The organism is Streptomyces sp. NPDC003379 (assembly GCF_053589195.1).
Map to the genome: position 1 here is coordinate 86,238 of NZ_JBSFRK010000004.1, position 57,671 is coordinate 143,908.

At 71.1% G+C, this 57,671-nt stretch carries 41 protein-coding genes and 2 pseudogenes (2 of these 43 cut by a window edge); 16 read left to right on the plus strand and 27 right to left on the minus strand.

The annotated features are described in order from the left end of the window. From ACWDVB_RS05435 to ACWDVB_RS05460, 6 genes are all read left to right on the plus strand, one after another. Positions 1 to 239, plus strand: the end of a protein-coding gene (locus ACWDVB_RS05435; protein WP_451514192.1) for a zinc-dependent alcohol dehydrogenase. 775 nt of this gene lie to the left of the window's left edge; the window shows 239 of its 1,014 coding nt (coding positions 776–1,014); its start codon lies beyond the left edge, outside the window; it ends in the stop codon at positions 237 to 239. Between the two features lie 80 nt (positions 240 to 319). Continuing rightward, positions 320 to 1,288 carry a hypothetical protein gene (locus tag ACWDVB_RS05440; protein ID WP_451514191.1) on the plus strand — a complete coding sequence of 323 codons (969 nt, stop codon included), beginning with the start codon at positions 320 to 322 and terminating at the stop codon, positions 1,286 to 1,288. A gap of 3 nt (positions 1,289 to 1,291) precedes the next feature. Beyond that, a complete protein-coding gene (gene chvE, locus ACWDVB_RS05445; protein ID WP_451514190.1) occupies positions 1,292 to 2,401 on the plus strand; it encodes a multiple monosaccharide ABC transporter substrate-binding protein in 1,110 nt (369 codons plus the stop codon). After that, positions 2,398 to 3,960 carry a multiple monosaccharide ABC transporter ATP-binding protein gene (gene mmsA / locus ACWDVB_RS05450; protein WP_451514189.1) on the plus strand — a complete coding sequence of 521 codons (1,563 nt, stop codon included), beginning with the start codon at positions 2,398 to 2,400 and terminating at the stop codon, positions 3,958 to 3,960. The genes chvE and mmsA overlap by 4 nt, the downstream gene beginning before the upstream one ends. Positions 3,961 to 3,968: 8 nt before the next feature. Beyond that, positions 3,969 to 5,201 (plus strand): multiple monosaccharide ABC transporter permease, encoded by a 1,233-nt coding sequence (mmsB, locus tag ACWDVB_RS05455; RefSeq protein WP_451514188.1) that lies wholly within the window; start codon positions 3,969 to 3,971, stop codon positions 5,199 to 5,201. 38 nt (positions 5,202 to 5,239) lie between these two features. Continuing rightward, positions 5,240 to 6,436, plus strand: coding sequence for an aldose epimerase family protein (locus ACWDVB_RS05460; protein ID WP_451514187.1), 1,197 nt, complete (start codon positions 5,240 to 5,242; stop codon positions 6,434 to 6,436). Positions 6,437 to 6,631: 195 nt separating this feature from the next. Here ACWDVB_RS05460 and ACWDVB_RS05465 read toward each other — a convergent pair whose 3' ends face one another. The 6 genes from ACWDVB_RS05465 to ACWDVB_RS05490 form a co-directional block, all read right to left on the minus strand. Beyond that, positions 6,632 to 7,714, minus strand: a complete 1,083-nt coding sequence (locus ACWDVB_RS05465) for a glycoside hydrolase family 43 protein (protein ID WP_451514186.1) — start codon at positions 7,712 to 7,714, stop codon at positions 6,632 to 6,634. 173 nt (positions 7,715 to 7,887) lie between these two features. After that, a complete protein-coding gene (locus ACWDVB_RS05470) occupies positions 7,888 to 9,120 on the minus strand; it encodes an MDR family MFS transporter (protein WP_451514185.1) in 1,233 nt (410 codons plus the stop codon). Between the two features lie 14 nt (positions 9,121 to 9,134). Further along, on the minus strand, positions 9,135 to 9,887 hold the full coding sequence (locus ACWDVB_RS05475; protein ID WP_451514184.1) for an ATP-binding cassette domain-containing protein: 753 nt from the start codon (positions 9,885 to 9,887) through the stop codon (positions 9,135 to 9,137). Next, positions 9,884 to 10,930, minus strand: a complete 1,047-nt coding sequence (locus ACWDVB_RS05480; protein WP_451514183.1) for an ABC transporter ATP-binding protein — start codon at positions 10,928 to 10,930, stop codon at positions 9,884 to 9,886. The genes ACWDVB_RS05475 and ACWDVB_RS05480 overlap by 4 nt, the downstream gene beginning before the upstream one ends. An 11-nt stretch (positions 10,931 to 10,941) precedes the next feature. Further along, the gene (locus tag ACWDVB_RS05485) at positions 10,942 to 12,705 is read right to left on the minus strand and encodes an ABC transporter permease subunit (RefSeq protein ID WP_451514182.1); all 1,764 of its coding nucleotides are present in this window, start codon (positions 12,703 to 12,705) and stop codon (positions 10,942 to 10,944) included. Between the two features lie 86 nt (positions 12,706 to 12,791). Then, positions 12,792 to 14,297 (minus strand): ABC transporter substrate-binding protein, encoded by a 1,506-nt coding sequence (locus ACWDVB_RS05490; RefSeq protein ID WP_451514181.1) that lies wholly within the window; start codon positions 14,295 to 14,297, stop codon positions 12,792 to 12,794. Positions 14,298 to 14,809: 512 nt separating this feature from the next. On the opposite strand from ACWDVB_RS05490, the gene ACWDVB_RS05495 reads away from it, so the two are divergent. Continuing rightward, positions 14,810 to 15,061: a substrate-binding domain-containing protein gene (locus ACWDVB_RS05495; RefSeq protein WP_451514277.1), complete on the plus strand. Its 252-nt coding sequence runs from the start codon at positions 14,810 to 14,812 to the stop codon at positions 15,059 to 15,061. Here the strand turns inward: ACWDVB_RS05495 and ACWDVB_RS05500 are convergent. The 3 genes and pseudogenes from ACWDVB_RS05500 to ACWDVB_RS05510 all read right to left on the minus strand — a co-directional run. Continuing rightward, positions 15,006 to 15,723: pseudogene (locus ACWDVB_RS05500) on the minus strand (arabinan endo-1,5-alpha-L-arabinosidase); the annotation flags it as partial. The gene ACWDVB_RS05495 and the pseudogene ACWDVB_RS05500 overlap by 56 nt on opposite strands. Beyond that, positions 15,720 to 17,288 (minus strand): arabinosylfuranosidase ArfA, encoded by a 1,569-nt coding sequence (gene arfA / locus ACWDVB_RS05505; protein ID WP_451514180.1) that lies wholly within the window; start codon positions 17,286 to 17,288, stop codon positions 15,720 to 15,722. The pseudogene ACWDVB_RS05500 and the gene arfA, both read right to left, overlap by 4 nt. Positions 17,289 to 17,413: 125 nt before the next feature. Next, positions 17,414 to 19,912 carry an alpha-L-arabinofuranosidase C-terminal domain-containing protein gene (locus tag ACWDVB_RS05510; RefSeq protein WP_451514179.1) on the minus strand — a complete coding sequence of 833 codons (2,499 nt, stop codon included), beginning with the start codon at positions 19,910 to 19,912 and terminating at the stop codon, positions 17,414 to 17,416. A 221-nt stretch (positions 19,913 to 20,133) separates the two neighbouring features. Here ACWDVB_RS05510 and ACWDVB_RS05515 point away from each other — a divergent pair, with 221 nt between their 5' ends. The 3 genes from ACWDVB_RS05515 to ACWDVB_RS05525 are packed head-to-tail and all read left to right on the plus strand — an operon-like array spanning position 20,134 to position 23,281. After that, positions 20,134 to 21,492, plus strand: a complete 1,359-nt coding sequence (locus ACWDVB_RS05515; RefSeq protein WP_451514178.1) for an extracellular solute-binding protein — start codon at positions 20,134 to 20,136, stop codon at positions 21,490 to 21,492. Then, on the plus strand, positions 21,489 to 22,439 hold the full coding sequence (locus ACWDVB_RS05520; RefSeq protein WP_451514177.1) for a carbohydrate ABC transporter permease: 951 nt from the start codon (positions 21,489 to 21,491) through the stop codon (positions 22,437 to 22,439). Before ACWDVB_RS05515 ends, ACWDVB_RS05520 begins: the two co-directional genes overlap by 4 nt. Continuing rightward, the gene (locus ACWDVB_RS05525) at positions 22,436 to 23,281 is read left to right on the plus strand and encodes a carbohydrate ABC transporter permease (protein WP_451514176.1); all 846 of its coding nucleotides are present in this window, start codon (positions 22,436 to 22,438) and stop codon (positions 23,279 to 23,281) included. The genes ACWDVB_RS05520 and ACWDVB_RS05525 overlap by 4 nt, the downstream gene beginning before the upstream one ends. An 82-nt stretch (positions 23,282 to 23,363) precedes the next feature. Here ACWDVB_RS05525 and ACWDVB_RS05530 read toward each other — a convergent pair whose 3' ends face one another. The 5 genes from ACWDVB_RS05530 to ACWDVB_RS05550 form a co-directional block, all read right to left on the minus strand. Beyond that, complete coding sequence (locus tag ACWDVB_RS05530) at positions 23,364 to 24,194, minus strand: pectate lyase (RefSeq protein ID WP_451514175.1); 831 nt, start codon at positions 24,192 to 24,194, stop codon at positions 23,364 to 23,366. Between the two features lie 69 nt (positions 24,195 to 24,263). Then, positions 24,264 to 25,136 (minus strand): hypothetical protein, encoded by an 873-nt coding sequence (locus ACWDVB_RS05535; RefSeq protein ID WP_451514174.1) that lies wholly within the window; start codon positions 25,134 to 25,136, stop codon positions 24,264 to 24,266. Beyond that, entirely contained in the window at positions 25,133 to 25,684 is a 552-nt protein-coding gene (locus ACWDVB_RS05540; protein WP_451514173.1) for a SigE family RNA polymerase sigma factor, read from the minus strand. Before ACWDVB_RS05540 ends, ACWDVB_RS05535 begins: the two co-directional genes overlap by 4 nt. A gap of 79 nt (positions 25,685 to 25,763) precedes the next feature. Further along, positions 25,764 to 28,049, minus strand: a complete 2,286-nt coding sequence (yicI, locus tag ACWDVB_RS05545) for an alpha-xylosidase (protein WP_451514172.1) — start codon at positions 28,047 to 28,049, stop codon at positions 25,764 to 25,766. Next, positions 28,046 to 30,973 (minus strand): glycoside hydrolase family 3 C-terminal domain-containing protein, encoded by a 2,928-nt coding sequence (locus ACWDVB_RS05550; RefSeq protein ID WP_451514171.1) that lies wholly within the window; start codon positions 30,971 to 30,973, stop codon positions 28,046 to 28,048. The genes yicI and ACWDVB_RS05550 overlap by 4 nt, the downstream gene beginning before the upstream one ends. Before the next feature lie 287 nt (positions 30,974 to 31,260). Here ACWDVB_RS05550 and ACWDVB_RS05555 point away from each other — a divergent pair, with 287 nt between their 5' ends. The 4 genes from ACWDVB_RS05555 to ACWDVB_RS05570 are packed head-to-tail and all read left to right on the plus strand — an operon-like array spanning position 31,261 to position 36,896. Next, entirely contained in the window at positions 31,261 to 32,937 is a 1,677-nt protein-coding gene (locus tag ACWDVB_RS05555) for an extracellular solute-binding protein (protein WP_451514170.1), read from the plus strand. Between the two features lies 1 nt (position 32,938). Then, positions 32,939 to 33,955: an ABC transporter permease gene (locus ACWDVB_RS05560; protein ID WP_451514169.1), complete on the plus strand. Its 1,017-nt coding sequence runs from the start codon at positions 32,939 to 32,941 to the stop codon at positions 33,953 to 33,955. After that, complete coding sequence (locus tag ACWDVB_RS05565) at positions 33,952 to 34,878, plus strand: carbohydrate ABC transporter permease (RefSeq protein WP_451514168.1); 927 nt, start codon at positions 33,952 to 33,954, stop codon at positions 34,876 to 34,878. Before ACWDVB_RS05560 ends, ACWDVB_RS05565 begins: the two co-directional genes overlap by 4 nt. An 8-nt stretch (positions 34,879 to 34,886) precedes the next feature. Further along, positions 34,887 to 36,896: a beta-galactosidase gene (locus ACWDVB_RS05570; RefSeq protein WP_451514276.1), complete on the plus strand. Its 2,010-nt coding sequence runs from the start codon at positions 34,887 to 34,889 to the stop codon at positions 36,894 to 36,896. On the opposite strand, the gene ACWDVB_RS05575 is transcribed toward ACWDVB_RS05570, so the two are convergent. From ACWDVB_RS05575 to ACWDVB_RS05590, 4 genes are all read right to left on the minus strand, one after another. Next, a complete protein-coding gene (locus ACWDVB_RS05575) occupies positions 36,878 to 38,068 on the minus strand; it encodes a S8 family peptidase (RefSeq protein ID WP_451514167.1) in 1,191 nt (396 codons plus the stop codon). The two genes, ACWDVB_RS05570 and ACWDVB_RS05575, sit on opposite strands and share 19 nt — an antisense overlap. 183 nt (positions 38,069 to 38,251) lie before the next feature. After that, positions 38,252 to 39,259 carry a LacI family DNA-binding transcriptional regulator gene (locus ACWDVB_RS05580; RefSeq protein WP_451514166.1) on the minus strand — a complete coding sequence of 336 codons (1,008 nt, stop codon included), beginning with the start codon at positions 39,257 to 39,259 and terminating at the stop codon, positions 38,252 to 38,254. A 132-nt stretch (positions 39,260 to 39,391) separates the two neighbouring features. Then, positions 39,392 to 40,762, minus strand: a complete 1,371-nt coding sequence (locus ACWDVB_RS05585) for a glycoside hydrolase family 6 protein (protein ID WP_451514165.1) — start codon at positions 40,760 to 40,762, stop codon at positions 39,392 to 39,394. Positions 40,763 to 40,779: 17 nt separating this feature from the next. Continuing rightward, positions 40,780 to 41,916 (minus strand): glycoside hydrolase family 5 protein, encoded by a 1,137-nt coding sequence (locus ACWDVB_RS05590; protein ID WP_451514164.1) that lies wholly within the window; start codon positions 41,914 to 41,916, stop codon positions 40,780 to 40,782. Positions 41,917 to 42,316: 400 nt separating this feature from the next. Between ACWDVB_RS05590 and ACWDVB_RS05595 the strand changes: the two are divergent. Continuing rightward, positions 42,317 to 44,185 (plus strand): annotated as a pseudogene (locus ACWDVB_RS05595) (glycoside hydrolase family 48 protein); the annotation flags it as partial. Between the two features lie 53 nt (positions 44,186 to 44,238). Continuing rightward, on the plus strand, positions 44,239 to 46,554 hold the full coding sequence (locus tag ACWDVB_RS05600) for a WD40/YVTN/BNR-like repeat-containing protein (RefSeq protein WP_451514163.1): 2,316 nt from the start codon (positions 44,239 to 44,241) through the stop codon (positions 46,552 to 46,554). 18 nt (positions 46,555 to 46,572) lie between these two features. On the opposite strand, the gene ACWDVB_RS05605 is transcribed toward ACWDVB_RS05600, so the two are convergent. From ACWDVB_RS05605 to ACWDVB_RS05645, 9 genes are all read right to left on the minus strand, one after another. Beyond that, entirely contained in the window at positions 46,573 to 48,444 is a 1,872-nt protein-coding gene (locus tag ACWDVB_RS05605) for a rhamnogalacturonan lyase (protein WP_451514162.1), read from the minus strand. A gap of 86 nt (positions 48,445 to 48,530) precedes the next feature. Next, complete coding sequence (locus tag ACWDVB_RS05610) at positions 48,531 to 49,670, minus strand: pectinesterase family protein (protein WP_451514161.1); 1,140 nt, start codon at positions 49,668 to 49,670, stop codon at positions 48,531 to 48,533. A gap of 68 nt (positions 49,671 to 49,738) precedes the next feature. Next, the gene (locus ACWDVB_RS05615; RefSeq protein WP_451514160.1) at positions 49,739 to 51,052 is read right to left on the minus strand and encodes a pectate lyase family protein; all 1,314 of its coding nucleotides are present in this window, start codon (positions 51,050 to 51,052) and stop codon (positions 49,739 to 49,741) included. Beyond that, positions 51,049 to 51,774 carry a rhamnogalacturonan acetylesterase gene (locus ACWDVB_RS05620; RefSeq protein ID WP_451514159.1) on the minus strand — a complete coding sequence of 242 codons (726 nt, stop codon included), beginning with the start codon at positions 51,772 to 51,774 and terminating at the stop codon, positions 51,049 to 51,051. The genes ACWDVB_RS05615 and ACWDVB_RS05620 overlap by 4 nt, the downstream gene beginning before the upstream one ends. Further along, complete coding sequence (locus ACWDVB_RS05625; protein WP_451514158.1) at positions 51,771 to 53,120, minus strand: ABC transporter substrate-binding protein; 1,350 nt, start codon at positions 53,118 to 53,120, stop codon at positions 51,771 to 51,773. Before ACWDVB_RS05625 ends, ACWDVB_RS05620 begins: the two co-directional genes overlap by 4 nt. Then, positions 53,117 to 54,688 (minus strand): family 43 glycosylhydrolase, encoded by a 1,572-nt coding sequence (locus ACWDVB_RS05630; RefSeq protein WP_451514157.1) that lies wholly within the window; start codon positions 54,686 to 54,688, stop codon positions 53,117 to 53,119. Before ACWDVB_RS05630 ends, ACWDVB_RS05625 begins: the two co-directional genes overlap by 4 nt. A 428-nt stretch (positions 54,689 to 55,116) precedes the next feature. Continuing rightward, entirely contained in the window at positions 55,117 to 55,977 is an 861-nt protein-coding gene (locus ACWDVB_RS05635; RefSeq protein ID WP_451514156.1) for a DUF6807 domain-containing protein, read from the minus strand. Beyond that, entirely contained in the window at positions 55,974 to 57,215 is a 1,242-nt protein-coding gene (locus ACWDVB_RS05640; RefSeq protein WP_451514155.1) for a Gfo/Idh/MocA family protein, read from the minus strand. The genes ACWDVB_RS05635 and ACWDVB_RS05640 overlap by 4 nt, the downstream gene beginning before the upstream one ends. Further along, positions 57,212 to 57,671, minus strand: partial view of a carbohydrate ABC transporter permease gene (locus tag ACWDVB_RS05645; protein ID WP_451514154.1) — the 3' portion only. 413 nt of this gene lie beyond the right edge of the window; only the last 460 of its 873 coding nucleotides appear in the window; its start codon lies off the right edge, out of view; its stop codon occupies positions 57,212 to 57,214. The genes ACWDVB_RS05640 and ACWDVB_RS05645 overlap by 4 nt, the downstream gene beginning before the upstream one ends.

The following is a 57,671-nucleotide window of genomic DNA, read 5'->3' on the forward strand; positions in this document are numbered from 1 at the left end:
TCACGGCGGGGGCCGTCGGCATCGATCCGGTGCATCTGTCCCTCAGCCAGCTGGAGGTGCGCTCCGTCTTCGGGGCGCCGTCCTCCGCGTGGTCGGACGCCGTGCGGGCGTTCGGGCTCGGGCTTCTCGATCCGGCGCCGCTGATCACTCATGAGTTCTCGCTGGAGTGCTTCGGGGAGGCGGTCGCCCTGGTCGGCGGGGGTGACCCGAAGACGGGGAAGGTGCTTCTGCGGCCTTGAGTGCCTGCCCCTTATGGGGCACTTTCCCTCACCTGCCTCAATTGCCGAACTCCGTTCGGCATATCGAACATTGGAGTACCGTGACCGCCCCGTCAGCCCCCCGGCGCCCCGGCGCCGACGCCCTCGCCCGCATCGGGCATCCCGTGCCCACCGTCGATCCGGCCGACGCCTCCCCGCACACGTTCCCCGACGGCGGCACCTGGCGCACCGAGATCCCCTCCGTCGAGGGGCCCGAGGCCCTCGCCGTGGTCCTGAAGGAGAGCGCCCGCCTGGACGTGCCCGTCCACCGCATCAGTCAGGGCAGCGGCGTGTGGATGCTCGGTGATGACGAGATCACCGAGATGGTGGACTCGTGCGCCGAGCGCGACATCGAGCTCTGTCTGTTCACCGGGCCGCGCGGCACCTGGGACATCGGCGGCTCCACCCGCACCGACTCCGGAGGCGCCGGTCTGCGCGCCCGCGGCCACGACGCGCTCGCGGGCTGCGTGGAGGACGCCGTACGCGCCACGGAACTCGGCGTGAAGTGCCTGCTCGTCGCCGACGAGGGCGTGCTGTGGACGCTGCACAGGCTCCGCGCCACCGGGGTGCTCCCCGCCGACACCACCTTCAAGCTGTCCGCCCTGACAGGGCCGGTCAACCCGGCCTCGTACGCGGTGTACGAGCGTCTCGGCGCCGACTCCCTCAATGTGCCGTCCGATCTGACCACCGCCCACCTCACGGAGATCCGCCGGGTCAGCCGGGCACCCATGGACATGTACGTCGAGGCACCCGACGACCTCGGCGGCTACATCCGCATGTACGAGGTCGCCGAGCTGATCCGGCGCGGCGCCCCGCTGTATGTGAAGTTCGGCCTTTCCAAGGCCACCGGCATCTACCCCTACGGCGCCCACGTGCGCGACCATGCCCTCGCCACGGCCCGGGAACGGGTCAGGCGTGGCCGCCTCGCCCTGGATCTGCTGGCCCGGCACGGCGCGGACGGCGGCATGTCGCCGCTCGGTTCGCGGCTGCCGGGCGAGCTGCGCCGCTTCGCCGTCCCGGAAGGGGACTGACCCATGCGCACCCGCACTCTCGGCATCGCCGTCACCGCCGCGCTGCTCGCCGTCTCGCTGTCCGCCTGCGGTCAGGAGGCCAAGGGTGGCAGCCGCTACAAACCGGATTCCGGCAAGGGCGGCACGATCGGCCTCGCCATGCCGACCAAGTCGTCCGAGCGGTGGATAGCCGACGGCAAGAACATGGCGACGCAGTTCAAGAAGGCCGGTTACCGGACCGACCTGCAGTACGGCGACGACAAGGTGGAGAACCAGGTCGCCCAGATCGAGAACATGATCACGAAGGGGCACCGGCTGCTCGTGGTGGCCGCGATCAACGGCTCCGCGCTCACGGATGTGCTGAAGCGGGCGCATGACGCGGGCATCCCCGTGATCTCGTACGACCGCCTCATCCTCGGCACGAAGAACATCAACTACTACGCGTCGTTCGACAACGAACGCGTGGGGCGTCTCCAGGGCCAGTACGTGATCGACAAGTTGAAGCTCGGCAAGCCCGACAAGAACGCCGGGGAGGCGCGGTCCATCGAGCTGTTCGCCGGTGACCCGGACGACAACAACACGAAGTACTTCTGGAACGGCGCCATGAAGGTGCTGAAGCCGTACTTCGACAGCGGTCAGCTGGTGGTGCGCAGCAAGCAGACGAGGCTGAACCAGGCGACGACGCTGAAGTGGGACGGCGGTACGGCGCAGAAGCGCATGGACGACCTGATCAGCAAGAGTTACGGCGACCAGCGTGTCGACGCGGTGCTCTCCCCGTACGACGGCATTTCCATCGGCATCATCTCCGCGCTGAAGAGCGCGGGTTACGGGACGAAGAGCGAGCCGCTGCCGGTCATCACCGGGCAGGACGCCGAGCTGGCGTCGGTGAAGTCGATCATCCGGGGTGAGCAGACGCAGACGGTCTTCAAGGACACGCGGAAGCTGGCCGCGCAGACGGTGAAGATGGGCGACGCGGTCCTGACGGGCAAGAAGGTCCAGGTCAACAACACGACGGACTACAACAACGGTGAGAAGACCGTGCCGTCCTTCCTCCTGAAGCCGGTGAGCGTCGACAAGTCCAATACCGAACTCCTCGTGGACGAGGGGTACTTCACGGCGGGGAAGCTCAAGTGAGCGCGCCCATTCTGGAGATGCGCGGGATCACCAAGACGTTCCCCGGCGTCAAGGCGCTCTCCGGTGTTGATCTGACCGTGCGGCGGGGGGAGATCCACGCGATCTGCGGTGAGAACGGCGCCGGCAAGTCGACGCTGATGAAGGTGCTCAGCGGCGTGTACCCGCACGGCGGTTACGACGGCGAGATCCTCTTCGAGGGCGAGCCGATGGCCTTCAAGGACATCCGGGCCAGCGAGCGCCACGGCATTGTGATCATCCATCAGGAGCTGGCGCTCGTCCCGTACTTGTCGATCGCCGAGAACATTTTCCTCGGCAACGAGCAGGCGAAGCGCGGCTTCATCGACTGGAACGACACCCTGCGCAGGGCGAGCGCCCTGCTCAAGAGGGTGGGGCTGCGGGAGAAGCCGCAGACACCGGTGTCGGACATCGGTGTCGGCAAGCAGCAGCTGGTGGAGATCGCGAAGGCGCTGTCGAAGGAGGTGAAGCTGCTGATCCTCGACGAGCCGACGGCCGCGCTCAACGACGACGACAGCGCGAAGCTGCTCGACCTGATCGTGGAGCTGCGTGAGCAGGGCATCGCGAGCATCATCATCTCGCACAAGCTCAACGAGATCCGGCAGATCACCGACGCCGTGACGATCCTGCGCGACGGGCGGACCATCGAGTCGCTCGCGGTGCGCGAGACGCCCGCGCACGACGCGGAGCTGTCGGAGGACCGGATCATCCGGGGCATGGTCGGCCGCGACCTCGATCACCGCTTCCCGGACCGTACGCCGTACGAGGGCGCGGACGCGGGCGAGTTGGCGCTGTCGGTGGCGGGCTGGACGGTGCGGCATCCGGTCGACCATCAGCGGACGGTCGTCGACGACGTGTCGTTGACGGTGCGGCGCGGTGAGATCGTCGGCATCGCGGGTCTGATGGGCGCGGGCCGTACCGAGCTGGCGATGTCCGTTTTCGGGCGTTCGTACGGGCAGTACGTCGCGGGGACGGTGGCGGTGAACGGCCGCCCGGTGGTCACCAAGACGGTTCCGGCGGCGGTCGACGCCGGAATCGCGTACGTCACCGAGGACCGCAAGCGCTACGGCCTGAACCTCATCGACAACATCAACCGCAACATCTCCCTGGCGTCGCTGCCGGGCATGCGGCGGCGCGGTGTCGTCGACGAGCACCACGAGCGCCAGGTCTCCGAGCGGTACCGCAAGTCGATGAACATCAAGACGCCCACGGTGTTCGAGCAGGTGGGCCGGCTCTCCGGCGGCAACCAGCAGAAGGTCGTCCTGAGCAAGTGGATCCACGCCGACCCCGAGGTGCTGATCCTCGACGAGCCGACGCGCGGCATCGACGTGGGCGCCAAGTACGAGATCTACACCGTGATCGACAAGCTCGCGGCGCAGGGCAAGGCGGTCCTGTTCATCTCCTCCGAGCTGCCGGAGCTGCTCGGGATGTGCGACCGGATCTACACGATGGCCGAGGGCCGCCTGACCGGTGAGGTCACGCGCGCGGAGGCCACCCAGGAAGTGCTGATGCGCCATATGACCAAGACCAGAAGCAAGAGCTGAGGGCCGCCATGACCACCACGACCACTCCCCCGCGGGACTCGTCCTCCGCGCCGCCGCCCGCCGTGCGGTCGGCCGGTGCGCTGCTTATCGACAGCATGCGCTCCAACATGCGCCAGTACGGCATGCTGATCGCACTGGCCTTCATCGTCGTCCTGTTCCAGATCTGGACCGACGGCACGCTGCTGCTGCCGAACAACGTCTCCAACCTGATCCAGCAGAACGGCTACATCCTCATTCTGGCCATCGGCATGATGATCGTCATCATCGCGGGCCACATCGACCTGTCCGTCGGCTCCCTGGTGGCGTTCGTCGGCGCCATGTCGGCGGTGATGATGGTCAAACACGACATGCCGTGGGTGCTCGCCCTGGTCCTGTCGCTGCTGATCGGCGCGGTCGCGGGTGCCTGGCAGGGCTTCTTCATCGCGTACGTCGGTATCCCGTCGTTCATCGTGACGCTGGCCGGCATGCTGCTCTTCCGCGGTCTGACGCAGATCGTCCTGGAGGGCCAGTCGCTGGCGCCCTTCCCCGACGGTTTCCAGAACATCGCCAAGGGTTTCATCCCGGAGATGGGCCCGTACACGCAGTACCACAACCCCACGCTGCTCATCGGTCTGGCCACGGTCGCCTTCCTGCTGATCCGCGAATGGCGGGACCGCAAGCGGCAGTCGGCGTTCGAGCTGGAGGTCCTGCCGACCGGTCTGTGGGTGGCCAAGTGTGTGGCGATGACGGCGGCCGTGGTGGCGTTCACGCTGACGCTGGCCAGCTTCCACGGTGTGCCGGTCGTCATGCTGATCATGTGCGGGCTGCTCATCGGCCTCGGTTACGTGATGCGCAACGCCGTCGTGGGCCGTCACGTGTACGCGCTCGGCGGCAACAAGGCCGCCGCGATGCTCTCCGGCGTCAAGGACAAGCGCGTCACGTTCCTGGTCTTCGTCAACATGGGTGTCCTCGCGGCGCTCGCGGGCTGCGTGTACGCGGCCCGACTCAACGCGGGCACGCCGCAGGCCGGTCTCAACTTCGAGCTGGAGGCGATCGCGGCCTCGTTCATCGGTGGCGCGTCGATGAGCGGCGGTGTCGGCACGGTGATGGGCGCGGTGATCGGCGGCCTGGTGCTCGGTGTCCTCAACAACGGTATGTCACTGGTCGGCATCGGCACGGATTACCAGCAGGTCATCAAGGGTCTGGTGCTGCTGGCGGCGGTCGGCTTCGACGTATGGAACAAGCGCAAGGTCGGCCGATAACCCTCCCCTGTTCCCACCTCTCACCTCTGGAGCCGCACATGGAAACGAGCAGACGCACTGTCCTGGCCACCGCGGCCGCGGCCGGTCTCACCGCCGCCGTCGCCGGCACCTCGTACGCATCGGAAGGCGGAAAGCCAGTGCAGCCAGTGCAGTCCACACCGTCCGCACGCTTGTTGGCGAAGCCCACGAAGGAACTGTTCGGCAAGCTCGCCGACGGCACGAAGGTCCACCGCTGGTCGCTGGCGAACGGCGGCACGCGGCTGAAGGTCCTCTCCTACGGCGGCATCGTGCAGTCCCTGGAACTGCCCGACCGGCACGGCACGTACCGCAATGTCTCCCTCGGCTACGACTCGATCGAGGCGTACGCCGCGGGCACCACGTTCTTCGGCGCGCTGATCGGCCGCTACGGCAACCGGATCGCCCGCGGCCGCTTCACCCTGGACGGCACGGCGCACCAGCTGTCCGTCAACGACGGGGAGAACAGCCTGCACGGCGGCGCCAAGGGCTTCAACACGCGGGTGTGGGACGTGGAGCCGTTCACCGACTCGACCGGGATCGGACTGGTGCTGCGGTATGTGAGCGCCGACGGCGAGATGGGCTATCCGGGGACGCTGCGCGTAAAGGTGACGTACACGCTGACCGCGCGCGGCGACTGGCGGATCGACTACGCGGCGCGGACGGACAAGGCGACCGTCGTGAACCTCACCAACCACACGTACTACAACCTCGCGGGCGAGGGCAGCGGCGGCATCTACGACCACGAACTGACCCTCGCCGCAAGCCGGTTCACCCCGACCGACGCCGGTCTGATCCCCACGGGCGAGCTGGCGAAGGTGGCCGGTACGCCCTTCGACTTCCGGCGGGCGAAGACGGTCGGCGAGGACATCCGCGCCGCGCACCCCCAGCTGGTGACCGCCAAGGGGTACGACCACAACTGGGTGCTCGACAAGGGCGGCACGGACCGTGCCGAGCACTTCGCGACGCTGCGGGACCCGGAGTCGGGCCGCATGATGAAGATCGCGACGACCGAGCCGGGTGTGCAGTTCTACTCCGGGAACTTCCTGGACGGCACCCTGACCGGCCCCTCCGGCCGCATCTACCGCCAGGGCGACGGCCTCTGCCTGGAGACCCAGCACTTCCCCGACTCCCCGAACCAGCCGTCGTTCCCCTCGACGGTGCTGCGCCCCGGCGAGACGTACCGGTCGAGCACGGTACACACCTTCTCGGCGCGCTGAGCGGGGGAGATCCCACGCCGTGCACCGAGTGGAACGTACGTCAACCGGTCAACCACATGGCAGCCACCCCTACTTACGGGCCGCGGACGGAAGGGGTGAGGACTGACGTGACCGAGCAGGATCGGCTGCGGCTCCTCCACGCGATGGGACGCGAGGGGTGAGCCGTAGCCGGTCCTGTCTCACCGGGCCGGTCGCTCAGTCCGCGACGGGGACGCCGAAGTCCGGGGTTCCGTCCGTCTTCCAGCCCAGGCGCTGGACGCGCGTGTGGCGGTTCGGGTCGTGCAGGGGGTCGCCGACGATGTCCTTGTACTGGCGGGCGTGGTAGACGAGGACGTCGGTGCGGCCGTCCTCGGCGACGGTGAAGGAGTTGTGGCCGGGGCCGTACTGCTTGGTCCTGTCGTTGCTGGTGAAGACCGGTCGGGGCGACTTGGTCCAGGACCCGGGGTCCATCAGGTCACTGCCCGCTCGGGCGGTGAGCAGCCCCATGCAGTAGTTGGCGTCGGTGGCGCTCGCGGAGTACGTCATGAAGACGCGGCCGTTGCGCTGGAGGAACGAGGCACCCTCGTTCACCTTGAAGCCGACGCACTCCCAGTCGTACTCGGGTGTAGTGAGCCGCACTTGAGGTCCCGTCAGCGTCCAGGGATCGGCCATCCTGGAGAGGAAGACGGCGGTGTTGTTGTCCATGCCGGGCTCGTGCTGCGCCCAGGACAGATAGCGGGAGCCTTCGTACGTGAAGGTGGTGGCGTCGAGCGAGAACGTGTCCCAGGCCGTCGCGATCTGCCCCTTCTCCACCCACTCCCCCTTGAACGGGTCGCGGTGGGCGTTCTCCAGGACCCACATGCGGATCTTCCACACGTCGTCGGCGGGCGCCGAGGCGAAGTAGATGTACCACTTGCCGTCGATGTGGTGGATCTCCGGTGCCCAGATGTGCGCGGCCATGTCGCCGCTGGTGTGCCGCCGCCAGACGACGGCTTCCTCGGCGGTGGCGATGCCGCGCAGGGTGCGGGAGCGGCGCAGGATGATGCGGTCGTACTCGGGGGCGGTGGCGGTGAAGTAGTAGCGGCCGTCGCGGTGGCGGTGGATGTGCGGGTCGGCGCGGTTGGGAACGAGGGGGTTGGAGAGCCGGGCGGCCTTGGCGGCGTGCGGCGCGGCGGCCGGGTCGGCGGCGTGGGCACTGCCCTGCGCCGCGCCCAGGGCGCCCGCCGCGGCGGCGCTCACGGCCAGTGAGCCTTTCAACAGCAGTCTGCGGGTCGGGAGTTCGCCGCCGTTGTGGTTCATGTGTTCTGCCTTTCCTGGGCCAGGGGATGGGTTCGATATACCGAACAACATCTGCTATACCGAACGCCGAAACGGTAAGGGCGGGATACGAGGAGGTCAACGGTTCGGGACGGACTTCCGCGGTGACCGCACGCTCGGCCCCTGATATGAGCGCTCCCGCAACTCCGCGCTCGCTACCGGCGCGGCACCGCCGCCAGTCCCACCAGTGGCACCGCCGCCAGCACCAGCCACGGCAGCGCCCCGCCGCGCTCCACAAGTGCCCCCACCGGCGCGCCGCCCGCCAGTACCACCGCGCCGGAGAGCGAGGACAGTGCGCCGGTGAAGAAGCCGAGCCTGCGGTCCTCGACCAGGTCGGGCAGCCAGGCGCGGGCGGCCGGGACCACCAGCATCTGGCCCGCGGTGAGCAGCACCACGAACGCCAGCGCCGGAGCGATGCCGCCCACCGGAAGCAGCGCCCCCGCCGCCGCGAAGGCCGCCGCGATCAGCGCGAGGCCGCCGCGCAGCGCGGCCGGGTGGGACATGTGCGCCGACACCAGGCGGGACAGCGGCAGTTGGGCCGCCACGACCAGGACGGACGACAGGGCGAAGAGCCAGCCGAGGGCGGCCTGGGAACCGAGGGAGCGGTCCAGTTCGGCGGGCAGGGCGAGGTAGAGCTGGTTGTACGCGAGGAGGTACGTGCTGTACGCGAGGCAGAGGGCGAGGAAGGCCCGGTTGCGCGCCAACCGCCGTACGCCGTCCCGGAGCGAGGGATGCGAAGGGGTGGCCGCCCCGGCCCGCGTGTCCGGCATCAGGCGCCAGTGCGCCGCGAGGATGACGGCGAACACCCCGGCCCCGGCGAGGCAGGCCGCCCGGAAGCCGCCCGCCAGGAGCGCCGCGCCGAGCACGGGTCCGAGCAGCGCGCCGGCCTGGCCGCCGGCGGAGAAGAGGCCGAGCACGCGGGTGCGTTCGACGCCGGTCGCCTCTTCGTGGCGTACCGCCTGGCGGGCGATCTCGGTCTCCACGGCGGGCGAGAAGAGCGCCGCCGCGAACCCGACGAGCAGCACGGCGCAGATTACCGACCAGGTGGCGTCGGCGTAGGCGAGCCAGCCGAACCCGGCGACCCGTAGCGCGCACCCGGCGAGGACGACGGGCCGCGGCCCGTAGCGGTCCGTGAGCGCCCCGCCGACGACGAAGAGCCCCTGCTGGCTGAAGGTGCGCAGGCCGAGGACGAGCCCCACCAGCCAGCCCGCGAGGCCGAGCGCGCCGCTGAGGTGGTCGGCGAGGTACGGCAGGACCGCGAAGAAGCCGATGTTGAAGGCGCACTGGGTGACCATGAGGAGCTTGGGGAGGGCGGGCAGCGTGCGCAGGAGGCGGGCACGGGACCGCGGGCGTGGGCGCGGGGTGCGTTCGGAGGGGGCGGCAGACATGGGGTGGGGAGGGCTCAGACTGTCGGGCGGCGGGTGGCAGGGAGGAGTTCTCGGGTGTACGGGTGTTGGGGCGCGGTGAAGAGTCGGTGCGTCGGGGCGGTCTCCACGAGGCGGCCGCCGGGGGCCATGACCGCGACGCGGTGGGCGACGTGCCGTACGAGGGGCAGGTCGTGGCAGATGAAGAGGTAGGCGAGGCCGAGCCGGTCCTGGAGGTCGGTGAGGAGGTTGATGATGCCGGAGCGTAGGGAGGGGTCGAGCGCGGAGACCGGTTCGTCGAGGACGAGGAGCCGGGGGCCGAGGGCGAGCGCGCGGGCGATCCCGGCGCGCTGGCACTGCCCGCCGGAGAGCTGGTGCGGCAGCCGGTCCGCGTAGGCGGGGTCGAGCCCGACGAGCTCCATCAGCTCTGCGGCCCGCCCGGCGACCGGTCTGCGGTGCACGCGCAGCGGCTCGGTGATGGTGTCGCCGATGGGTGTGCGTGGGGAGAGCGAGCTGTAAGGGTCCTGGAAGACGGGCTGGAACCGGGTCCGCAGTGCCCTCAGCCGACGCGCGGACAGCCCACTCACCTCCTCCCCGTCGAAGCGCACGCTGCTGCCCCGCTCCGGGCGCAGCAGCCCGAGGACGGCCAGGGCGGTGGACGACTTGCCGGCGCCCGACTCGCCGATGAGCGCGAGGGTCTCGCCCGCGTCGACGTGGAAGGAGACGCGGTCGACGACGGTGCGGTCACCGTGCTTGACGACGAGATCGGTGACGTCGAGCAGGGGGCTCACGAGCGGGCCTCTCCGAGGAAGAGCGCGGTGGCGGGCACGGGCAGTTCGGACGACCGATGGCAGGCGACGGCCCGCCCGCGCCCGATAAGCGGGGGTTCCACTTCCCGGCACAGGGCGTCGGCGAGTGGACATCGGGGCGCGAAGGCACACCCCGCCGAAAGCGCGAGCGGCGAGGGAGGGGCCCCACCGATGCCGGGAAGCCGCCGCACGGCCCCGTCCCACCCTTGCGGCGACGACGCCACCAGACCCGCCGTGTAGGGCGATCGCGGGTTGCCGAAGACGTCCTGGGCGGGGCCCGCTTCGGTCACGCGGCCCGCGTACAGCACCACCGCCCGGTCCGCGTGGGCCGTGGCGAGGTCCAGGTCGTGGGTGATGAGGAGCAGCGCGGCGCCCGTCGCCCCGCGGGCTCCGGTCAGGGCGTCGAGGACCTGCTCCCGTATCCGGGGGTCGAGGGCGGTGGTGGGTTCGTCGGCGACGATCAGGCGGGGGCCGTTGATCAGGGCCATGGCGATCACGGCGCGCTGCCGCATGCCGCCGGAGAACTCGTGCGGCAGCGCGCGGGCGCGTCGCGCGGCGTCCGCGATGCCGACGCCGTCCAGCGCCGCGACCGCCCGCCGCCGGGCCTCGGCGCGGGAGACGCGGGCCACGGAGCGTACGGCGGCGGCGAGTTGGTCGCCGACCGGGTGGACGGGGCTCAGCACGGCGAGGGCGTCCTGCGGGACGTACGCGACACGCCGCCCCCACAACCGCCGGTACACGCCGGGCCCGGCACCGGCGATCTCCTCCCCGTCGAGACGTACGCTGCCCGAGATGCGGGCACCGTACGGCGGCATCCCGAGAACCGCCCTGGCCGTCAGCGACTTGCCCGCCCCCGACTCACCGACGAGCGCGGTCACCTCACCGGGAGCGACATCGAAGGAGACACCGCGCACGGCGGACACCGCGTCCAGGGTCACGCGCAGGTCCCGGACGGAGAGCACGGGTGGCGTGGGCGAGGTGGACGGCACGGGCAGCACCGGCGACACGGACGGTACGTGGGACATGGAGGACTGCATCAACTTGTCACCCCCGCAGGCCCCATGGGGGCGCGGACCGGCACCCGACGGCCCGCGGCGCGAGGCCGCACCCCAGCCAGCGTCACCGCGAGCGCCGCGAGGAGCGCGAGTGCCGCTGCCGGTGCGAGGGCGGCGAGCGGGGCCCTCTCCACGTACAGTCGCGACTCGTCCAGCAGGAGTCCCCACTCGGGAAACGGCGGCTGTGCGCCGAGGCCGAGGAAGCCGAGCGCGGCGAGGGCGAGGGCGATGCCCGGGAGCCGTAGGACCGCGTGGCGGGCGACGGGGCCCGCCACCGCGGGCAGTACGTGCCGCGTGAGGATGTACCCGGGCCCCGCCCCGACCGCGCGTACCGCCGCCAAGTGGGTGCTCGCCCGCACCTCTTGGACCAGCGCGGCGGCGTGCGCGGCGAGCGGTGGCCAGGAGATGAGCGCCACCGCGAGGGACGCGCCGAAGGTGCTCGGGCCGGTGAGGGCGGCGACGAGTACACCGGCGATGACGGGCGGCAGCGCGTTGGCGATGTCGGCGAGACCGGCCCCCGCGTTCGGCAGGAAGCCGATCGTGAGGGCGAGGAGGAAGGAGACGGCGCACACGCCGAGCGCCACGCCGACCGTGTTCGCGGCGCCATGGCCGAGCCGGGCCAGTACGTCACGCCCGAGCCCGTCCGTGCCCAGCGGATGCGCCGGGGACGGACCGGCCAGGCGCAGGGCGGTGTCGACGGTGTAGGGGTCGCGCAGCAGACCCGCCCCGATGACCAGCGCGAGCGCCGCGCCCAGCGTGGCGGGCACCCACGCCCGTACGCGGCCCGGCGGCGGCGCGGGCAGCGTCAGCGCCCCGCCCTTGAGCGCCGCGCCGAACAGGCGCCGCCGCACCAGGGCCGCGCAGCCGCCCGCCGTCAGGGCGAGCAGCAGCAGCGCGAGGACCGAGCCCTGGAGCAGCGGCAGATCCTGGGACTTGGCGGCGCCCAGCGCGGTGCGGCCGAGCCCGGGCACGGCGAAGACGGTCTCGACGGCGACCGCGCCGCCGGTGAGGCCGACCACGACCAGGCCGATCTGCGGTACGAGCGCGGGCAGGGCGCGCCGCAGGGCCGCGGCGACGACTCGCGCCCGGCCGACCCCGGAGGCCCGCCACACATCGGTCCAGCGTTCGCGGAACACGGCGGGCAGCGCGTCGCCCACGAGCCGGCCGAGTAGCCCGCCCGCGGGTACGCCCATGGCGAGGGCGGGCAGCACCAGGTGCTCGGGGCCCTGCCAGCCGGAGACGGGCAGCAGCCCGCACCACACGCCGAGCACGATCAGCAGGACGGTGGCGAGGAGGAATTCCGGTACGGCCGCGAGCATCGCCCCGCCCGCGCCGCCCCCGCCCCGCAGGGTGCCGCGGGCGCCGCGCACCAGGGCCGGCGCACACAGCGCGCACGCGACGGCCGCGGCCACCGCGAGGGAGGCGGCCATGAGCGTGAGCGAGACACCGAGCCCGGACAGGACCGAGGGCAGCACGGCGGCGCCGGAGACCCAGGACGCGCCGAGGTCACCGTGGGCGAGGTCGCCCGCCCAGCCGCCGAGCAGCGCGAGCGGCCCGGCGTCCAGACCGAGGTCGCGGCGGACGGCGGCCAACGCCTCGGCGGTCGGCTCCTGTTCGGCCGACCTGGCCCGCAGCACGCTGAGCGCCGGGTCCTTCCCAGAGAGCCAGGGCAGCAGGCCCACGGTAGCCACGACGGCGAGGAGCGCGACGAGCCGCGCGAGGGCGGCCCTGAGCGGCGGCGGCATCAGGGCCTTCCTGTGGCGCACGGTTCTCGGCCCTGCAACTGCTCGACGTACGTACCGCACGGTCACTCGAAGTATGTACCGCACGGCTACTTGACGTACGTATCGGCGGTGATCAGCTCCCGCTCGCGCGGATCCTTGGCCGAGTCCACGACGTTCGTGGCGTCACCCTGGATGACCCGCTCGTGGAGCATCGGGATCGCCGCGTCGGTGTTCAGGACGGCCGTCTCCGCGTCGAGCACCGCGGCCCGGCGGGCGTCGCCCGACGCGGTCTCCTCGGCCTTGCGGACGGCCTTGTCCACGCCCGCGTCGGCGAGCTGGGAGAGGTTGAAGGAGCCGTCGCCCGCGAAGTCGCTGTGCAGATACGCGGCCGGGTCACCGGAGTCGATGACGGTGGCGCGGGAGAGGATGAACGCGTCGAACCTGCCCGCGAGCGCGTCCGCCTCGATGTTGGCGTACTCGCGCACCTCCAGCTTCACCTTGAACCCCGCGTCCTTCAGCTGCTGCTGAAGCGTGGCGGCCACCTCGGGCAGCTCGGCGCGGTCGGTGAAGGTGCCGATGGTGACGGTGGAGCCGGACGGCTCGGCGGCCTTCGCGGCATCGGTGCGTCCCTCACGGCGGTCGGCCCAGGGCAGGGCGGGCCCGAGCAGTCCTTCCGCCACGTCGGCGCGTCCTTCGTAGACGCCCTTGACGAGGGCCTCGGCGTCGATGGCCTCGCGGGCGGCGGCCCGCTGCCCGGGGTCCTTGAAGACACCCTTCCCGGTGTTCAGGTACAGGGTGTTGGTGCGGGGCATCGGCACCTCGGTGATCTGGTTCTCATCGAGGAGCGATGCCTGTGAGACGGGGATCGCCTCGACGATGTCGGCGTCGCCGCCGCGCAGGGCCGCGGCGCGCGCGGCGCCGTCCGGGACGAAGGTGACGTCGATCCCGGCGGCCTTGACGGGTCCGCCCCAGTACTTGTCGTTGCGGTCGAGGGTGGCCGACGAGGTGCCGTCGGCCTCCTTCAGGACGAAGGCCCCGGTGCCGGTGCCCACCGGGTCGACGGTCTTGCCCCGGTAAGCCTTGGCGGCCAGCACGGAGAGCTGCGGCGAGGAGAGGCGCTGCGGCACGAGGGGGTCGGGCTCACCGGTGGTGACGGTGACGGTCTTCCCCTCGGCCACGGCCTTGAAGTCGACGCCGTCGAGGATGCGCGGCTTGGGCGCCGCGCCGGCCGCCTCCGTCAGGGAACGCTCGACGGCCTCGGCGGTGAGCGGCGTCCCGTCGTGGAACTTCACGCCGTCGCGGATGGTGAACGCCCAGGTCCGTTCGCCGGTGCGCTTCCACCGCGTGGCCAGGGCGGGCCGTGCGTCGCCCTCCTTGTCCAGGGTGACGAGGGTTTCCGCGGTGGACCAGCGCGACAGTTTGAAGGCGTCGTCGCTGAGCGGGGAGAGCCCGGAGCGGGGCGGGTTCATCATCGCCAGGCGTATCCGCTCGCCGTCCGACGCCTTGCCGGTACCGGACGGGCCTGCGGCGAAGCAGCCGCTGAGCGTGAACGTGAGCGCGCAGGCGAGGGCGGACGCGAGGGTGGCGGGGGGCACGGACTTACGGAGGCGCACGGTGCTTCTTCCGGGGGCGGGGTGGGTGAGGACGGGCTGGTGGGGGCGAGGCGGGCAAAGACGGGGCAGGGGGGAAGGGGCCGACGGGACGAGGCGGTGGAGACCAGGCGGGTGGGACGGAGCGGATAGGGACGGGCGGGCCGGGACAGCCTGCGGAGCGGCCGCCTGACCGAGGCGCAAAGAGGGGTTCGACGGCAGACGGCACCGCACACGCGACCACCGCACATGCGACCCCCCGCACGACGGCACGCGGCACGCCCCGCGCACAGCAGGAGCAACCCCACTTTGCGTTCGCTTGACCCTAGCAGCATGACAATCATTTTCACTAACGAGCCACTGGCCAAGTACGGAGCCGACGCAGGACGCGGAACTGGCAGGAGACGCTGCGGGCGGCGGACGCGGCGCTTCCCGAGCCGCTGGTCGGGGGCTGGAGCGCCGATTCCGGGTAAGAGCTGGGGCGCGTCCTCGCGCGGCGCCCCGACGTCACGGCGGTGTTCGTCTCCAACGACCAGATGGCGCTCGGCGCGCTGCGCGCCTTTCACGAGGCCGGGCGCGAGGTGCCGGGCGACGTCGGCGTCGTGGGGTACGACGACATTCCCGAGGCCGCCCATCTGCTGCCGCCGCTGACCACCGTACGCACGGACTTCGCGGAGATCGGCCGCCGCGCGCTGCGGCTGCGGCTGTCCCGCATCGAGGAACCGGACCGGCCGCGGGCCGGGCACGTGGTGCCGGTGGCACTGGTCGTGCGCGGCAGCACGATGTAGGGCGCTTCGACGGCCTTGGTGCCCGTCGGCCGGGACGCGAGCGAGCGCCGGGCCGTGTCACCCGCGTACTGCTTGCCGGTCGACGGGTCGACGCGGATCATTTTGATCCCTGTCCACCAACTGCCGAAGGACAGCCACCACTTGCCGTCGTCGTCCACGAAGAGGTTGGGGTCGATGGCGTTGTAGTCGCTGGTGGAGCCGGACGTGTAGACCGTGCCGTGGTCTGTCCAGCTGCCCGGCTCACCCGTGGTGGACGTCGCGAACCCGATCGCGGACGTGTTGGTGCCGAAGCTGGAGACGGAGTAGTACATCAGGTACTTGCCGCCGTGGTACGAGATGTCGGGCGCCCACGCCTCCGGCACGGTGGAGTACCGCGACCACCAGGCCGGCCTGCTGCCGAAGGCGTCCGCGCCGGCCCGGAAGGCGGTCCGGTCGGTGGAGGAGCGGTGGCCGATGCCGCCGCCGGTGGCGTAGAGCAGGTACGTGCCCGCCGGGGTGCGGACCATGGTCGGGTCGTGGACGACGGTGCTGCCGGTGACGGTGCCGGGGTTGGGGTAGGCGGCCGCGGTGCCCGGCACGAGGGCGAGCAGTGCGGCGGCGGGGAGGGCGAGAAGCGCGCGGCGTCCCACGGGGCGGTCGGTGCGCGGGAGGGTGCGGCTCACATGGGCCTCCTTGGCGGAAGCAGCCTGATCATGTTCCAGGAAAGGGGCTCCAGCGTGGCGGTAAGGGTGCCGTCCCGCAGCTCCGTGCCCGGCACGTCGTGCGGGGTGACGCGCTCCTGGTCGTCCAGGGTGTTGCGGGCCTCCGGGTCGGCGTCGGCGACGGCGCTGTGCTCGACGACCGAACTCACTCCCATGCCCTCCAGGGCGACTTCGAGTGGCAGGGGCTCCGTCTGGCTGCGGTTGACGGCGAAGACGGTGACGGTGCCGTCGTCGGCGCGTACCGCCGTGGCGTGCAGCAGCGGCACCTCGCCGAACTTCGCCGTGTCGTACGTCGGTGAGTCCACGCGGACGTCCAGGACCCGGCCGCGGCCGTGCCGCGAGGTCTGCGCGAAGGGGAAGAACGTCGTCTGGCGCCAGGCCGGGCCGCCCGGCTCGGTGAGGATCGGCGCGATGACGTTGACGAGCTGGGCCAGGCAGGCGACGGTGACCCGGTCGGCGTGCCGCAGCAGGGCGATGAGCAGAGAGCCGAAGACGACGGCGTCGGTGACAGTGTAGTTGTCCTCCAGGAGGCGCGGGGCCTCCTGCCAGTCCTCGGCGGGCTGGAGGGCGGTGCGTCGCTGGTACCAGACGTTCCACTCGTCGAAGGAGAGGTTGATCCTCTTCTTCGACTTGAGCCGGGCACCGACGTGGTCGCAGGTGGCGACAGTGCTCTCGATGAAGGACTCCATGTCGACGGCCGAGGCGAGGAACGAGTCGCGGTCGCCGTCGATCTCCTCGTAGTAGGCGTGCAGCGAGACGTGGTCGACGAGGTCGTACGTCTCGGCGAGGACGGTCGCCTCCCAGGCCGCGAAGGTCTCCATGGACTGCCCGGAGGAGCCGCAGGCGACGAGTTCCAGGGACGGGTCGATCTGCCGCATGGCGCGGGCGGTCTCGGCGGCGAGGCGCCCGTACTCCTCGGCGGTCTTGTGCCCGGTCTGCCAGGGGCCGTCCATCTCGTTGCCGAGGCACCAGAGCCTGATGCCGTAGGGCTCCTTGTCGCCGTGGGCGGCGCGCAGGTCCGAAAGGGATGTGCCCGAGGGGTGGTTGGCGTACTCCTGGAGTTCGAGGGCCTCGGCCACTCCCCTGGTGCCCAGGTTGACGGCCATCATCGGCTCCGCCTGCGGGCCGACGCTGCGGACGAAGCGCACGAACTCGGCGAGCCCGAAGCGGTTGCTCTCCGTGGAGCGCCAGGCGAGGTCGAGGCGGCGCGGCCGTTCGTCGACGGGGCCGACGGAGTCCTCCCACTTGTAGCCGGAGACGAAGTTGCCCCCCGGATAGCGGACGGCGGTGACGCCCAGTTCGCGGACCAGGTCGAGGACGTCGCCGCGCAGGCCCGCCTCGTCCGCGGTGGGGTGGCCGGGCTCGTGGATGCCGGTGTAGACGCAGCGGCCCAGATGCTCGACGAAGGAGCCGAAGAGGCGGGGGTCGACGTCGCCGACGGTGAAGTCCGGGTGGACGGTGAAGCGGGCGGTACGGACGGGAGAGGCGGGAGAGGCAGGACGGGCGGGGCGGTCGGGACGCGTCATGGGTGGTTCCTCAACAGGTCGGCCGCTCTGGAGCGGTGGTTCACGCGGGTCGGCGGCGGGCCGGCAGCACAGGCGGGAAGTGCGGCCTGTGCGGCCGGCCCGGAGTCCGTCAGTCCGTCAGTCCGTCAGTCCGTCTTGATCCTCATGAACGTCACGGAATGGGCGGGGAAGGTGTACGAGAAGGAGTCGTCGACGCCGTCGAAGACCGAGTCGACGGGCTTCACCGGGGTCTTGTCCTTCGTGTTCTCGGCGGTCGGGTCGGCGGACAGCGTGGTCACCCGCGCCTTCGGCGACGCGAGCTTCACCTGCCGTCCGAGGTCGACCTTCGTACGGGCCTGCTCCGCCTGGGCGTTGACGACCTTCACGATGAGGTCGCCGGTCGCCTTGTCGCGCGTGACGACCTGGCGGAACGGTTCGGCCGGCTTGTCGTCGGTGAAGGAACCCCACTTCTTGCCGTCGAGGTAGAGCGTCACCTGACGGCCGCGCACCTCGACGCGGAGGTCGTAGGCGCGGCCCGCCTCGATCCTGGTGGAGTCCTGGATCATCGTCTGCTTGGCGCCGCCGACGGTCTTCTCCACGGCGGACTGGGTGTTGTTCCAGCCGCCGAGGTTCCACCAGTAGTGGTTGCCGGTGTCCTTGACGCCGAAGGCGACCATGAAGCCTTCCTTGCCGGACTTCTTGGTGGCCCTCACCTCCAGGTCGTAGTTCTGCCAGCCCTTGTCGCCCGCGGTGACCAGGGTGTTCTCGGCGGCCTCGTCGGACTGGACGTACGCGCCGTCCTCGACGGCCCACTCGCCCCTGCCCGCCGCCTCGGCCCACTTGCCGTCACCGGCGGAGAAGTCGTCGAAGAACAGCGGTCTTCCGTCCGCGTCCGTGACCGAGACGTCGTCGTACGAGGCGCTCGTCGCCCAGGTGGACAGGCCGACGGCGCCGGTGATCGGGCCCGAGGTGGCGGGGGTGCCGGACGCCTTGGACGGCACGACCTCGTCGCCGACGTTGCGCATGAAGAGCTTCTGCGTCTCGTAGTTGGCCGAGCCCCACGACTGGTCGTTGTCGTACCAGATCATGTTCGGCTTCCACTGCACGTAGTCCTCGTTGGCGAGCAGCGGGGCGTACGAGGCGAGCTTCACGACGTCCGCGTTGCGCTCCAGGCCGGTCATGAACGCGGCTTCGGAGAGGGCGTTGCCGAAGGTGTTGCCCTGTGAGGCGTACTCGCCGAGGAAGACCTTGGGGCCGCGCCGGTCGTAGGAGTCGTAGCGGTCGTTGTTCTCCAGGAACCACTGCGGGCTGTTGTAGTAGTGCTCGTCGACCATCGCGACGTTCGCGTCACGGCTGAGCTGCCAGGCCTTGTCGAATACGGAACCGCTGTCATCGGGGCCGGAGTTGGCGACGACGGTGATCTCCGGGTGCTCGGCCTCGATGGCGGCGCGGAACTCCTTGAAGCGGGCGAAGAACTCCTCGGGGAGGTTCTCCTCGTTGCCGACTCCGAGGTGGGTGAGGCCGAAGGGCTTGGGGTGGCCCATCCGTGCGCGCTTCTTGCCCCATTCGCTGCTCACCGGGCCGTTGGCGAACTCGATGAGGTCGAGGGTGTCCTGGATGTGCCGCTTGAGCAGGGCCGGGTCGTCGGTGGCCTTGTTCTGGCCGCAGCCGGTCACCAGGGCGGGCACGACGGGCAGCGGCATGGCGCCGGTGTCCTCCGCGAACTGGAAGTACTCGTAGTAGCCGAGCCCGTAACTCTGGTTGTAGCCCCAGAAGTTGGCGTTGGTGGCGCGCTGCTCGACCGGGCCTATGGTGTCCTTCCACTGGTAGGAGCGGCTGCGCTGCCAGCCGGACTTCTCGTCATACGCCTCGTGGCTGCCGGTGTTGACCAGGCAGCCGCCGGGGAAGCGCAGGAAGCCGGGGTTCAAGGCGGCGATCTTCTCGGCCAGGTCCTTGCGCAGGCCGTTCTCGCGGCCCTTGTAGGTGTCGCGGGGGAAGAGGGAGATCATGTCGAGCGCGGCGGGGGCGCCCGAGGCGACCGTCAGCCGGCCGGCGGCGGAGGTGCGGGTGGCGGTGAAGGTCGCCTTGTACTTGGCCCAGCCGCCGCGCGCGGTGACGCGGCGGGCGGTGGCCAGCTCGCCCGAGGCGTCGTGCAGCGTGAGGGTGAGCGGCGCTCCGGCGCGGTCCGCGCGGGCCCAGACGGAGAAGTCGTAGCGCTTGCCCTTCTGGACGGCGATGCCGGTGTTGTAGCCGGAGTTGGTGACGGACGAACCGGCGTTCAGGGAGAGGTAGTTGCGGTTGCGTTCGTTCAGGCGGCCGCCGTCGTTGACGACCTTGGCGGTGCCCTTGGTGTCCCACGAGGTCAGCGGCGTGTAGGACCGGTTGTCGGCGGGCTCGTACTCGAAGGACCTGTTCTGGACCAGCTCGGCGTAGAGGCCGCCGTCGGCCGCGCGGTTGATGTCCTCGTAGAAGACGCCGTACATCGAGTCGTCGATCTTCGCGCCGGTGCCGGTCGCGTCGACGTCGATCGTGTAGTCGGTCGGCTCGGCCGCCGCGCTGGGAACCCCGGCGAGCGTGCCGGCCAGCAGGGCTCCGGCGGTGAGACCTCCGACGGCGAGAGCGAGTCTCCCTCGTCTGTGTGCCATGTCATCCCCACCTGTTCGAAATATCGGACATTGATCAGCACTTCGAACGGAAACTTAGGAACCCGAGGGAGCCCACGTCAACGCCTGGGACCAACCCTGCGCAAAGCGTTGACGCGACGGGAGTTGGACTCTACGGTCCGTTCGAACTGACGAGCATCATTCGATATCTCGAACATGCGCCGTTCCGATCACTTCCGTCTCAGAGAGAGGGACGAGCCGCCGTGCCTCCACCCCTACCGACCCGCCGCGGCGTGCTCGGCGGTCTCGGAGCGCTCGCCGTCGCGGTCAGCTTCGGCGTCGCCGCCTCGGGGCGTGGCGCCTCCGCCATCGCCTCGGACGCCGACGTACGCGTCCGCTACTGGAACCTCTTCAGCGGCGGCGACGGTGTCAACATGATCGCCATGCTGGACGCGTTCCGGCAGGCCAACCCCCGTGTGGACGTGAAGGATTCGACGCTTCAGTGGGGAAATCCGTACTACACGAAGCTGGCCATGGCAGCCGCCGGCCGGCGCGCCCCCGACCTCGCCGTCATGCACCTGGGCCGCATCCCGGGCTTCGCGCCCGGCAGGCTCCTCGACCCCTGGGACGTGGAGCTGCTCGCCCGGTACGGCGTGCGCGAGGCGGACTTCGACCCGCTGCTGTGGAAGCGCGCCGTCATCGACGGCAAGCTCTACGGTCTGCCGCTCGACATCCACGCCCAGCTCTGCTTCTACCGCCGCGACGTGTGCGGGAAGGCGGGGCTGCTCGCCGAGGACGGTCAACTGGCCGCCGTCTCCTCGCCCGAGGAGTGGTTCAAGATGCTGCGCGCCGCCAAGAAGGCCACCAAGGGCGGGCTCCAGACCCTCGGCATGAAGGCCAACGAACCCAACTTCAGCTGGTGGTTCTTCCTCTCCTTCTACACCCAGCTCGGCGGCACCTGTCTGAGCGCCGACGGCCGGGACGTCACCTTCGACACCGACAAGGCCGTCGAGGTCCTGGAGTTCCTGCGGCAGCACGTCACCGACGGCTACACCACGCCGGTCGGCATCGCCGACGGTGAGATGTTCATCAACGGCTCCCCCTTCACCTGGGAGGGCAACTGGTCCGTCCCCGTCTTCGGCGGCGCGGAGCTCGACTACGGCGCCACCCCGCTCCCACCCGTCTTCGGCAAGGCCGCCACCCATGCCGAGTCGCACTGCTTCGTCCTCCCCCACCAGGAAGAGCGCGGCGGACCCACCGACGAGGCCGCCCACCAGCTGGCCGCGTACGTCGTCCGGCACGCCCTGGACTGGGCGCGGGGCGGCCATATCCCCGCGTACAAGCCGACGTTGGAGGACGCCGACTACCGGGCGCTGCAACCGCAGTCCGCGTACGTGTCCGCCATGGACCACATGGCGGTCGAGCCGCACGTGTGGTTCGCGGGCTCCACCGGCACCCTCGCCCAGCGCGTCGGTCCCGTCGTCGCCGCCTCGAACTCCGGGTCCGCGAGGCCCGACGCCACGGCACGGCGGATGCGGGGCGTCTTCGAGAGGCTGCTCGCGATGAAGGATCCCATGACCACGGGAGCGGGTCCCGCCACGGGAGCGGGTCCCGCCGCATGAGCGCCGTCGACACCGCCCTGCGGCCGCCACCCGCCGCACGCCCCGCGGCCACCACCCACGCCGATTCGGCGCGGGCCCGCCTGGCCCGCCGCTTCCAGCACGGCGGCTGGTTCGTCGCCCCCTTCCTCGTGCTGTTCGCGCTGTTCGTACTGGTGCCGATCGGGCGCGGGGTGTGGCTGAGCCTCACCGACGCCAACATCTCCGGTACGGGCGAGCGTTTCGTGGGCCTCGACAACTACCGGGAGGCCTTCGACACCCCGCTGATGTGGGAAACCCTGGGCCACAGCGCGTACTTCACGCTGCTCGTGGTGCCGTGCATCGTCCTGCTGGCCTTCCTCCTGGCGATGCTCGCCCACCACATCGAGCGCGCCAAGTGGCTGTGGCGGCTCTGCTTCTTCGCGCCGTTCCTGCTGCCGTCCACCGTCGCCGCGAACCTCTGGCAGTGGCTGTTCAACCCCGGCACCGGAATGATCAACCACGTCTTCGGCCTGGACACGCCCTGGCTGACCCAGAAGTCCACCGCCATGCTCGCCGTGGTCATCACCACCCTGTGGTGGACGGTCGGCTTCAGCTTCCTGCTGTTCCTCGCCGCGCTGCAGAACATCCCGCGGCATCTGTACGAGGCCGCCTCCCTGGACGGCGCGAACGCCTGGCAGCGCACGGTGCACATCACCCTGCCGATGCTGCGCACCATCACCGGGCTCGTCGTCACCCTCCAGGTCCTCGCCTCGCTCCAGGTCTTCGACCAAGTCGTGGTGATGCAGGACTTCGGGCCCGGCCCCGAGGAATCGACCCGGACCTTCGTGCAGTACACCCTCGAAGAGGGCTTCACCAGCTACCGCGTGGGCTTCGCCTCCGCGGTCTCCATCATCTTCTTCGTGCTGATCGCGGCCGTCGCCCTCGGCCGGATGTGGCTGCTGCGCAAGCGCGAGGAGGGTGTGCGATGAGCGAGGGACGTGCGATGAGGAAGTGGACCGCGGGGCAGATCGTGCTCACGGGTCTGGGGACCGTCGTCTCGGCGGTGTGGCTGTCGCCCCTGCTGTGGGCGCTGTTCACCTCCCTGAAGTCGGAGACCGAGGCCGTCGCCGTGCCCACCCACTGGGTGCCGCAGGACTTCACGTTCCAGGCGTGGCGGGCCATCTTCGAGACCGGCAACATCACCAACTGGTTCGTGAACTCCGTCGTCGTCTCGGTCTGCGTCACCTTCGTCGTGGTGCTGGTGAGCGCGCTCGCCGGGTACGGCTTCGCGCGTACGGAGTTCCGTGGCAAGAACGCGCTGCTGGGCCTGGTCATGGCGGGCCTCATGGTGTCGCCCGCGGTGCTCGGCGTGCCGCTGTTCAGCACCGTCCAGTCGATGGGGATGGTCGACACGTACTGGGGGATGATCCTGCCGCAGTGCGCGCCGGCCGCGATGGTCTACATCCTCTACAAGTTCTTCCAGGGCATCCCGAAGGAGCTGGAGGAGGCGGCGTTCATCGACGGCGCCGGGCGCTGGCGGGTCTTCTTCACCGTCGTGCTGCCGCTGTCGCGGCCGTCCCTCGCGGCGGTCGGGATCTTCACCTTCATCGCGTCGTGGAACAACTTCCTGTGGCCCTACATGGTGACCAACAACCCCGACCTGATGACCATGCCGAACGGCATCGCGACGGTCATGAACTCCTACGGCATCCAGTGGGCGCAGCTGATGGCGGGCGGCCTGATGGCGGGGCTCCCGCTGATCGTCGTCTTCGTCTTCTTCCAGCGGCAGATCGTCGCCGGCGTGGCGCACACCGGCCTGGCCGGGCAGTGACGTACGCCGCACGCGGAGTGCGCGAAGGACGCCCCGCCGGGTTCCACCGGCGGGGCGTCCGCACGCTCGTGGGGCGGGCGGCCTACTTGTAGGTGATGTCCGACGCCGTGAACTTGCAGTACGTGCCGTCCGGGCCGTTGCCCGTCTCGACCGGCTCGTCACCGGTGTTGTTGCCGGTGAAGCGCATGCAGGTCTTGATCTTCTTGTTGCTGTCGCCGTGGATGCGGATGTCGCGCAGCGCGGCGGTGTCACCGTAGTTGGTGTTGATGCCGACGATCGACTTGCCAGGGGCGGTGATGTCGGTGTCGTTGATGATGATGTTGCGCTGGTACTGCTTGGAGCAGTTGCCGCAAGTCCGTACGAGCTTCCCGAAGTCGGAGACCTGGAACTTGTTGACGACCAGCTTGCCCGCGCCGTTGAACTGGAAGACCTTGTCGTCGGCCTTCTTCGCACCACCGCCCTGGACGGCGTACGTGGAGCCCGCCGAGGTCCCCTTGAACGTGGCCGCGTCCTCGCCGACGTCCTCCCACCACACGTTCTGCAGCGTGCAGCTGCCCTGGCAGTGGATGCCGTCGGCGGCGGGCGCGCCGATGATGACGTTCTTCAGGGTCGCCCCGTCCTTCAGCTTGAAGATCGGGTCCTGGCCCTCGTTCTGGCCGTCACCGCCGAGCTCGCCGCTGCCGTAGTAGCGCTTGAGGCCGCCGTCACGGGTGCCGGAGACCTCGATGGTCTTCGGCACCGCCTGCCGGCCCTTGGCCTCCGGCCATGCGGTGGCCGCTCCCGCCGTCGACATGAGGGAGGTGGTGACGAGGGCGGCGCCGGTCAGGCCGAGTGCGGCGACACCGCCGATGACGGCGCGGCGGCGGGTGCGGCTGCGACGGTGGCGTACGGACCCGTTCGCGGTTGAAGTCATGTCCGGATTCCTTCGGTGGACAGAAGTGTGCGTCTTCTGGTCGCCACCGCGCGGCAAAAGGTTGCCGTCTTAAAGAAAGTCACCTCGCCATTCGGTGCGTTCGTCCGAGGTGGCCGCCCGGACCGTGTACCGGTCGGCGTGCGCGTCCCGCTGCCCCTCGGGGTGGTTGTACTGCCCGGCGAAGACATGCCGGCCGGCCGGTACGGTCCGCCCCGCCTTGAGCGTCCACCGGTAGACGAGGGAGCCGCCCCGCTCCGTCGCCGTCACGTCGAAGTCGTCGACGGGCAGCGTGCGCCAGTTGCCGGTGTCGGCGACCTTGCCGGCGCGGGCGACGCGCAGCTCGACGGTGAGCGCGGTCAGCGGCTTCTTCGCCTTGACGGTGATGTCGCTCTGCGACCAGTACGTGCTGGAGCCGGGGTCGATCGAGCCGTCCGCCCACAGCAGTTCGGCCGCGGGCACGGTCTTCGGGCCGCGCGGCGGATCCGCGGGCTCGGACGGCTCGGAGGGTTCGGGCGGCTCGGACGGCCTATGCGGCTTGTATGGCTTGTCGGGCTTGTGGGGCTTCGGGACGCCGGATGTGGGCCGTGGCGGGGGCGGGGCGGGAGTGCGGCCGTGCTCCGTGGCGGCGGGCGGCGCGTCCGGTGTCGAGCTCGTGGCGACGGACTGCGGGTCCGGGTCGTCGCCGCGCAGCGCCGAGGCCACGCCGTACCCGGCGACCGCGCAGACACCGGCCACGGCGGCGGTCGCGGTCACCACGCGCAGCCAGGAGGCGCCCGGCCGGTGGGGCGGCTTCGGCCGGTGCGGCCGTTTCGGCCGGCGCTCGGGCCGCTCCCGGGCCGTCATGCCCTGCTCGATGCGGGCGAGCATCCGCTCGCGGTCGGGCCGGTGCGCCTGGGCGGCGCCGCGCAGCTTCCTGCGCACTTCCTTGTCGTCGTCCCTCATGTGCTTCCCCCCGTGTCCACCGTGACCGCGCGCACCTGTTGCCAGGCGGTGTGGGGACCGAGGCGTCGTTGCAGCTCGGCCACTCCCTTCGACGTCTGGCTCTTCACCGTACCCACTGAGACCCCGAGGGCCTGCGCGGTGTCCTTCTCGGAGAGGTCGAAGGCGTGCCGCAGCACGACGCAGGCACGCTTGCGGAAGGGCAGCGCGCGCAGCGCCTCCCTTACGTCGACCACGGCCGGTACGTCCGGGTCGGCCACGTCCTCGCCGCGCCCCGACCAGAAGAGCGTGACGCGGCGACGTTCGCGGACGGCGCTGCGGATGCGGCTGCGCGCCATGTTGGCGACGACCCCTCGGGCGTACGCGGCCGGGTGGTCGGCGGCGCGCACCCGGTCCCAGCGGTGCCAGAGCGCGAGCAGCGCGTCGGCCGCCAGATCGTCCGCGCCGTCGGCCTCGCCGGTCAACAGGTGTGCCAGGCGGGCGAGTTCGGCGTAGTGCCGCTCGAAGAAGGCATGGAACTCGGCGGCCGCGTCGTCGGCGGCCGAAGGCATGGGTGTCCTCTTTCCCCCGGGCCCCGAAGCGCCGCATACGGCGGGCCCGGGTGCTGTCTCCCTTGCGGAATCGTGCACTCTAGCTGGTCGTTCCGTTCGTGAGGACACCGGGCAGGGTCACCTCCCCCACGCCGTCGGCGGCCGCGCGCCCGTCCACCGTGCGCACCTGGAAGGGGCGGCGGGACCCGAGGGCGAGGACTCTGACGCCGTCGCCGTGCCGCGTCGCGCGGAAGACCGCCGCGGGCCGTCCTTCGAGGTCGGGCACCGTGATCTCGGTGTCGTACGCCGTGTCGGGGGTGGCGAGCAGCGTGAGGCCGTCGAGCCAGTCGCCGTCGGGGCGCTGTTCGTCGGCGCCCAGCGGCAGCAGCGCACCCGGTCGTACGTACAGCGGCAGGCTGTCGAAGCCGTGGGTCTGGCGGTGCCAGCCGGGGCCCTGGACGCTCTCGCCGGTGAGCAGGTGGGTCCACGTCCCTTCGGGGACGTAGAACTCCACGTCGCCGTCGCTCGTGAAGACCGGGGCGACGAGCAGGTCGGGGCCGAGCATGTACTGCCGGTCCAGGGTGCGGCAGGCCGGGTCGTCGGGGAACTCCAGGAGCATCGGCCGCATCACGGGCACGCCCGTGTGATGGGCCTCGACGGCAGCCCCGTACAGGTAGGGCATGAGCCGGTGCTTGAGCTTGGTGAACTTCCCGGCCACGTCGACCGCTTCCTCGCCGAACGCCCACGGCACCCGGTACGACACGTTGCCGTGCAGGCGGCTGTGCGAGGAGAGCAGCCCGAAGGCGAGCCAGCGTTTGAAGACCGCCGGGTCGGGCGTGCCCTCGAAGCCGCCGATGTCGTGCGACCAGAACCCGAAGCCGCTGAGTGAGAGCGAGAGGCCGCCGCGCAGCGACTCGGCCATGGCACCGAGCGAGGCGAAGCAGTCGCCGCCCCAGTGGACGGGGAACTGCTGGCCGCCCGCTGTCGCGGAACGCGCGAACAGCACCGCCTCACCGGCTCCGCGCTCCTTCTCCAGGAGTTCGAAGACGGTGCTGTTGTACAGCTGCGTGTAGTAGTTGTGCATGCGCTCGGGGTCGGAGCCGTCGTGCCAGACCACGTCCGTGGGGACGCGCTCGCCGAAGTCGGTCTTGAAGCAGTCCACGCCCTGGTCGAGCAGGCCGCGCAGCTTGTCGGCGTACCAGGCGCGGGCGGCCGGATCGGTGAAGTCGACGAGGGCCATGCCGGGCTGCCACAGGTCCCACTGCCAGATGTCGCCGTTCGGACGCCGCACGAGGTGTCCCGCCTCACGCGCCTCGTCGAACAGCGCCGACTTCTGCGCGATGTACGGGTTGATCCACACGCTGATCTTGAGACCGCGCTCGCGCAGTCTGCGCAGCATGCCCTCCGGGTCGGGGAAGACGTCCGGATCCCACCGGAAGTCCGTCCACTGGTGTTCGCGCATCCAGAAGCAGTCGAAGTGGAAGACGGAGAGCGGGATGTCGCGCTCGGCCATGCCGTCCACGAACGACGTGACCGTCTCCTCGTCGTACGGAGTGCAGAAGGAGGTGGTGAGCCAGAGGCCGAACGACCAGGCGGGCGGCAGCGCGGGCCGCCCGGTGAGCGCGGTGTAGCGGCGCAGGACGTCCTTGGGTGTGGGCCCGGCGACGACGTAGTACTCCAGCGTCTGGTCCTCGACGCTGAACTGCACCTGGCCGACGGCTTCGGAGCCGATCTCGTACGAAACCTTCCCCGGATGGTTGACGAAGACGCCGTAGCCGCGCGAGGAGAGGTGGAAGGGGATGTTCTTGTACGCCTGCTCGCTGCTGGTCCCGCCGTCGGCCTGCCAGATGTCGACGCTCTGCCCGTTCTTGACGTACGGGGTGAAGCGCTCCCCCAGACCATAGATGCACTCGCCTACACCAAGGGCCAATTGGGCGACCATGTGGTGGGTGCCGTCCGGCGCGGTGGCGAAGGCGGTGCCCCTGCGTTCGACGGCGGTCAGCCGCCGGCCTTCGGCGTCGAGGAACTCCGGCCCCCACGGCCCGGCGGTGTCCAGGCGGAGGGTGAGCGGGCCGCTGACGAGTTCGGTGACGCCGCCCTCGCGGACGATGTGTCCGGCGTTCCCGGTGGCGTCGATCGCGAACTCCGGTCCGTGCGCGGCCTTCCCGGCGTGATGGGTGGCCCGGACGCCGATCACGCCCTCGGCGGGCGAGAAGCATTCGACGGTGATGAGCGGCGAATTGAGGGTGTCGCCGCGCTCGCGGACCTGCTGGACGGCGGCGTACGCGGTGAACCGCCCCTCGCCCTCGCGCACGTCGCGCACCTCGGTGGCGTACGAGGCACGCACCCCGTCACGCATCAGCCAGAAGCCGTCGGTGAACTTCATGCGGCGTCCTCCCGTGGTGCGGCGGCGGTGAAGGTGATCCGTGCCAGGCGGACGGGGCCGCGCAGCCGTACGCGCAGGTCACGCACGCCGGACGCGGCGAAGTCCGAGGTATTGAGGGTGTAGTGGTACGCCCCGCCGGTCGGCGGGACGGTGACGGTGGTGGCGGTGCTGCCCGCGATGAGGTCGACGGCGCCCTCACCCGCGGCCTCGACGGAGACGGCGCTGATTCCGCCCGCGAAGTCGCAGCCCTCGTAGAGCAGTTCGCCCGCCGCGTCGCCCGCGGCGCGCACGGCGTCGCCCACCGTCTTCGTCCGGTCGACGATCTCGGTGCCGCGCTGCGTGTCGTAACCGCTCGCCGCCAGGCCGGCCTCCAGTACCGGCCTGGCGGCGAGCGGTTCGCCGGTGATCCCGACCGGTGTGACGAGCCGGATGTCCTGGCTGGACGCACCGGCCAGCAGTTCGTACGTGCCGGGGGCCACGGTCCAGCGGTCCTGGCGTACGTCCCAGAAGCCCAGGTCGGCGACGGGCAGCCGGAATTCGAGACGGCGCCGGGCGCCGGGCGCGAGAGGGACTCGGCGGTGCGCGGCCAGTGTCCGGTGGGGCAGGGCGACGGGTCCGCGGGGCGCCCGTATGTACAGCTGCGCCACCTCCTCGGCGGCGACGGCCCCGCTGTTGGTGAGGGTGAACGCGACGCGCAGCGTCTCGCCGTCGCGCTCGGCGGTCAGGTCCTCGTAGGTGAAGGCGGAGTAGCCGAGGCCGTGCCCGAACGGGTAGAGGGGCGTGCCGTCGAAGTACAGGTACGTCTGCCGGGAGCCGATGATGTCGTAGTCGAGGAGGTCCGGCAGATCGGTGTCGGCGGCGTACCAGGTCTGCGGCAGGCGGCCTGCCGGGGAGACGTCACCGGCGACGACGCGGGCCAGCGCGGTGCCCGCGGCCTGGCCGCCGTGCGCGGTCCACAGCAGCGCGGGCAGCTCGGCGTGGGCGTCGGCGACCGCGTAGGGGTAGGAGCTGACCAGGGCGAGCACGGTGCGGGGGTTGGCGGCGCGGGCCGCGCGCCACAGCCGTTCCTGGTGGGGCGGCAGGGCGAGGGTGGTGCGGTCCTGGGTCTCGCGGCCGTTGATGTGGGGGTCGTTCCCGGCGACGACGATCACGGTGTCCGCGTCGGCGGCGGCACGGGCCACGGCGTCCTCGCCGCGCTCCACGTACTCGACCGTGAAGAGCGCGGCGCGCTCGGCCGGAAAAGCCTCCCCCTGTGCGGCAACCTTCACGCCGTCGGCGGCGACAGAGACGTACCCACCGGTCCCTGTGTGCCTGAGGAGGTGCCCACCGCCATGCTCGCCGCCCCCGTGGCCCACCCCCTGCCCGCCCCCGTGTTCCACCAGCGCGAACGTCTCCTGTACGACCCAGCCACCCGGCTGGTCCGCCGACGCGCGCACGAAGCCGTCGTCGGCGACGGAGAGGTAGCGCCCGTCGGGTGCCCGCAGCGTCCAGGCGCCCTCGCCCCAGTCGACGAGGGCGAACTCGGTGGCTGCGGCGGCGTCCGGGCAGACGGTCAGCGGTGGCAGGTCGGTGCGGCCCGCCACGAGCGCCGGGTCGAGGGCGCCGGCGGCCACTCCGGCCTGGGCGGCGGTGGAGGACCCCGGCACCCGCAGCCAGCCCTCCGCACATTTCAGGCGCGCCCGGTCCACGCCCTCGGCGTAGCTCAACCGCTCGCCGCCGAAGCGGGCGCGCAGCCCGTCGAGGACGGTGGCCCGGCGGATCAGGGTGCCGCTGTACCAGTCGGTCTTGCACTCGTCGGCGAGGAGCCCGACGACCGCGACACGGGCGCCGTCCGCCGGGGGCGCGAGGGGCAGCAGCCCGTCGTTCTTGAGCAGGACGACGGCTTGCTCGGCGGCCTCGCGGGCCAGCGCCTGGTGTTCGACCGTGTCGAAGTCGCGCGGGCCCGTGGCCCCGTACGGCCCGCCGTCCGGGTCGAACTCGCCGAGCCGCAGGCGCACGGTGAGGTGACGGCGTACCGCCGCGTCGATGTCGGCCTCAGTCAACAGGCCCATGCGCAAGGCGTGTTGGATGCGACCGACTGTGATGTGCGGGTCGGTGCCGTGGTCGGTGAAGCTGTCCACGCCCGCGACGAGCGCCGCGGCGACGGCCTCCTCGTGGGTGGCGAAGTAGTGCTGGGAGTCGACGAGGTTGCTGGGCGCGCCCGCGTCGGAGCAGACGAGCAGCTCTCCGTCCGCCCAGCGCCTCAACTGTCCGCGCAGATAGGGGGATACGTGGTTGGGGCGGCCGTTGACGAGGTTGTAGGCCGGCATCACTCCGGCGACCGCGCCCGCCTCGACGGCGCCGCGGAAGGCGCGCAGGTCGTACTCGTGCAGGACGCGCGGGCGGACGGAGGAGTTCGTGGTGTCCCGGCGCGTCTCGTTGTTGTGGGCGAGCCAGTGCTTGAGCACGGGCGCGGTGCGCCAGTGCGTCGGGTGGTCGCCGCGCAGGCCGCGGGTGTACGCGGCGGCGAGGGCCGAGGTCAGGTGCGGGTCCTCCGCGTAGCCCTCCTCGTTCCTGCCCCACAGCGGGTGGCGCAGGAGGTTCACGGTCGGCGCCCAGACGTTGAGGCCGACGCGGTCGTCGCGGGAGCGCATGGCCCGCGTCTCGACGGCGACGGCCTCGCCGACCCTGCGCACCAGGTCGTCGTTCCAGGTCGCGCCGAGCCCGACGGCCTGCGGGAAGACCGTCGCGGGCCCCATCCAGGCGACGCCGTGCAGGGCCTCCTGGCCGGTGCGGAACGCCGCGATGCCGAGCCGGTCGACGGCGGGCGCGAACTGGTGGAGGAGGGCGACGCGTTCGTCGACGGTCAGCCGGGACAGCAGGTCGTCCACGCGCTTGTCCGGCAGAAGTCCCGGATCGCGGAACGGCGGCGGGCTCTCGGTCACGTGCGGGTCCCCTCGGCGGACGGTGGAGCAGGAACGGCGTACTCCTCGAAGCGCTTCGATGCTCTTCGTTACCCGATGCCCATGTCAAGCCAGGGAACGCGGAGCATCCTCAGATCCCGCCGCACCGCACGCGCCCGCCAACCTCCGTACCCCTCTGGCAAATTCAGAACAGACCCTTGTTACAGCTCTGGCGTTCACTTAATCTCCCAGCAACATCGAAGCGCTTCGAAAGCCCGACCGGCGGTCACCGCCGTATGCCCGGGCGCGCGCCACGAAGGGTTGACGCAATGACGCCGAACTCCCCCTCCACCGGCTCCGGTCCGAACCGGAGAACCTTCCTCGCCTCCTCCGGGCTCGCGGTGCTCGCCGCGGCCGGCGGGGCCCCGCTGCTGACGGCCTGCGGGGGCGGCGGTTCGAAGAACGAGGGCACCACGACGGGGAGGAAGCTCAAGGACCTGCTCCCGGCGTACGTCGCGTCGGACCTCGTCAGTCCGGACATCCCGGCCAAGAACGGCTCGGCCGCGGGTTTCACCAAGGCCCTGCCCGCGGCCGAGCTGAAGACGGCGGTCCCCGAAAAGCTCGGCAAGGGCGGCGAGTTCACCGTCATGGCGCCGATCTGGGGGAACGTGCCCAAGCAGGGCAACCCCTACTGGACCGCGATGGACGAGGCCGCGGGCGTCCGCGTCAACTGGCGCAACCAGCAGGGCGACACGTACGGCCAGAAGCTGGGCGCGGTCCTCGCCTCCAGCGGCGTGCCGGACGCCGTGGTCGTGCCCGGCTGGGAGCTGACCGGCAAGATTCCGAGCGCCATCGCCAACAAGTTCGCCGACCTCGGCCCCTACTTGAGCGGCGACAAGGTGAAGGAGTATCCGAACCTCGCCGCGATCCCGACGGGTGCCTGGCAGCGCTCGGTCTTCGGCGGCAAGCTGCGCGGCCTGCCGATGCCCGCCCCCACCGCCCCGAACATCGCGCCCTTCTACCGCACGGACCTCTTCGAGAAGGAGGGGCTCGAAGCGCCGAGGAGCACCCAGGAGTTCTACGACCTGTGCAAGCAGCTCAACGCCCCCAGGAGCAAGGTGTGGGCGTGCGGCGACATGAGCTGGTCGGCGTTCGCCATCTTCGGCGTGCTGCCGGACAAGCCGTACTACTGGAAGCTCGTCGACGGCAAGCTCGTCCACCGCTACGAGACCGACGAGTACCTCGAAGCGCTGGAGTGGTCGCGCAAGCTCTACTCGGCGGGCTTCGTCCACCCCGACGCGAAGGCGGAGACCGGCAGCATCGGTGACCTGTGCGCCTCCGGCAAGGTCTGGATGTACTGCCAGGACCTCTCCGACTGGTACGGCAAGGCCGCCGTGCAGCGCGTGGACAACAAGAAGTTCCGCATGGAGGCGTTCGACTACTTCGCACCCGACGGCGGAGCACCCACCCTGTACGCGCGCCCGCCCGCCGACATCTGGACGTTCATCAGCGAGAAGGCCGACGAGAACACCGTCCGCGACATCCTCGCCCTCGCCAACTACACGGCGGCGCCCTACGGTTCGAAGGAGCAGCGGCTTCGCATGTACGGTGTCGAGGGCGTCCACCACACCTTCGAGGACGGCGTCCTCACCAAGAACGGCAAGGGCAACAACGAGGTCTTCTCGACGTACGAGTATCTGGCCTCGCCCGCGCCCTTCGTCGCCTACGCCGATCTGCCGGACGTCACCCGGGGCATGGTCGAGTGGCAGCAGCGCCAGGGCGCGCACACGAAGAAGCCGCTCTTCCACGGCATGATGATCATCGAGCCGACGCGGTACACCGAGCTGAACGCCGAGTTCGAGGACCTGGAGAAGGACGTCGTACGCGGCCGCAAAAAGGTCTCCGACGTGCGGCGGGCGGCCTCGGACTGGAAGTCGGGCGGCGGCGACAAGCTGCGCGACTGGTACAAGAAGCTCCTCGACGAGACCGGCGACTCGGCGTCCTGACATGGCACAGAGCACGGCTCGCCCCCGCGCCGCCGCGGAGCGGGCACCCGAGCCCGCCGACGACGCGCCCCCGGCCAGGAAGTCCGCGCCCCGCGTCCCGCTCCGGCACCGGTTGCGCCGCGACCGCGTCCTGCTCCTGATGGTGCTGCCCGCGCTGCTGCTCCTGCTCCTCTTCAACTACGTACCGCTGATGGGCAATGTCGTCGCCTTCCAGGACTACGACCCCTACATCGCGGACAACGCGTTCCAGGCGATGGCGCAGAGTCCATGGATCGGCTTCGAGCACTTCCGGCACATGGTGGAGGACCGGCTGTTCTGGCAGGCGGTCAGGAACACCCTCGCCATCTTCGCGATCCAGCTGACGCTGTTCTTCCCCGTGCCGGTGCTGCTCGCGCTGTTCATCAACAGCTTCGTACGCCCCCGGGTGCGGGCCGTCGCCCAGGCGATCCTCTACCTCCCGCACTTCTTCTCCTGGGTCCTGGTCATCACGGTCTTCCAGCAGATGTTCGGCGGGGCGGGCCTGGTCGCGCAGGTGCTTCGGGACCACGGCCACGACGGCTTCGACCTGATGACCGACCCGGGCCTGTTCAAGTTCCTGGTCACCTTCGAGATGGTCTGGAAGGACGCGGGCTGGGGCGTCATCGTCTTCCTCGCCGCGCTCGCCGCGGTCAGCCCCGACCTGTACGAGGCGGCGGCGATGGACGGCGCGGACCGCTGGCGGCGCATGTGGCACATCCAGCTGCCGGCGCTGCGCCCGGTCGTGGCCCTGCTCCTCGTCCTCCAGGTCGGCAACGCGCTCACCGTCGGCTTCGAACAGATCCTGCTCCAGCGCACCGCGGTGGGCCCCACGGCGTCGGAAGTCCTCGACACGTACGTATGGAACACCGGCCTGGACAACGGCAACTTCGGCTACGGCGCCGCCATCGGCATCGTCAAGGGCGTCTTCGGCCTGCTGATGGTGCTCGGCGCCAACAAGGCCGCCCACCTCATGGGCGAACAGGGGGTGTACAAGCGGTGAGCGTGCTCGACTTCGGCATCAAGCCGGGCAGCCGCACGGGTCTGCGGCCGGTGTGGGAGGAGCCGCCGACCCGGGCCGGGCTCGCCACCAAGGGCGTGACGCTGACGCTGGTCTGCCTGGCCGTCCTCTTCCCGGTGTGGGTGGTGGTCGTCACCAGCCTCTCCTCGGTGAGGACGATCACCGAGACGGGCGGCCTGGTGGTGATCCCCCGGGGCGTCACCTTCCTCCACTACCAGGAGCTGCTCGGCGGCGGCCAGGTCTCGCGGGCCACGCTGGTCAGCGTCGGCGTCACGGTCGTCGGCACGCTCTTCAGCATGGTGGTGTCCGTGCTGTGCGCGTACGGCCTCTCGCGCCCCGGGTCCGTGCTGCACCGCCCGATCCTGCTGCTGATCGTCGCCACGATGTTCTTCGGGGCCGGGCTGATCCCCACCTATCTGGTGGTGCAGGGCCTCGGACTCACCGACACCTATTTGTCGCTGATCCTGCCGAGCGCGTTGAACGTCTTCAACATCCTCGTCCTGCGGGCGTTCTTCATGGGCACGGCGCAGGAGCTGATCGAGAGCGCCCGCATCGACGGGGCCGGGGACCTGCGCATCCTGTGGCGGATCGTCATGCCGCTGTCCCGCGCGGTGCTCGCGGTGATCACGCTCTTCTACGCGGTGGGGTACTGGAGCGCGTGGTTCAACGCCTCGATCTACCTCAGCGACCCGGACATGATGCCGTTGCAGAACGTCATGCAGCAGCTGGTGATCAAGCAGCAGCGGCCCACGGGCCTCAGTCAGGCGATCAATACCGGGCACCTGTCGCCGCTCGCCATCCAGATGGCCGTGATGGTCCTCGCGCTGCTCCCGGTCGCCGTCCTCGCACCGTTCGTGCAGCGGCATTTCAAGCAGGGCATGCTCACCGGCGCGGTGAAGGGCTGATGCGGACGATGCCTTCCCTGAACGACACCACACGCGGCCGGATCCTGTTCGGCGGCGACTACAACCCCGAACAGTGGCCCGAGGAGATCTGGGCAGAGGACGCGCGCCTGATGCGGGAGGCCGGGGTCAACTCCGTCACGCTCGGCGTGTTCTCCTGGGCGAAGCTCGAACCCCGGCCGGGCGTACGGGACTTCGGCTGGCTGGACCGGCTGATGGATCTGATGCACGAGCACGGCATCGGCGTGGTCCTCGCCACACCGACCTCCTCTCCCCCGCCGTGGCTGGGCCGGCTCCACCCCGAGACGTTGCCGCGCGACGAGAACGGCCAGGTGGAGTGGTGGGGCTCGCGCCAGCACTTCGCGCACTCCAGCGCCGTCTACCGCCGGTACGCCGCCGCCATCACCGAGGCCCTGGCGGCGCGCTACGCCCACCACCCCGCGCTCACGATGTGGCACATCAACAACGAGTACTGCACCTACGACTGGGGCGACGAGGCGGCGGCCGCGTTCCGCCGCTGGCTCCAGGGCCGGTACGGATCGCTGTCGTCGCTCAACTCCGCCTGGGGCAGCGCCTTCTGGGGTCAGAACTACGACGCCTGGGAGGAGGTCCTGCCGCCGCGCCGCGCCCACTATATGAAGAGCCCCACACAGGTCCTGGACTTCAAGCGCTTCACGTCGGACGCCCTGCTTGAGTGCTACCTCACCGAACGCGACATCGTCCGCTCCCACACCCCGCAGCTGCCGGTCACCACCAACTTCATGCCGCTCTGGTCGGGCCAGGACGGCTGGAAGTGGGCCGCCCAGGAGGACGTGGTGTCGGTGGACCTCTACCCCGACCCCAAGGACCCGCTGGGCGGCCAGTACGGCGCGCTCGTCCAGGATCTGACCCGCTCCGAGGCGGGCGGCGGCCCGTGGATGCTGATGGAACAGGCGGCGGGCCCGGTCAACTGGCGCGGCGTGAACCACCCCAAGCCCGCGGGCCTGGGCCGCCTCTGGTCCTGGCAGGCCGTGGCGCGCGGCGCCGACGCCGTCTGCTACTTCCAGTGGCGCCAGTCCCGGCAGGGCGCCGAGAAGTTCCACTCGGGGATGCTCGGCCACGCCGGGGCGGAGGGCCGCACCTTCCAGGAGGTCAAGCGCGTCGGCGCCGAACTGGCGCTGGTCGGCGGCAAGGTGAGCGGCACCCGCGTGCCCGTCGAGGTGGCGGTGCTGCACGACTGGGACTCCTGGTGGGCGGGGCAGCAGGACGGCCGCCCCTCCGCCCGCCTCGACCACGCGGAGGTGCTGCGCGCCTGGCACGCCGCTCTGTGGGAGGCGCATCTGCCGGCCGGCTTCGCCCACCCCGAGCACGATCTGTCGGCGTACAAGATGGTCGTCGTCCCGCACCTCTACCTCCTCACCGACCAGGCGATCGACAACCTCGTCTCATACGTACGTCAAGGGGGCACCCTCGTCTGCGGCTTCTTCACCGGGGTCGCCGACGAGGACGACCGGGTGCGGCCCGGTGGCATGGACGCCCGGCTGCGCGCCCTGTTCGGCATCCGTACCGTGCAGGAGTGGTGGCCGCTGGAGCCGGAGGCGAGCGTCGACTGCGGGGTGTTCAGCGGCACGCTGTGGTCGGAGGAGCTGACCGCCGAGGACGACGCGGCGGTGGAGGCCCGCTACCGGGACGGTGAACTCGACGGGCTCCCCGCGGTGCTCCGCCGGGGCCGCGCCTGGTATGTCTCCACGCTCCCCGCACCGTCCGCCCTGCGCGACCTGCTCGCCCGGGCCGCGGCACACGCAGGCGCACGGCCTCCCCTCGCCGGGCTTCCCCGGGAAGTAGAGGCCGTGCGCCGCGGCGCCCTGCTGTTCCTCCTCCACCACGGCCGCGGCGAGGTGAGCGTCGCGGTGCCCGGACGCCACCGCGAACTGCTGACCGGCCGGGCTGTCGAGGAGACGATCACCCTCGGGCGGTACGGGGTGGCCGTCCTGGAGGAGGCCGTGCGGTCGGAGGCCGGCGATCAGAGGCCGGCGGTCTGAACCAGGCGGTTCGGGGAGGACTTGGTCACCGTGAGGATGTCCTTCACCGACTTGTCGATAATCCAGTTGTACACCTGGCCGGGGGTCGCCGACGGGTGGTGCGACTTGACGAGGGCGGCCACACCGGCGACGTGGGGACTGGCCATGGACGTGCCGTTCAGCGCCGTGCTCCCGCCGCCGAGCCTGGCCGAGACGATGGCGGCTCCGGGGGCGTAGGCGTCCAGGCAGGGGCCGTAGTTGGAGAAGCTGGTCTCCTGGTCCTGGTGTTCGGTGGCCCCCACGGTGAGCACCCGGTCGGCGCTCGCGGGCGAGACGCCGCACGCGTCGGCCGATTCATTGCCCGCGGCGACCACCGGCAGGACACCGCGGTCCGAGAGCGCGGTGGCGGCCGCGTTGAGGGCGTCGCTCCGCGGGCCGCCGAGGGAGCCGTTGAGGACCGCGGGCTGCCTGGCGTTCTTCGCCACCCAGTCCATGCCGGCGATCATCCCGGCGTACGAGCCCCTTCCGTCGCAGCCGAGGACGCGGACGCTGACCAGGCCCGCCTGCCGGGCCACTCCGAAGTTCGCCCCGGCGACGGTCCCCGAGACGTGCGTGCCGTGACCGTTGCAGTCCTGGCCGTTCCTGCCGTCGCCCATCGCGTCGAAGCCGGGCCTGGCACGGCCGCCGAACTCCGCGTGGCCGTAGTCGATGCCGGTGTCGAGGATGTACGCCGTGACGCCGGCACCGGTGCTGCCGACGTTGTACTGCTGGTTGAGCGGGAGGTAGGGCTGGTCGATGCGGTCGAGGCCCCAGCTGGCGGCCGGGATGCGGTCCGAGCGCTGCGGGTCGGCGGTGACCACCGCGTCCTGCTCGACGGCCGCCACGTCCGGAAGGCCGCGCACGGCCGCGAGCTGGGTCGCGTCGAGCTTGGCGGCGAAGCCGTTCAGCACGCGCTCGTACTCGTGGAGCGGGGTGACGCCGACCTGCCGGGTGACCTTGGTGGCCGTCGCGGCGGTGTCGGACCGCAGGGTGACGATGTAGTGGTCCGGGATGGGGGCCGACGTGGTGCGCAGTGGTGCGGGGGTGGAGCGCGCAGGCTCCTTCGGGCTCGGCTGGGCGGCCGCGGCCGGGACGGCGGCGAGGGGGAGCAGCAAGATCAGCGCCGCGCAAGCACAGCGGGCGGAGAGCCTCATTCAGTACTCCGATCGGGAGTGTGTGCCACAAGGGACTCCTGCAAGAGAAGCAGTCCGCGCCCACATCGGAACATCACCCTCAGGAGTGATGTGACCACTTGCGGTAGCGAATCGCGAACGCGCCCCCGTCGCGAAGAGCGCGGCTGCGAAGGCGAGAAGGATGCCTCGCCGGACGCGGGCGGGTCAGGCGGGGGCGCTTCCCGAGCTGGCCCGCACCGTCAGTCGGGGGGCGATCAGCGTGACGTCGTCCTCGGTCCGCCCCGCCAGCTTGGCGACGATCCGCTCCACGGCCCTGCGGCCCATCTCCTCGGCGGGGATGGAGACCGAGGTGAGCCGCACGGACGCGTGCAGGGCCACCTGGTCCGGGCACACCGCGATCACCGACACGTCCTCGGGCACCGCGCGGCCCTGCTGGCGCAGCAGACCGAGCAGCGGCTCCACGGCCGACTCGTTCTGGACGACGAGGCCCGTGGTGCCGGGGCGTTCGTCGAAGACCCGGGCGAGCGTGGCCGCCGTCGGCCCGTACCCCGCCTCGCAGGGTCGGTGCAGCAGCCGCACCCCCAGCTCGCGGGCCTTGCCGCGCAGCCCGTCCAGGGTGCGCTCGGCGAAGCCGGTGTGCCGTTCGTAGACGGCGGGGGCCTCGCCGATGACGGCGATGTCGCGGTGGCCGAGCCCGGCGAGGTGCTCCACGCAGAGCGCGCCCGTCGCCACGAAGTCGAGGTCCACGCAGGTGAGTTCAGCGGTGTCGGCGGGCAGACCGATGAGCACCGCGGGCCGCGTGCTCCCGCGAAGCAGCGGGAGCCGCTCGTCGTCCAGCTCGACGTCCATGAGGATCATGGCGTCGGCGAGGCCGCTGCCGGTGACGCGGCGCACGGCCGCGGGGCCCTCGTCGCCGGTCAGGAGGAGCACGTCGTAGCCGTGGGTGCGGGCCGTGGTGGCGACGGCGATGGCGATCTCCATCATCACCGGTACGTACATGTCGGTGCGCAACGGCATCATCAGGGCGATGACGTTGGACTTGCTGCTCGCCAGGGCGCGGGCGCCCGCGTTGGGGTGGTAGCCGAGCTGCTGGATGCTGCGTTCGACGCGCTCCCGGGTGCCGGTCGAGATCGACCGCTTGCCGCTGAGGACGTAGCTCACCGTGCTGGCCGAGACTCCGGCGTGCTTGGCGACCTCGGCGAGGGTGACCATGCGGCTCTCCTGGGTTGGGCGACGGGACGGTGACGGTGCGACCGACCCTAAGGGGGCGCCCTTGGCCTGTCCACACGTTGAGTCGAAGCGCTTCGACTCCGCTGAGCAGGGGCGGGGCGCCCCGCCGGGCGGCTATACCGCCGGGTGCGCGTTCTTCAGGAGCTCCTGGAACTGGGCCGAGAACCACTGGCCCGACAGCGGGGCGTCGGGCAGGGCGCCCGTCCTGTTGTAGTTGTTGCGGGCGTTCCCCTCATAGGTGGGGTCGCACATCCGGTCGAAGCCCTTGCCCTCGTCGTTCGGGATCTCCTTGCTGGAGCCGTCGGACTCACCCGGCGGCTTCATCCACACATAGGCGTCGATGCCGGGCTCCGGTGCGGCCTTCGGGCGTTCGCCGAGGCCCGCGCCGGACTGGTTGCACCAGTTGCCGAGGTGGATGCGGCGGTCGAAGCGGCCGCCGTTGACGTAGGAGTCGACGTCCGTCGCCGGGCCCGGCCGGGTGGGACGTGCCGTGCCGCCCCAGCCGTTGCGGGAGGTGTCGATGAGCATGCCGATGTCGGACCGGAAGCCGGTGGACACCAGCTGGTTGCGGAAGGCCTGGGCGAAGGACAGCTCGTCGGTGTAGCGGTTCCAGTCGACCCACTTCGACTCGCGGACCGAGCGGCCCCCGACGGTGTCGCCGATTCTGAAGTGGTCCTCCTTCAGCGCGCTGTAGTTGGCGGTGTTGGTGATGAAGCCGTGGACGTTGTCGACGGTGCTGCCCTCGGCGGTGGCGGCCTGCCGGAAGAGCTGCGCGGAGGCGGCGAAGTTGTCGTCCCAGCCGATCCAGCCGTGGTGGGCGGCGTCGACGTAGTTGTAGACGTTGGGGACGGCGCCGAGCTGCTTGAGGGCGTAGCCGACGCCCTTCACGTAGTTGCCGTTGGCCTTCATCACGTCGCAGTTGGGGGTCGCGGTGGGGCGGCCCGAGGTGTTGGTGACGAGGTTGGGCAGCGAGTCGATCTCGACGGTCGTCACGATGCGGAGGTTCGCGTACTTCGATTCGCCGAGGATTCTCGCGATCGGGTCGATGTAGTCCCGCTTGTAGCGGTCGATCTCGGTGGGGCCGAGTTCACCGTTGGAGGCGAGGGCCGCGCAGTCCCGGCCGGGCAGGTTGTAGATGACCAACTGCACGACTCCGGCGCGCTGTTGCAGGGCCGCGTCGAGGTGCTGGCGCAGCCCCATCTTGCCGTTGCCGCCCGCGATCGCGGCGATCCGGTCGAGCCAGACGCCGGTGGGCTGCTGGGAGACGGCGCTGCCGCCCGGCTCGGCGGCGGCCTTCTTCGACCACTCGGGGTTCACGTACACCTTGGCGCCCGCGTACGGGTTGTCGACGCGGGCGGCGGCCGCGGCCCCGCCGCTCTCGCCGGTCAGGGCGACGGCGGTGCCGCCGCTGACGGCGAGCAGGGTGGAGAGAGCGAGCAGGAGGGTGCGCGATCTCTGGTGGGTGCGTATGCGTGTGCGGCTCATGTGGGGTCCGGTGCCTCTCAGGTGTCGAGGGCGCGCAGATGGTCGCGCAGCCCGATGCCGAACGGGGTGGGTGTGCCGTCGTAGGAGCGGATCAGGGCCGGGCCCGATGAGCAGTCCCAGGCGTTCCAGGTCCAGCCGAGGTACGAGAGCGCGCGGTCGTCGAACCACTTCATGACGCGGTCGGTGAATCCGTGCGCGCAGGTGTTCTCGCCGACCTCGCCCGCGACGAGCGGGACGCGGGCGGCGACGGGGGCGAGGGTGCGGTCCCAACAGGCTTCGTCGGAGCAGGTGTTGAAGTTGTAGACATGCCAGGCAGCGGCGAGATTGCCGGCCGGGTCGTGGGGCGCGTGCCGCAGCCAGCCGCTGAGGTCGTTGGAGTACGCGATGCCTGCGGCCAGGACGAGGTTGCGGGCGCCCGTCTTGCGTACGGCGACCAGGAGGTCCTGCATCCCGGCGACCTCGTAGCCGATGCCGGGACAGGTGCCGCCGTCGCGCCAGCAGGTCCACGCCTGGGCGGTGGTGGGGGTCGCGCGGTCCGGGTAGGGCTCGTTGAAGAGGTCGAAGACGACCTCGGGGTCGTCCTTGTAGGCGGTCGCGACCGAGGTCCAGAACGCGGGGGTGTACGCGGCGTTGGGCATCGGCTTCTGGCAGCCGGCGTGCACGTCGTGGCAGCCGGCGGAGTTGCCGGTGTACTGGCCGTACGACCAGTGCAGTTCGAGGATCGGGGTCATGCCGTGGGCCTGGACGCGCCGCACGAGCGCGTCGATGGCGGAGCGGTAGTTCGCGCCCCGGTAGCGGGGGTCGATGTTGGCGGTGCCGAGCCAGCACTCCTCGTTGAGCGGGATGCGTACGGTGTTGGCGTTCCAGTCCGCGATGGCCTGCACGGAGGCGTCGTCGACGGGGCCGTCGAAGATGCCCCAGCCCTGGACGCAGGCGAACTCACCGCCGGAACGGTTGACTCCGAGGAGTCGGCGGGCGGTGCCCTGCTCGTCGACGAGGCGGTTGCCCTCGGCGTGCAGGACGGGCGGCGGCGCGGCCGCGGCGGGGAGCGCGGGTGCGACGGGGAGGGCGGACGCCGGTGTGGTGAGACCGCCGGCGACGAGCAGGACGGCCAGCACGGCGAGCGTGCGGAACAGCCGCCGGGAATGTCCCATGAGCGTCTCCTTGTCGGTCGGTAATCACAGGTGCCTGACGAGAAGTCACCGCGGGGAAGAGAAAAGGTTGCCGGGTTCCCCAAGAAACTTCCGCGCCTTCCCCGTCGAATGAATTCGACAACTCGATGCGCGCGAGCACCCTTGACAACCCCAAGTCACGGAAGGACTTTGGGAGCGCTCCCATCCCCCTTGGCAGATCCCGGGAAGGTCTCTGGAAGATCTCTGAAAGAAGGGCACCCGCATGCACTCTTTACCTGACCCGGCCGAATCCAGACAGGCCGTCAGCCGCCGTCGCGTACTGGCCATCGGCGCGGCAGCGGCCGCGATGCCGGTCCTCTCGACGCTCGACCCCGCAGCTCAGCAGGCCCACGCCGGGGAATCGTCGGCTGCGGCCACCCCGTACGAGCAGCGCTTCCTCGATCTCTACGGCAAGATCACAAATCCCGCGAACGGCTATTTCTCGCCGGAGGGCATTCCGTACCACTCCGTCGAGACGCTGATTGTCGAAGCCCCCGATCACGGGCATGAGACGACCTCGGAGGCGTACAGCTATCTGATATGGCTACAGGCCATGTACGGCAAGGTCACGGGCGACTGGAGCCGGTTCAACACGGCGTGGGAAACCATGGAGAAATTCATGATCCCCACGCGCGCGGACCAGCCGACGAACAGTTTCTACAATGCGTCGAAACCGGCTACGTACGCGCCCGAATGGGACGTTCCCGCCCAGTACCCGGCCCGCCTCGACCCGTCCGTCGCCGCCGGCGCCGACCCCCTCGCGGCCGAGCTGCGCGGCGCGTACGGCACCGACGACATCTACGGCATGCACTGGCTCCAAGACGTCGACAACACATACGGCCTCGGCGGCTCGGGCACCGCCCCGACGTACATCAACACCTTCCAGCGCGGCCCCCAGGAGTCGGTCTGGGAGACGGTCACGCAGCCGTGCCGCGACGACTTCGCCTACGGCGGCCGCAACGGCTACCTCGACCTCTTCACCGGCGACGCCTCGTACGCCAGGCAGTGGAAGTACACCAACGCGCCCGACGCCGACGCGCGCGCCGTGCAGGCCGCGTACTGGGCGCACAAGTGGGCCACCGCGCAGGGCAGGCAGGCGCAGGTCGCGGCGACCGTCGCGAAGGCCGCGAAGATGGGCGACTACCTGCGCTACGCGATGTTCGACAAGTACTTCAAGAAGGTCGGCGACTGCACGTCGCCCTCCGGCTGCGCGCCCGGCAGCGGCAAGAACAGCGCGCACTACCTCCTGTCCTGGTACTACGCGTGGGGCGGCGCCCTGGACACCTCGGCGGGCTGGGCCTGGCGCATCGGCTGCAGCCACAGCCACGGCGGCTACCAGAACCCCCTCGCCGCGCACGCCCTCTCCTCGTACGCGGCCCTGGCGCCCAAGTCGGCCACGGGCAAGGCGGACTGGGCGCAGAGCCTCAAGCGGCAGCTGGAGTTCTACCGCTGGCTGCAGTCCACCGAGGGCGCCATCGCGGGCGGCGCGACCAACAGCTGGCAGGGCCGCTACGCGACACCCCCGGCCGGCACGCCCACGTTCTACGGCATGTACTACGACGAGAAGCCCGTCTACCACGACCCGCCGTCGAACCAGTGGTTCGGCTTCCAGGCGTGGTCGATGGAGCGGGTCGCCGAGTACTACCACCAGACGGGCGCGGCGGACGCCAAGGCCGTCCTCGACAAGTGGGTGAACTGGGCGCTGGCGCACACGACCGTCAACGCGGACGGGACGTACCTCTTCCCCTCGACGCTCGGCTGGTCCGGGAAGCCGGACACCTGGAACCCGTCCCGTCCGGGGGCCAACGCGGGACTGCACGTCTCGGTCGTGGACCGCACCAACGACGTGGGCGTCGCGGGCGCCTACGCGCGCACGCTCGTCTACTACGCGGCCAGGTCCGGCCACGCCCGGGCCAAGGCGACCGCCAAGGCGCTGCTCGACGGCATGTGGACGCACCACCAGGACGCCCGGGGTGTCGCGGTGGCGGAGAAGCGGGCCGACTACAACCGCTTCGACGACGCGGTGTACGTGCCGGGCGGCTGGAACGGCACCATGCCGAACGGCGACCCGGTCAACTCCTCGTCGACCTTCCTCTCCATCCGCTCCTTCTACAAGAAGGACCCCGACTGGTCGAAGGTGCAGGCGTATCTGGCGGGCGGCAACGCGCCCACCTTCACGTACCACCGGTTCTGGGCGCAGGTGGATGTCGCGCTGGCCATCGGCGCGTACGCGGAGCTCCTGGAGCCCTGATCCCCGGGGCCGCCCCTGTCTTCCCCGTCCGACGTGCGAAGGGACCCTCCACCATGCCTGCTGTGCCCCGCGCGCACAGAGCGCGCGTACTTCCCGCTCTCCTCGGTCTGCTCGGCGGACTGCTCGTCGGCGGTCCGGTGGCGACCGCCGACGACCACGCCCCGGCTGCCGCGGCGGCCGAGACGTACGACTGGAAGAACGTGCGCGTCGACGGGGGCGGCTTCGTCCCCGGCATCGTCTTCAACCGCTCCGAACGCGATCTCGCCTACGCCCGCACGGACATCGGCGGCGCCTACCGCTGGCAGGAGTCCGCCAGGTCCTGGAAGCCGCTGCTCGACTCGGTCGGCTGGGACGACTGGGGCCACACCGGCGTGGTGAGCCTCGCGTCCGACTCCGTCGACCCGGACCGGGTGTACGCGGCGGTGGGCACGTACACGAACGACTGGGATCCGGGCAACGGCGCCGTGCTGCGCTCCGCCGACCGGGGCGAGACCTGGCGCAAGGCCGACCTGCCGTTCAAGCTGGGCGGGAACATGCCGGGCCGTGGCATGGGCGAGCGCCTGGCCGTCGACCCGCACGACAACGACGTGCTCTATCTGGGGGCGCCCAGCGGCAAGGGGCTGTGGCGCTCCACGGACGCGGGCGCCACCTGGAGGCAGGTGACGAACTTCCCCAACCCCGGCAACTTCCAGCAGGACCCGAGCGACACGAGCGGCTACAACTCCGACAACCAGGGCATCGTCTGGGTCACGTTCGACGAGTCGACGGGGTCGGGCGACACGAGGACACAGACGCTTTATGTGGGCGTCGCCGACAAGGACAACTCCGTCTACAAGTCGACGGACGGCGGAGCCAGTTGGACGCGTGTCGCCGGCCAGCCGACCGGTCTGCTCGCCCACAAGGGCGTCCTCGACGCGGAGAACGGCTATCTCTACCTCGCGTACAGCGACCGGGCCGGCCCCTACGACGGCGGCAAGGGACAGGTCTGGCGGTACGCGACGAGGACCGGCGAGTGGAAGAACATCAGCCCGGTCGCGGAGTCCGACACGCACTACGGCTTCAGCGGGCTGACCGTCGACCGGCAGCACCCGGGCACCGTCATGGTCACCGGCTACAGCTCCTGGTGGCCCGACACGCAGATCTTCCGCACCAAGGACAGCGGCGCCAACTGGACGTCGGCGTGGGGCTACTCCTCGTACCCGACGCGCGAGAACCGCTACACCATGGACATCTCCTCCGTCCCCTGGCTGTCCTGGGGCGCGAACCCGTCGCCGCCCGAGCAGACCCCGAAGCTCGGATGGATGACGGAGGCCCTGGAGATCGACCCGTTCGACTCGGACCGGATGATGTACGGCACGGGCGCCACGGTCTACGGCACGGAGGACCTCACCAAGTGGGACGCCGCGGGCGGCAAGTTCACCATCACGCCCATGGTGAAGGGCCTGGAGGAGACCGCCGTCAACGACCTCGCCGCTCCCCCGTCCGGGGCGCCGCTGCTCAGCGCGCTCGGCGACATCGGCGGCTTCCGCCACACGGACGTCACCAAGGTGCCACCGCTGATGTACACATCCCCGAACTTCACGTCCACGACGAGCCTCGACTACGCCGCGGCCAAGCCGAACACGGTGGTACGGTCCGGCAACGCCGACGCGGCGCCCCGCGTGGCCTTCTCCACGGACAACGGCGCCACCTGGACGGGCGGGCAGGAGCCTTCGGGCGTCACGGGCGGCGGCACCGTCGCCGCGGCGGCCGACGGGAGCCGCTTCGTGTGGAGCCCGGAGGGCGCGGGCGTGCACACCGCCTCCGGCCCGGGGTCGTCGTGGACGGCCGCCAAGGGCATCCCGCAGGGCGCGGTGGTCGAGGCGGACCGGGTCGACCCGAAGAGGTTCTACGGCTTCAAGTCCGGTGTGTTCTACGTCAGTTCGGACGGCGGCAGCACCTTCACCGCGAAGGCGTCGGCGGGCCTGCCCACCGAGGGGCCCGTGAAGTTCCAGGCCGTACCCGGCAAGAAGGGTGACATCTGGCTCGCGGGCGGCAAGGCGGGCGGCACCTACGGCCTGTGGCACTCCACGAACGGCGGTACGAGCTTCACCAAGGTCGGCGGCGTCCAGGAGGCCGACACCATCGGCTTCGGCAAGGCGGCGCCCGGCGCCTCGTACCAGACGCTCTACACCAGCGCGAAGATCGGCGGCGTGCGCGGCATCTTCCGCTCCACGGACGCGGGCGCGAGCTGGGTGCGCGTCAACGACGCGCGGCATCAGTGGGGTTGGACGGGGGCCGCCATCACCGGCGACCCGAAGATCTACGGCCGGGTGTACGTGGCGACGAACGGCCGCGGCATCGTCTATGGCGACACCGCGGCCCGGTAGCCGTACGGGCCGGTGGGTTCAGGGAGTGGCGACCGTGGGACGTGGCGCGGTCGCCATTCCGTTTCCTATGAAGAAGCTCGGGTGCGGGGGCTGGTTGTAGGCCGTATTTTGCCAGGCCAGCGCCGTGCGGTACTGGGTGTCCTGAAGGAGGGTCGTGATCCGGGTGTTCGTCTGGTGTGGGGTCGAGTAGATCCGCAGGGCGCGATTGTCGGAGGTGCGCCAGACGACTTCCTCACGCCAGTCGCCGAGGATGTCGCCGGAGAGCGCGGGCGTCGCCTTCGTACCGTTGTTGGCGGAGACGGACGCGCCGGTCAGCAGGCGGGTCTCGCCGCCGGTGCCGTACTTGTCGACACGCGTGCCGTCGAGCAGTTCGCGGGTGGTGTCGCCGTCCCACCAGCTCAGGAAGTTGACGCTGGACGGCTCGCGCCCGACCGAGGCGCCGGAGGGCGAGCGCAGGGTGGTGTCGGACGCGGACCAGGACTCCGCGCCCGGGGAGCCCGCGTGGACGTCGGCGGAGACACCGCGGCCGTTGTCGACGCCCGACGCGGTCCGCCACAGGATCTGTCCGGTGCGGGCGTCTGCCATCCAGGAGCCCGGCTTGGAGCTGTCCTCGGACACCTTGAAGTATTCGAGTCCGGCGCGGGACGGGTCGAGATCGCCGACATGACCGGCGTCGCCGTGTCCGAGCTTCGTCGTCCACAGCCCGTGGCCGTTGTCGTCGACGGTCATGGCGCCGTAGACGATCTCGTCCTTGCCGTCCTTGTCGACGTCCGCGACGGACAAGCTGTGGTTGCCCTGCCCGTCGTACCCTTTGCCCGTATTGGTCGAGGAGTCCGTGTCGAAGGTCCAGCGGCGTGTGAACCGGCCGTCGCGCCAGTCCCAGGCGGCGATGACGCTGCGCGTGTAGTAGCCGCGCGCCATGATCAGGGACGGCCGTGAGCCGTCCAGGTAGGCGGTCGCCGCGAGGAAGCGGTCCACGCGGTTTCCGTAACCGTCGCCCCAGGAGGCGACGTTGCCGCGCGCCGGGACGTAGTCGACGCTCTGCATGGCGGCGCCGGTCCGGCCGTCGAACATGGTCAGGAACTCGGGCCCTGCGAGCACGTACCCGCTCGCGTCGCGGTGGTCGGCCGACGCGCTGCCGATCGTCCTGCCGGTGCCGTCGACGGTGCCGTCCGCGGTCTTCATGGCCACCTCGGCCCTGCCGTCGCCGTCGTAGTCGTACACCTGGAACTGCGTGTAGTGCGCGCCCGAGCGGATGTTGCGCCCCAGGTCGACGCGCCAGAGCCGGGTGCCGTCCAGCTTGATGCCGTCGATGACGGTGTTGCCGGTGACGCCGGCCTGCGCGTTGTCCTTGGCGTTGGTGGGCTGCCACTTCAGTACGAAGTCGAGCGCGCCGTCGCCGTCCAGGTCGCCGACGGACGCGTCGTTCGCCTCGTACGTGTAGCCGGAACCGCCCGCGGGCGGGCTGATCGGCACGTCCTTGTACCCGCCGCGGAACTGGACGGCGTGCACCGAGTCGCCCCGCTCGACGCCGCCCACGACGGCGCGGACGGTGTAGTCGGCCGAGTCGGGCGCCCCGGAGTGGAAGTAGTTCGTCGAACCGGTGACGGGCGACGCGTTGACCTTCGTACCGCCCCGGTAGACATTGAAGGCGACATCCGTCGGGTCGGCGGCGAGCCAGCGCCAACTGACCAGGTTGCCGCCGCCGTTGTGGACGCTGACGACGCCGCGGTCGAGCCGCTCGGCCTGCCGGGCGGCCGGTGCGGCGGACGCCGTCGACGACGCCCCGGGCAGCGCGACGAGCCCGGCGGCGGCGACCGCCCCGGCTGCGGCGGCGGCGAACGCCAGGCGCGTCGTCCTGCGTCTGCGGTGATGAAGCGGGTTGCGCACGGGGGCCTCCCGGGAGGGGTGGGTGCTGCGGGACTTACCCCGTCAGTCGCCGCGGTCCGCCCGGGAGTTGCCGCCCGGCCCTCTTCCTACGCGTACGGCCTCCAGTCGCCCAGGTACTTCTCGCGCGTGGCCGACGCGGCTTCCGGCGGGGTGAGTTGAGGTCGCTGGGCCGGGTCGGTGACGGCGGCGCCTGGGCCGGTGTTGCGGTACTCGGCGAAGCGCTGGTTCTGCCACGGGTGGCCCGACGCCATGGTGCCGTAGGGCGCATCCGCGTCGATGCCCGCGCCGAGCCGCGAGTCGCGCACGGTCAGCATCGGCTTCGCGCTCCGGTCGGACGACGGGACCCAGGGGCGGGCCAGCTTGTAGTACGCGTCCGGGGCTCCGCTCGTGACGCGGGACCTCACCACGAGGTACCCGCGCGGATTGGCGAGCGCGGTGCTCGGCGCGAACACGAAGCCGAACGGCGCGCCCGACAGGTCGGTCCGGTGCAGCGTGTGGAACCGGCAGCCGTCGAAGACCGCCGTGGCCCGCCCGAAGACGAAGTCGACGTCACCTTCGGCACAGCAGTCGCGGAAGTACTGCCGGGCGAAGGCGGTGAGCGCCCTCGTGTCGGCGTACAGCGTGTCCTGGTGGCCGAGGAAACGGCAGCGGAAGAACGCCGAGCGGTCCCCCGTCGCCTTGAGCGCGACCGCCTGCGTCCCGGAGACGATCTCGGGGTGCTCGGCCCGCAGCCAGTCGTTGGCGAACGTCACGTCGCGCGCGGTGAACCCGTCGGCCTCCACGGTGACGGTCGCCGAACCGGACGTGCCGTACGTGCCGCCGCCGTCCGGCCGGGGCGTGCCGGCCGCGTTGTCGTACACGATGACGACGTCGCGCGGGTCGCCGCTCGCTCCGACGAGAGTGAGGCCGGTGTGCCCGGCGGCGACCTTCACGACTTCTCTGTACGTCCCCGGGGCGACGACGACCGTCCAGCCGGGGCCGCCCACCGCGTCCACGGCGGCCTGGACGCGGGTGAAGTCGCCGGTGCCGGGGCGCGGGTGAACGTAGAGGGTCCGGGCCACCAGCCGGGCGGCGGGCGAGCCGTAGCGGCCGAAGGGGCGGCCGCGGGATGCGGTGGCCGAGGCGGGCGGCGCCAGGACGGACGCGCCAAGAGCGAGCGCGGCGCCGGTGCCCGCGGCGAGCAGGGAGCGGCGGGTGAGAGGGGTGTGCGGGTGGGGCGAGGGCATGGAGATGCTCCTTCGCGGTGCGGCTCGGTCGAATCGGGTGGCTGGGGTGTCGACTGTGGCCCGGGGGGTCAGCGGAGCTTGTCCGCGCCCGCTCCGTGCGTCACCACGTGCGGCACCGCGCGCGGGTGGTCGACGTGGGTGCGCAGGCGCGGGGTCCATCCCGCGCCGGACTGGAGCGTCTCCTCGGGGAACTCCGCGTTGTGGGCGGCGATCAGGTCGGCGCGCTTGCCGTTCACGTAGTTGTGGTCGGCGGTGACGGGCGCCTCCTTCCACTTCTTCAGGATGCGCCCGGTACCGACTCCGCCCGGCAGGGTGAACGCGTTGAACTCGCCGACGAGTTGGGACTCGGCGCCGATACCGAAGGAGTACTGGTAGCCGTCGCGCGGGACGACGAAGTGGTTGTTGTAGGCGTCGACCTTGCCGAAGCGCACGCGCGGGGCGCGCTCGACGATGTTCCGGAAGAGGTTGTGGTGGAGCGTGACGCGGAGTCTGCCGCGGTCGGTGGCGCCCGCGCTGTCACTGTTGCCGATCATGAGCGTTTTGTCGTGGTCGGCGAAGACGTTCCAGGAGACGGTGACGAGGTCGGCGCCCCGTACGACGTCCAGCTCGCCGTCGTGCCGCTGGTAGAGCTCTCCGTAGTAGGAGGGCAGCGAGCTGTCGGGGTGGGCGCCGTCGGTGAAGGTGTTGTGGTCCAGCCAGACGTGCGTGGAGCCGTACACCACCGCGCTGTCGTACTCCGAGTTCCAGGCGCCCCGCGCGCCGTCCGTGGGGTCCCACTGCGGGAAGCAGTCGAGGGGGCTCTCCAGCGTGAGGTCGCGGACGATCACGTTGTCCGCGTCCTTGATCTGGAGGCTGCCGCCCACGACCCCGGCGTTCGCGCCGACACCCACGACGGTTGTGTCGGAGGGGATGTACGCCTTGACGGCCGCGGCCTGCCGGGCCGCCGAGGCCGCGCGCAGGTCCTCCTGCTCGCCGCTGACCGGCCGGTCCCTGCCCCACACGGCGGGGTCGTACGCGGCGAGGTACTTGTTGAAGTCGTACCCCTCCGCCTCGAACGCCGCGCAGCCGCCCGCCCCCGTGGCGTCCAGCGTCCCCTTGACCTTGATGATCCGGGGCCCGTCGCCGCCCGCGGCGAGCGCGGCCCTGAACTCGGCCCAGGTGGTGACCGTGTGGGTGCGGGCGGCGCCCGCGCCCGCGCCGCCGGTGGTGCCGCCGTCGGCGGACGCCCAGCCGTCACGTGCGGGGAGGGTGTCGCGGGCGGGTGCCGGGTGCGCCGCCGCTGCGGCGGGGACGGCGAGGACCGCGACGGTGAGGGTGAGGGCCGTGCAGCCCGCGAGCAGGGTGGAGCGGACGAGCAGGGTGGAACGGACACGCGTCGTCATGGTCTCTCCTCCGTCGGCCAGGTGATCCAGGTCTCCGGGACCGCGTCGTCGAGGCGGCGCACATCGCCCGGGGCGAGCACCCTGCGGTGCAGCAGCTCCGCCGCGACGAGGCGGGCCACGGCGATCGCGCCGGGCGGGTTGAAGTGGGTGTTGTCCTGTTCGGACGCGGTCCAGTTGAAGTACCGCTTGGTCTCCTCGGCACCGAGCTTGTCCCACAGCGCGAGGGACAGCGCCTGGATGTCGAGGAGCGCGGCCCCCTCGTCGGCGGCCAGCGCCCGCATCGCGTCCGGGTAGTCGCCGTGGGTGGGCACGGCGGTGCCGCCCTCGTCGAAGCGCCGGCGTTCCACGGAGGTGAGCAGCACGGGGCGCGCGCCACGCGCCCGCGCCCCGGCGACGTACTGACGCAGGTACTCCTGGTAGGTCGTCCACGGCTCGGTGTACCGGACGGGGTCCTCGTGCTTCGCGTCGTTGTGGCCGAACTGGATCAGGAGGAGGTCGCCGGGGCCGATCCTGTCGAGGATCGCGGTGAGGCGGCCCTCGTCGACGAAGCTCTTCGAACTCCGGCCGTTCACCGCGTGGTTGGCGACCGGCAGGGCGGGGCGCAGGAAGAACGGCAGGGCCATGCCCCAGCCCGTCTCGGGGGCGGCGGGCCGGTACTTCTGTGCGGCGGTGGAGTCGCCCGCGATGTACAGGGTGCGCCGGCCGGGGCCCGCGGCGGTCACTGGTGCTCCTTCTTCCACTCGGCCTGCGCCTCGTTGAGCTGCTCGGCGAGCGAGTCGAGGAAGTCCTTGGCGGACATCTTGCCGAGCAGGACCTTCTGGAAGTTCGGCTCGTTCTCGGCCTTGCTGATGGTGTTCCAGTCGGGCAGGTGGTACGGCAGCTGCACGATCTTGAGGGAGCCGTCGTTGAGGGCTTCGGCGGCGAGCTTGGTGGGCTCGGACTTCTTCACCCAGGAGTCCTTGGCGGCCTCGGTGTTGGCGGGGATGGCGCCCGCCGACTCGTTCCACTTGCTGTTGGACTTGTGCGAGGCGGCGAACTCGATGAACTTCCAGGCGGCCTTCTTCTTCTTGCTCGACTTGAAGAGGCCGAGCCCGTCGACGGGGTTGGACACCTGGACGCGTACGCCCGCGTCCGTCGTGGGGTTGGGCAGGCCCCGGAACTTGTCCTCGCCGAGCGCCTTCACGTGGTCCTGGTAGGAGCCGAGGTTGTGGCTGAGCATGCCGATCTGGCCGCTGTCCCACTGGGCCACCATCTTGGTGAAGTCGTTGTTGAGGTCGGCGGAGGGCGTGGCCTTCTTGTAGAGGGCGGCGTACTTCTTCAGCGCGGCCACGTTCTTGGGGTCGTTGACGGTCGTCTCGTCGCCGTCCCAGAAGTCGCCGATGCCGGACTGCCCGTACATCGCGTCGAGGGCCTGCGCGATGGAGCCCTCGCCGCCGCGGATGGTGTAGCCGAAGCGGTTGTTGTCCCTGTCGGTGAGCTTCTCGGCTGCTTCGTAGAACTTGTTCCAGGTGGTGGGCGCGTCCAGGCCCGCGGCCTTGAAGAGGTCGGTGCGGTAGTACAGGACGCCGTTGCTCGCGGACGTCGGGACGGTGTACAGCTCGACGCCGCCGCCCGCCGAGCGGACGCTGTCGACCATCGCCGACGTCAGTCTGCCCTCCAGCGTGCTCTTCTCGACGCGCTTGTCCAGCGGTTCGAGGGCGTCCTGCGCCGCGATCCCGGCGAGCATCGCGGCGCCGACGCCGCCGACGTCGGGGAGGCCGCCGCCCTGGATGGCGGTGTCGTACTTGGACTGGACGTTCTCGGCGGGCACCCCGACGTACTTGACGTCGATGTCGGGGTTCTCCTTCTCGAAGTCCTCGATGATCTCCATCCAGATGTCCTGGCGGACGGCGGTGTTGTTGTCCCAAAAGACGATCTCTCCCTTGCCGCTGCCCTCGCCGCCCTTGTCCCCCGCCGCTCCGCTGCCGTCGTCACCGCAGGCGGTGGCGGTCAGGGCGAGGGCGGTGGTCAGGGCGAGGGCGGCGGTGGTGCGGCGTCCGGCGTGCGCGTTCATGCTCATGGTCCTCATCGGCTCTCTTCTTGGGTTGCGTTTCGGTGAGTGATCCGGAAGTGCGTGAACAGGGCCGTGCCCGTCGGCCCCTCGCCCGCGGGCGCCGCCGCGAACAGGCCGAGCAGTGCGCCGACCCAGCGCCAGGGCGTCGCGGCGAAGACCGGCCCGTCCGTGGGCCGGAAGCCGTCGCCGGTGTCGGCGTGGAAGCGGCAGCGGGCGCCGTCGGTGATCTCGACGCGCAGCCGGGCCGTGCCGTTCGGTGCCGGGCGCGGCGGCGCGGCGTCCCGCTCCGCCTCCGCGCCCGCTTCGGCGAACCGGTGCACGAGCCGGGCCGTCCCGTCCTCGCCCCGCTCCAGGCCGACCCAGGAGTACGCGTCGCCGAGCACCGCCAACCCGGCGCGGGCGCCCGGCGCTTCGGCGTCCAGGCGCAGCTCGACCTCGACGGTGCAGGGCCTCAGGGGCAGGCGCTGGGTGAGCGTGTGCGGCAGGGCGCGTACGTCGTCGGCGCGCGCGGTGCGGACGCAGGCGAGGCGCAGCCCGTCCCCGGAGTGCGAAGTGGCCCATCCGGTGCGGGGGTTGGCGGTCCACTGCCACTGGAGGCCGTGCCGCCCGCCGGGGAAGTCGTCGTTGGTGGCCGGGGCGGACGGGGGCTGCGGCGGCAGATCGGGTTTCCGGTGTACGTCGACGGGGGCGCCGTCGTTCCCGAGCACCGGCCAGCCGTCGGCGCCCCACCGCATGGGCTGGAGGTGGACGACGCGGCCGTACGCGCCGCGCTGCTGGAAGTGCAGGAACCAGTCCTCGCCGGTGGCGGTACGCACCCAGCCGCCCTGGTGCGGCCCGTTGACGGGGGTTTCGCCCTGCTGGAGGACGATCCGCCGCTCGTAGGGCCCGTGGAAGCTCCGAGCCCTGAACGCGCCCTGCCAGCCGGTCGCCACGCCTCCCGCCGGGGCGAGGATCCAGAACCAGCCGTCGTGCCGGTACAGCTTCGGCCCCTCGATGGTGAACCAGCCGGGGATACGGTCGCCGTCGACGAGCACCTGCCCCTCGTCGAGCAGTTCGCGTCCGTCCGGGCTCATCCGGTGGCCGGTGAGCCGGTTCTTCACGCCGGAACGCGACTTGGCCCAGGCGTGCACGAGATACGCGGAGCCGCTCTCCTCGTCCCACAGGGGGCAGGGATCGATGAGCCCCTTGCCGGCCTTGAGGAGGTGGGGCCGACTCCAAGGCCCGCGTATCCGCGGGGCGTTCACTTGATGGACACCGTGATCGGGATCCCCCCAGAAGATCCAGAAGCGCCCGTCGTGGTGGCGCAGGGACGGCGCCCACACCCCGCAGTCGTGCCGGGGCGCGGCAAAGGCCTCGGCCGGTTCAAGACGGTCCAGGGCGTGGCCGATCAGCGTCCAGTTGACGAGGTCGCGGGAGTGCAGCAGCGGCAGACCGGGGGCCCGGCCGAAGCTGGACGCGGTGAGATAGAAGTCGTCCCCGACCCGCAACACGTCCGGGTCGGACCAGTCGGCGGCGAGAACGGGATTGCGGTAGGTACCGTCGCCGAGGTCGACGGTGGGCCGGGCACCGGAGGGGGTGGGCACGGCATCGGCGGCCGACGCCGGGAGAGCGCGGGCCCGTGCGGCCGAACCACCACCCGACACGCCCGGAGCCCCGGCCGACGGCAAGGCCGACGCCGCCCGAACCTCGGCACTGGCCGTGGCAGCCACCTGCCCAACCCCGCCCGACACAGCCCCACCACCGCCCGACGGGGAGGCCGACGCCGCCCGAACCTCGGCACTGGCCGTGGCAGCCACCTGCCCAACCCCGCCCGACACAGCCCCACCACCGCCCGACGGGGAGGCCGACTCCGCCCGAACCCCGGCACTGGCCGTGGCAGCCACCTGCCCAACCCCGCCCGACACAGCCCCACCACCGCCCGACGCCTCCGCCCCGGCCGACGGCAAGGCCGACGCCGTCCGGGCATCGGTGGCAGTCCCCCGCCGGGCACCGCCGGATCTCTCGGCCGCACTCACGCCGTCACCGCCTTGCGGATCAGCGCCGCCGCCCCGGGGCGGTCCAGGGTGCCGTCGGCCACGACGGTGACGACGCGGCGTACGAGGGTGTCGTGCGGGGCGAGGGGCAGGCGGGCGGTGGAGGCCAGGGAGGAGCCGACGCCCGGGTACTCGGCGGCGCGTACGAACCACGGGTCGCGGCGCGTCTGTGCCGTGGCCCCGGCGAACACCAGCGTCCAGCCGTCGCCGGCCAGCGCCAGCCACTCCGCGCGGGCGGCGTGCGCGGCCTCCTCGCCCTCGGCCTCGGCGGTGAAGACCCGCGGGGGCGCCGCCGCCTTGGGGGCGCGCCAGAAGAAGCCGCCGTACGCGGCGCCGGGGCGGCCGTTGGTCGCCGGACTGCCGATCGTCAGCTCGGCGCCGGTCGCGTTGGTGAGCGAGAAGGTGAGGTCCAACGCCCATGCCGCGTCGGTGAGTTCGACGGCCGCTACGGTGCGCCGCTCGCGCAGCAGCACGTCGCCGTCCGCCGCCCAGGCGATCTCCTGGACGAAGCCGTCGGGGTCGTGCAGCTTGAAGCTCTGGTGGTGCTGGACTCCGTGGTTGTCCAGCTCCATCGGCCCCTGGTCGCGTACGAAGGTCCGCCCGCCCCAGAAGTTGCGTCCCGCCACGTCGGGCACCGCGACACCGGCCCCGAGGTGGTGCGGGTGGTCGTCGGGGCTCAGTTCGGTGACGGCCGTCCCGCAGAGCGTGGTGACGGGGTGCAGATAGGGGCGGGGCGACATGCTCCGGTCCAGTTCGGGCCGGACGACATAGCGGGCGACCGCGCGTCCCGCGCAGCGCAGCACATGGGAGCCGGGTGGGTGGTGCGGGGATGTGTTCATGACGTACTCACCTCGTTGTGAATGTCGCCGTGGGGAAGTCCGGGTGGGCGGCGGGCCCAGGAGGCGCCCAGTTCGGAGTAGAGGCAGAGCGTGTCGGCGGCGACCGCGATCAGGCCGTCGATGCCCTGCACGACCCGGCGGCCGGCGCTCCCGCCGGGCTCCGGGCGCCACGCTTCGGCGGGCAGCGCGACCGGGTCGGGCGCGAGCCGCACCGCCTCGACGACCCGCATGAACGCGCCGGTGGCGGCGGGCGGCACAAGGAGTTCGGCGCGGCCCATGAGGTGCTCGACCAGGTTCTCCAGGAGGTCGGTCCTGCCGTACAGGGCGGGTGCGCCCGCTGTCTCCGAGACCCCGGCGACCCCCGTGGCCCCCGCGGCACCGCGCCGCACCTGCACGCGGTCCTGCTTGTACCAGAAGGTGACGCGCCCCTCCGTGCCGTGCACCACGACGTACGGCTCCTGCGCCGCCTCCGCGCAGAGCGTCGCGGCGACGGTCACCCGGCCGCCGCCCGCCGTGGACACACGTACGCACGACGTGTCGTCGGACTCGATGGCGTTGGCGCGGAAGAGCTCGGTCTCCACGGCCTTGACGTCCTCGGCGGCCGTGCTGCCCGCCAGGGCGAGGGCGGTGGCGACGGCGTGCGCGAGGGGGTTGGTCAGGACGCCGTCGACCACGTCCACGCCGTCGAGGCGGCGGTGCCCGGCCCAGGGCGCCCGCCGGAAGTAGGCCTCGTCCCGCACCCACGCACCGGCCCCGCCCACGCCGGTCACCTCGCCGATCGCCCCCTCTGCGACGATCCTGCGGATGGCCGGGACGGCGTGCGAGCCGAGCGACTGGAAGCCGATCTGGACGGCGGTCCCGGCCGCTTCCGCCCCGTCGGCCATCCGCCGGAACTCCGCGTAGGAGGGGGCCGGGGGCTTCTCCAGGAGCAGGTGGACGCCGCGCCGCGCGGCGGCCAGCGCCAGTTCGGTGTGGGTCGGGATGGGCGTGCAGACGACGGCGACGGCGGCGCCGGTCGAGTCGAGGAGCCCGGCGAAGTCGTCGGACTGCTCGACCGCGCCGCCGAGGCCGACGAGTTCCTCGCCCACCAGCGGCTTCAGCTCGCAGACGCCCGCCAGGCGGACCAGACCGAGCCCTTGGAGGCGGCGGATGTTCTCCAGGTGCCAGCGGCCGTGCCCGCGGGCCCCCGCGAGGACGACGGGCAGCGGGAGGCGAAGGTCCCGGGCCGGGGCGCTCATCCCTTCACCGCCCCGGCGCTGAACCCGGTGACCAGCCACTTCTGGATGAACGCGAAGACGATGACGACGGGCACCGCGGCGACGACACCACCGGCGGCGAGCGCGCCGAGGTCGACGCTGTCGGCGCCCATCAGCGTGGCCAGACCCACCGGGATCGTCTGCTTGCCCTGGTCGCTGAGGAACATCAGGGCGAAGAGGAAGTGGTTCCAGCTGTGCACGAAGGCGAAGGAGCCGACCGCGATCAGGCCGGGCCGCAGCATCGGCAGGACGACGGCGCAGAACGCGCGGAAGCGTCCGCAGCCGTCGACCCAGGCGGCCTCCTCCAGGACGTAGGGCACGTTCCTGATGAAGCCGCTGATGAGGATCATCGACAGGGGCAGCTGGAAGACGGTCTCGGCGATGACGACGCTGGCCAGCGAGTTGATCATCCGCAGCTCGGCGAAGATCTCGAAGAGC

Coding starts and splice junctions, on each gene's coding strand:
- chvE (WP_451514190.1), top strand. CDS start 1,292: ATGCGCACCCGCACTCTCGGCATCGCCGTCACCGCCGCGCTGCTCGCC.
- mmsB (WP_451514188.1), top strand. CDS start 3,969: ATGACCACCACGACCACTCCCCCGCGGGACTCGTCCTCCGCGCCGCCG.
- ACWDVB_RS05460 (WP_451514187.1), top strand. CDS start 5,240: ATGGAAACGAGCAGACGCACTGTCCTGGCCACCGCGGCCGCGGCCGGT.
- ACWDVB_RS05465 (WP_451514186.1), bottom strand. CDS start 7,714: ATGAACCACAACGGCGGCGAACTCCCGACCCGCAGACTGCTGTTGAAA.
- ACWDVB_RS05470 (WP_451514185.1), bottom strand. CDS start 9,120: ATGTCTGCCGCCCCCTCCGAACGCACCCCGCGCCCACGCCCGCGGTCC.
- ACWDVB_RS05480 (WP_451514183.1), bottom strand. CDS start 10,930: ATGTCCCACGTACCGTCCGTGTCGCCGGTGCTGCCCGTGCCGTCCACC.
- ACWDVB_RS05485 (WP_451514182.1), bottom strand. CDS start 12,705: ATGCCGCCGCCGCTCAGGGCCGCCCTCGCGCGGCTCGTCGCGCTCCTC.
- ACWDVB_RS05495 (WP_451514277.1), top strand. CDS start 14,810: ATGGCGCTCGGCGCGCTGCGCGCCTTTCACGAGGCCGGGCGCGAGGTG.
- arfA (WP_451514180.1), bottom strand. CDS start 17,288: ATGACGCGTCCCGACCGCCCCGCCCGTCCTGCCTCTCCCGCCTCTCCC.
- ACWDVB_RS05510 (WP_451514179.1), bottom strand. CDS start 19,912: ATGGCACACAGACGAGGGAGACTCGCTCTCGCCGTCGGAGGTCTCACC.
- ACWDVB_RS05520 (WP_451514177.1), top strand. CDS start 21,489: ATGAGCGCCGTCGACACCGCCCTGCGGCCGCCACCCGCCGCACGCCCC.
- ACWDVB_RS05525 (WP_451514176.1), top strand. CDS start 22,436: ATGAGCGAGGGACGTGCGATGAGGAAGTGGACCGCGGGGCAGATCGTG.
- ACWDVB_RS05530 (WP_451514175.1), bottom strand. CDS start 24,194: ATGACTTCAACCGCGAACGGGTCCGTACGCCACCGTCGCAGCCGCACC.
- ACWDVB_RS05535 (WP_451514174.1), bottom strand. CDS start 25,136: ATGAGGGACGACGACAAGGAAGTGCGCAGGAAGCTGCGCGGCGCCGCC.
- ACWDVB_RS05540 (WP_451514173.1), bottom strand. CDS start 25,684: ATGCCTTCGGCCGCCGACGACGCGGCCGCCGAGTTCCATGCCTTCTTC.
- yicI (WP_451514172.1), bottom strand. CDS start 28,049: ATGAAGTTCACCGACGGCTTCTGGCTGATGCGTGACGGGGTGCGTGCC.
- ACWDVB_RS05555 (WP_451514170.1), top strand. CDS start 31,261: ATGACGCCGAACTCCCCCTCCACCGGCTCCGGTCCGAACCGGAGAACC.
- ACWDVB_RS05560 (WP_451514169.1), top strand. CDS start 32,939: ATGGCACAGAGCACGGCTCGCCCCCGCGCCGCCGCGGAGCGGGCACCC.
- ACWDVB_RS05570 (WP_451514276.1), top strand. CDS start 34,887: ATGCCTTCCCTGAACGACACCACACGCGGCCGGATCCTGTTCGGCGGC.
- ACWDVB_RS05575 (WP_451514167.1), bottom strand. CDS start 38,068: ATGAGGCTCTCCGCCCGCTGTGCTTGCGCGGCGCTGATCTTGCTGCTC.
- ACWDVB_RS05580 (WP_451514166.1), bottom strand. CDS start 39,259: ATGGTCACCCTCGCCGAGGTCGCCAAGCACGCCGGAGTCTCGGCCAGC.
- ACWDVB_RS05585 (WP_451514165.1), bottom strand. CDS start 40,762: ATGAGCCGCACACGCATACGCACCCACCAGAGATCGCGCACCCTCCTG.
- ACWDVB_RS05590 (WP_451514164.1), bottom strand. CDS start 41,916: ATGGGACATTCCCGGCGGCTGTTCCGCACGCTCGCCGTGCTGGCCGTC.
- ACWDVB_RS05600 (WP_451514163.1), top strand. CDS start 44,239: ATGCCTGCTGTGCCCCGCGCGCACAGAGCGCGCGTACTTCCCGCTCTC.
- ACWDVB_RS05610 (WP_451514161.1), bottom strand. CDS start 49,670: ATGCCCTCGCCCCACCCGCACACCCCTCTCACCCGCCGCTCCCTGCTC.
- ACWDVB_RS05615 (WP_451514160.1), bottom strand. CDS start 51,052: ATGACGACGCGTGTCCGTTCCACCCTGCTCGTCCGCTCCACCCTGCTC.
- ACWDVB_RS05625 (WP_451514158.1), bottom strand. CDS start 53,120: ATGAGGACCATGAGCATGAACGCGCACGCCGGACGCCGCACCACCGCC.
- ACWDVB_RS05635 (WP_451514156.1), bottom strand. CDS start 55,977: ATGAACACATCCCCGCACCACCCACCCGGCTCCCATGTGCTGCGCTGC.
- ACWDVB_RS05640 (WP_451514155.1), bottom strand. CDS start 57,215: ATGAGCGCCCCGGCCCGGGACCTTCGCCTCCCGCTGCCCGTCGTCCTC.